Raw genomic sequence first — 55146 nt, 5'->3', positions numbered from 1 at the left:
AAGCTGGACAGCCAGATGCGCGGTGCCCCCGTCCCCGGCCGCTTTGGACAAGGTGCGGCCCAATTGCCGGACCGCAAGGAGCAGCGCCGCCTCGACGCAGCCGCAGGCCTGGTGCCGTTTGCCTGCAAGCTGCCTTCGGAGTTGACGCAAACCCTGCGCGAGCGCGCGGCCGGCCATGCCGATGGCATCAACGGGCTGGTGGCCGAATTGCTGCGCAAAGCACTGGCCTGATCCCCCGTCTTTCAAAGTGCAACTGAGTATTTCGCCTCAGGCCCAGCCCGGGCCGGGCGTGGCATAGTTCTGCTTTCGCTTCAAATTTCAGGCTTAGCTGCCGAGTCATTGTCATGAAAACTATCGTTCTCGCTCTTGCCCTGGCGGCCTTGCTGCCGGTTTCTTTCCAGGCGGCAGCCCAGTCCAACATCACGACCAACCCGAACGCCAAGGTCGACCCCAAGAACAACAAGGTCGGTAAGCCCGTGGTCGAGAAACCCAAGCCCAAGGTCATGACGCGCGATGAATTGCGCAGCTGCATGAACCTGTACGACGCCAACACCAAGGAAGCCTTGTCCATCAAGGAGGGCCAGCAAGCCTACAAGGACCAGAGCGTTGCCCTGAAGAAAGAAAAGGACGATCTTCAGAAAGAAGAAGACGCCTACAGCGCCGAGGTGGCCGAATTCAAGAAGGAGCGTGAAGGCATCCTGAAGATGAACGAAGACATCCGCGCCGCTGCGCCGAAGATGGAAAAAGAAGAGCTCGAAGCCAAGCGCAAAGAATACGAAGCGCGCGCAGCCAAGTTCGACGCCAGCGCAGCCCCGGTGATCGAGCGCGGCAAGACGCTGGCCGCCAAGCGCAAGGTCTTCTCCGACAAGGTCGACCCTTTCAACGCCAGCTTCAAGGCCCTGGAAGAGCGCACCGAAGCCCATCTGGACAAGGTTGACTCCTGGAAGGCTGAATGCGGCAACAAGGCTTATGACGAAGCCGACGAGCAAGCCATCAAGAAAGAGCGTGCTGCTGCGGCCCCAGCTGCCAAATAACGCGGCCCAATAGTCCGCTCAACGAGCGGTGGCATCTGAAGGCCAGCGGGCTTGATGGCCTGCCATCGGACCGTCAGCCGCTCAGAAAATTTGCACAAGGCGCCAAGCTCACCAGCCTGGCGCTTTTCTTTTTGATTGAACATACCGACCGCGCCATGAGCCCCCAACTTCAGAACAACCCTTTGTTGCAAGACTGGACGGGCCCTTGCGGGCTGCCGCCCTTTGGGCAGATCGCGGCCGCTCATTTCGCGCCAGCCTTTGAATGGGCACTGGATGCGCATCGTGCCGAACTGAACGCCATTGCAGCCCAAGCCGAGCCCGCGACTTTCGACAACACGCTCGTTCGTTTTGACGCTAGCGGAGGCTTGTTGGGGCGCGTGGCGCATGTGTTCGGCACCTTGGCGGCCTCCGCCACAAACCCTGAGTTGCAAGCGGCCCAGCGCATGCTGGCAGCCCCATTGGCGGCGCACAACAGCTGGGTGTACATGCACGCCGGCCTGTTTCAGCGGGTGAATGCGGTCTATCAGGCGCGGCACGGGCTGGGCTTGCCGCCGCAGTCCCTGCGTTTGCTGGAGCGTGTGCATCTGGACTTCGTGCGGGCCGGCGCTCAGTTGGTGCCCGCTGAGCAAGCGCGTTATGCGGTCTTGATGTCGCGCTTGGCGGAGCTGCACACACGGTTCGGGCAAAACGTGTTGGCGGATGAGAGCGCCTATCAGCTGCAGCTGCAAGGCGAAGCGGATCTGGCGGGCCTGCCGGAGTTTGTGCGGCAAGCGGCCAGCCAGGCTGCGGCGGACCGGGGCCTAGCCGGGCATGTCATCACCTTGTCGCGCTCGTTGATTGTTCCTTTCCTGACCTTCAGCGAGCGTCGCGATCTGCGCGAGCAGGCCTACGCCGCGTGGGTGAGCCGCGGCGCGCACGAGGGTGCCACCGACAACCGCGCCATCGCGCGAGAAATTCTCACGCTGCGCCAGGAGCAGGCGCGCTTGCATGGCCACGCCTGCTACGCTGACTATGCCTTGACCGACACCATGGCGGGGTCGCGCCAGGCCGTGCTGGCCTTGTTGGAACAAGTTTGGGCTCCCGCCAAAGCCGCCGCCGCGCTGGAGCAACAGGCCTTAGAGGCGATGATGCAAAGCCAGGGTCAGGTCTTGCCTTTGCGGGCCTGGGACTGGCGCTTTTATACCGAGAAAGTACGCAAGGCCCGCTATGACCTGGACGAGGCGGAGGTCAAACCCTACTTCCCCTTGGACGCGATGGTGCAGGCCCTGTTCGATTGTGCGCAGCGCTTGTTTGGCCTGCGCTTCATTGCCCAGCCCGCAGCGCAGGGCTATCACCCAGACGTCAAGGTGTACGAGGTTCATGGTGCCGAGGGCGGTTTGCGCGGTGTGTTTTTGCAAGACAACTTCGCCCGCATGAGCAAGCGCAGCGGCGCCTGGATGAATGCCCTGCAGTGGCAGGCACGCCAGGGTTCGCAGGGCGTGAACGTTTTGCCCATCATCCTGAACAACAACAACTTTGCCAAGGGCGTGCCAGGCCAGCCCACCTTGCTGAGTTTTGATGACACACGCACGTTGTTTCATGAGTTTGGTCATGGCTTGCACGGGCTGTTGTCTGACGTTGAATTCGAGCGGCTCTCGGGCACCCAGGTGCTGCGCGATTTCGTCGAATTTCCCTCGCAGATGTTCGAGCATTGGATGGCCGAACCAGCGGTGCTGAAAAAACATGCCCGCCACTATCAAACCGGCGAAGCCATTCCCGACGCCTTGCTGGCCAAGCTCAAGGCCGCCGCCTTGTTCAATCAGGGTTATGAGACGCTGCGTTATACGGCCAGTGCCCTGGTGGATCTGGCCGTTCATTCTTTGACGGACATGCAAGGCCCGGAGGTACAGGCTTTTGAGGCGCAAACCTTGGCAGCCTATGGCCTGCCCGACGCGGTCGGCGTGAACCATCGGCTCACGCATTTCCAGCACCTGTTTGCCGGCAGCTCCTACGCCTCGGGCTACTACGTGTATATGTGGGCGGAAGTGCTGGAGACCGATGGCTTTGAGGCCTTTGTGGAGGCCGGTGATGTATTCGACCCCGCGGTGGCCCGGCGCTTGCTGGACTGCATCTACGCTACCGGCAACAGCCGCGAGCCGGGCGAAGCCTTTCGTGCCTTCCGCGGGCGCGACCCGCGTGTTGAGCCCATGCTCAAAGCGCGTGGTTTGCAGGCTGGCTGAGAGAGTTTGAGGCTGCAGCGAGCGTTCTTTTTCCCAACCCGAGAGAAATTTGCATGACGACTTTCGATAAATTCGCCCTTGTCACCGGCGCTGGTTCCGGCATCGGCCGGGCCGTGGCGCTGGGCTTGATGCAAGCGGGGTACCGTGTGGCGCTGGTGGGTCGGCACGAGGCGACTTTGCGGGAAACCGCCGCGCTTGCTGACTCGGCCCGCTCCTTCGTGCTGGTGGGCGATATCGGGCATGCCGAGCAGGTGGCCGCCTTGTTTGCGCGGGTGCAAGATACATTCGGTCGATTGGATGTGTTGTTCAACAACGCTGGCATTTCCGCGCCGCCGGTGCCTATTGATGAATTGACACCTCAGCAATGGCAGACGGTGCTGGACGTCAATCTGAGCGGTAGTTTCTACTGTGCACAAGCGGCCTTTAAGTTGATGAAGGCGCAAAGCCCGCGTGGCGGACGCATCATCAACAACGGCTCGGTGTCGGCGCAATCGCCCCGCCCCAATTCGGCGCCGTATACCGCCACCAAACATGCCATCACCGGCCTGACCAAGGCGCTGTCTTTGGATGGCCGGGCGTTTGACATTGCCTGCGGGCAGATCGATATCGGCAATGCCTTGACTGAAATGGCCATGCCCATGACGCGAGGTGTGAAGCAGGCCAACGGCCAGACGGCTGTAGAGGCCACCATGGACGTTGCCGATGTGGTGCGGGCCGTGCTGTACATGGCCAGCCTGCCTTTGTCCGCCAATGTGCAGCAGATGACGGTCATGGCAACCACCATGCCCCTGGTGGGGCGGGGTTGAAAAGCGGTGGGATTGCCCCCATCTGTGGCAATCCCTGGCCTGAACTGAAAGAGGGTGTTGATGATTTCTGCTTTTGTGACCCTGCTGGCCCGCCTCGTGCTGGGCGTGGCCACCGCTGTATTTGTGCTTGTCTTGCTGAGCCTGGCGCTGTTTGCCATGCTGGCGCTGGCGCTGTGGAGTCTCGTCCGGGGCCGCAAGCCCGTGGTGGATGTGTCCGGCTTGCGTCGCGCCAGCCAGTTTCGGGCGGGCCGTGACATGGCAAGGCGCCCCATGGGCGAGGTGGTTGATGTCGAGGTGCGTGAGGTTCCGCAAGCGAAATCCTGAGCGCACACGCCCGCCCCGTGCCTTTCTGATCCGCATCACAGGGTCGTGGGGCCGGCGGTCGGCTTTTGGCGTGGAAAGACTCCTGGCCGCTACCAGCGCTTGCTGGTCAATTCGGTCAGGATTTCGCCATAGATGCGGTAGCGGCTGGCGCTGATCAGGCCGGCCTCAACGGCGTCTCGCACGCCACAGCCGGGCTCGTGCTGATGGGTGCAGTTGTAGAAGCGGCAGTGGTCGGCATGGGCACGCAAATCAGGCATCAGCAAGGGCAGTTGCGCCGGCTCGACCTGGCGCACGCCAAATTCTTGAAACCCGGGTGAGTCGATGAGCGCCGACTTGCGCTCGGCATCCACCCAGTACCACTGCGTGGTGGTGGTGGTGTGGCGGCCTGAGTTGAGGGCTTGCGAGATGTCGCCCACCTGCGCCTTGGCGTCCGGAATCAACAGATTGATCAACGTGCTTTTGCCGGTGCCGCTGGGCCCCATCACAAAGCTACGCTGCCCGGTGAGCCACGGCGTTAGCGTTTCAATCGATTGCTGAGGCTGCGCCTTCAGCGCAATTTCCATCATGTTCAACCCCATGGCGCGGTAGGGTGCGAGCCGCTCCCGTGCCGCCGCCGTGCCGGGCAGGTCGGTCTTGTTGAGGGCGATGGTGGTGTGGATGCCGGCGGCTTCCGCGGCGATCAAGGCGCGGCACAACTGGCTCTCGCTGAAAACCGGCTCCACCGCCACCAGGATCAGCAATTGGTCAACGTTGGCGGCGAAGCTCTTGGTCTTCCATTCGTCCTGGCGAAACAGCAGGTTACGGCGCGGCTCAACGGCTTCGATCACGCCTTCGTCCGACCCGCTGGGGGCCCAGCGCACTTCATCGCCCACTACGCAGTCGCTCTTTTTGCCCCGCGGATGGCACACCCGGCGCTGGCCTTCGCTGTCTTCAACGATGTAGTGACGGCCATGGCCGCGCACGACCAAGCCGAGGTCGAGGTCGCCGAAACGGCTCATGCGCCAGACTCGGGGAGGGCCGAGATCTGCGCCGCGCAGATGAAGTCATTCACGCTCAACGCGTTGACCGCATGCGTCCACAAGCGCAGCGTACAGGCGCCATAACTGACGATCATGTCGGGGTGATGGTCTTGGCCGTGCGCAATATCGGCCACCGCGTTCACGAAGGCCATGGTCTGGTAGAAGTTGTCAAAGCCGAAATGCGCTTCAAGGGCGGGCGGCATGTCGTCGGATTTGACAAGCTGCCAGCCGGGCACTTTGGCGAGCCAGGGCTGCAGGTCGGCCTCGGGGAGGGCGGCGGGGCGAGGGTCGCACTGGGCGACAAGAAGGTTGATGCTCATGGTCAGTGGGTCTGCAGCGCAGCCAGGCGTTCGCTGGCGGGCGGGTGTGAGTAGTAGAAGCGGGCGTACAAAGGGTCTGGCGTCAATGTGCCGGCATTGTCTTCGTGCAATTTGAGCAAGGCGGCGGCCAGATCAGCGCCATTGGCCTGGGCGCAGGCATAGGCATCGGCCTGAAATTCATCGCGCCGCGAAAAGTAGCTGCCCACGGGCGTGAAGAAGTAACCAAACACCGGCACCACCAGCATGAACAGCAGCAGGGCCAGCGCGTCGTTGGGGGCTGTGGCATTGGGCAGCACGCTGAAGGCCACGTAGAACGCGGGTTGGCTTGACAACCAGCCCAGCAAGGCAAAACCGGCCAGGCTCAAGGCAAACATCAGCACCATGCGCTTGGTCACGTGCTTGTGCTTGAAGTGGCCCAACTCGTGCGCCAGTACGGCTTCCACCTCTGGGCCGTTGAGACGCTCCAGCAAGGTGTCGAAGAAGACCACCCGCTTGGCAGGCCCGAAGCCCGTGAAGTAGGCATTGCCATGCGCCGAGCGGCGGCTGCCGTCCATCACAAACAGGCCCTTGGCCTTGAAGCCGCAGCGCGTCATCAAGCCCTCGACACTGGCCTTCAGGCCTTCGTCCGGCAGCGGCTCGAATTTATTGAACAGCGGGGCGATGACCGTGGGGTAGAGCACCAGAATCAGCAGGTTAAAGCCCATCCACGCGCCCCAGGCCCATAGCCACCACAGGCTGCCCGCCGCGGCCATCAGCCACAGGATCAGGGCGGCGATGGGCAGGCCGATCAAGGCACCAACGAATAGGCCTTTCAGCGCATCCATCACGAACATCTTTGGCGTGATGCGATTGAAGCCAAAGCGTTGCTCCAGCGAGAAGGTGTTGTAGATATCCCAGGGCAGATCCAGCACGCCGCCAATCAACGCAAAAACAAGAATCAGCGTCAGCTGATACGCCATGCCGCCCCACCGGGGCGCAACGGTTTGCGCGACCCAGCCATTGAGCACGTCCAACCCGCCGAGCAGCGTCCACCCCAGTAACAAGGCCGTGCTGAAGGCCAGATTGAGCAGGCCGAATCGGCTGCGGGCGATGGTGTAGTCGGCCGCCTTCTGGTGTGCGGCGAGCGAGACGGTACTCGCAAATGCGGGCGGTACCTGGTTGCGGTGCTGTGCCACGTGGCGAATCTGGCGGCTGCTGAGCCAAAACTTGGCCAACAGGGTCAACACCAGCGCCGCAGCAAAGGCCTGGGCCAGGATTTGGGGGTTCAAGATGGAAGGAATGCTTGCAAACATGGGCCGAAGTGTAGGGCTGCAGTGCGGGGCTGCGACAATACGCCCCAATCAAAGTCCCTTCGAAGTTCATTCAAAGATCCACATCAAGCCCCTATGAGTAACTCGCCCGTCTCCGATTCCAGCCCTGACAGCGCCACGCCGGTGCTGGCCCTCAGTGACCAGAACCTGATCTGGATCGATCTGGAAATGACCGGCCTGTACCCCGACAGCGACCGCATCATCGAGATCGCCGTGGTAGTGACCGATCCGCAACTGACGGTGCGGGTTGAAGGCCCGGTGTTCGCGATTCATCAAACAGATGCAACGCTGGACAAGATGGACGCCTGGAACAAGGGTACGCACGGCAGGAGCGGCTTGATCGACAGGGTCAAGGCCTCCACCATTGATGAAGATGAAGCGGTAGCGCAGACTATCGCCTTTTTGCAGCAGTACGTGCCCGCAGGCAAGTCGCCCATGTGTGGCAACAGCATCTGCCAGGATCGGCGTTTCCTGGCCAATTACATGCCCAAGCTGGAGTCTTTCTTCCATTACCGCAATCTGGACGTCTCGACCTTGAAAGAATTGGCCAAACGCTGGAAGCCCGACATCCTGGCAGGCTTCAAGAAGGCGCAGGCGCACACCGCCTTGGCCGATATCCAAGAGTCCATTGATGAATTGGATTACTACCGAACGCATTTCCTCAGCCTTTGATGGCAAAGCGCTGAAGTTGAGCGTTAGAACCTATTCACCGCGCTGACCTTTTAAGGACGATTCGTGGCTGATGCCATGCGATCCGCAGGCCGTTTGACAGCGGCTTTTGATTTTCCGCGCCATCCTTTGGCGCGGGAGGACGGCGAGCGCGTGAGCGGTGCCTTCTACACGCCGCCCGCGCGTTGGCTGCGTGCACATCACACTTCTGATGTGGCAGCGGTGCTGACGCAGGCGCACCAGGCCAGCCGCGATGGCGCCTGGGTGCTGGGGGGCTTGCGTTACGAGGCGGCAGGCGCTTTCGACAAAGCTTTGCTGACCCATTCCGTTACCCTGCCCTTGGCGGAATTTGCGGTGTTTGACTCAGCGCCCGAGCCTTGGCCGGACGGCTTCGAGCCCGGCATTGCTGACGCCCAGGTTCAGCGGCTCTGTGCCGATTGGTGTGACGACGGGCAGGCGCCGCAATCGTGCGCCCGCATCGAGCGCATCCGTGAGTGGATTCGGGCGGGTGATTGCTATCAAGTCAACCTGACCACGCGGCTGCGCTCTGACTTGTCGCCGTCCGTCGATCTGGCGGATTATTTTTTGGCCTTGCACCGTGCGCAGTCGGGCGGCTTTTCGCTCTTCTTGCGCGAGGCGGGTGTGGCCAGCGTTTCGCCAGAGTTGTTTTTTGACTGGCGGCCCGTGCCTGGTGCCGCCAACGCGTGGTTGCTGGCCGCGCAACCCATGAAGGGCACGGCGACACGGGGTCGGGACGTGGTGGAGGACGAGGCGGCGCAAGCCCATTTGCACACCAGCCTGAAAGAGCGCGCCGAGAATCTGATGATCGTCGACCTGCTGCGCAATGACATGAGTCGCGTCGCACAGTTGGGCACCGTTCGGGTGCCGCGTTTGTTCGAATTGCATGCTCTGCCCACAGTCTGGCAGATGACGTCGACGGTGACGGCGGTCAGCCGCCCGCGTTTGACCCTGGCTGAGTTGTTTGCGGCCTTGTTTCCTTGTGGATCGGTGACGGGGGCGCCCAAAATTCGGGCCATGCAAATCATCCACGAGTTGGAGCCCGCTGAGCGGGGTTGGTACTGCGGCGCGCTTGGGCTCTTGCAGCCCGGCGGCGTGGCCACCTTCAATGTGCCGATTCGCACCGTTGAACAAGCCCCTGCAGCGGGTGTCTCGGCGCCCGCCGGTTTGGTGGCGGGCGTTGGCAGTGCCATCACCCTGGATTCAAACCCGGAGGCGGAAGTGGCTGAATGGGCCGCCAAGGCGCGTTTTTTGTCGCGCGCCCAGGCGCCCATTGCCGCCCTGGAAACCCTGCGGTTGGATCACGGCGTCTATCAACGGCTGAACGGCCACCTCATGCGCTTGCAGCGCACGTGCCAGCACTTCGGCCTGCGTTTGCCCTTGGCTGACTTGCGCGCCCGTTTGCAGGCGCTGGCCAGCGAAACGCCGGCGGGCGATTGGCGCGTGCGAATCACCCTGGGCGAGCGGGAGGGCCTGGCCGTGACGGCCACCGCGCTGCCGGCCACGCCGCAATGCGTGATACTCGCGCTCGCGCCGTCGGCCATCCAGACACGGGGGCCGGGCGCTGAATTTCTGCAACACAAGACGACCCGGCGCGAAGCCTATGATTTTTTTACCAGTGCGAAGCCGGCTGAGGCCTTCGACGTGCTGCTTTGGAACGAAGATGGCGAATTGACCGAATGCACCTTCGGCAATGTCGCCGTTCAGTTGAATGGCCGTTGGCTCACGCCACGGCTGCAAGCCGGCTTGCTGCCTGGCGTCTACCGGGAAGAACTCCTGCATCAGGGACGTCTCATTGAAGCCAATCTGCGAATCGCAGATTTGGCGAATGCCCAGGAACTTGCCTTTTTCAATAGCCTGCGTGGTTGGTGTCAAGCCCGCTTGGCGACCCGCCCGGATGATGCGTTCGGGCGCGTTTGAGCCGACGCATCGTTCACACCGAATTGCATAATTTCATGGCCACAGCCTCTAAAAAAACTGGGAGCGGCAAGACCGCTGCCGCGAAATCTCCACGCACCCGCGACGCCGCCGGTGTCAGCGCAATTGCAGCTGAACCGCAGGTGACAGCTGCCAGAAAAAAAGCGCCCAGCACGCGCGTGGCCGCAATGCCAGTCAAAGCGGTGAAACCTGCAGCGAAGAAAGCGGCAAAGACCGCCACGCCGGTGAAATCCGCCGCGAAGTCCATGGTGAAAGCGACCGTGAAGTCGGCAGCGAAGGCGACGGTGGACGTGCCCGCCATGGCCTCCGCTGCTGCGAAGCCGGCGAAAAAGACAAAGACGGCGGCTTTGCCGCCCGCCAAAGCCGTCAAGTCCACAGCCAAGAAGGCTGCGAGCAAGAAGCTTGGCGCAGCGGAACCGGCTGTTGCCAAGCCCGTGCCGGTAGCCGAGCCGGAATCAACGGCAGCCCCCAAGACCAGGAAAACCCCATCCAAGACTGCTGCAAAGACGGCGCCAAAGGTGGTGGCTAAGGTGGCGTCTAAGGTAGCGGCAAAAGTTGCTCCTGAAGCCGCACCCAAACCCGCAAAAAAAGCAGCGACTGTTGCTGAAACACCTGCCGCCAAGTCCACCCGCAAGATCGCGCCCAAAGCTGCGATCAAGGCGGAGACACCTCCAGCAGCAGTGACAAAACCTGCGCCGACCAAAACGGCGAAGGTGGCTCAAGCGCCCAAGGCCGCTGCAGTCAAAAAGCCGGACGCGCCCAAGGCCGCGAAGCCCGTGGCGCCGAAATCGCTCAAGCCAGCCCAGCCTTCTGTCAAGGTGGCGCCGGAGCCTGTCGCGGTGCCCGTGCCGGCGAGCTTTCATTTGCAGGCGGAAGATGCTGCCTCGCACTTTGGCGCCTATCGCGTAACGGCCTTGGCGGCCCTCACCGGGCAAGCCGCCTGGCGTGTGATGGTGCATGGCGCACAGGCGTTGGACTGCCGCTGCAATTGCGCGGCATTCGCCTTCAGCGACCGGGGCAGTTGCGAGCATATTGAGTTCGTGTTGGAAACCTTGCTGGCGCAACCTGAGTCGGCCCAAGTGCTGCTGCAAGGCCGGGAGACCGATTACAGCGAGGTGTTGGTGCGCTATGGGGCACGCCGACAACTGCGCTGGCGGGCCGGCCGGCATTGCCCCGATGCGCTGCTTGAAAGCGTGCAAGCCTTGGTGGACGAGAACGGCCGCCTGCGTGCTGAAGTGCCGGGCGTATTGAACACCTTGCTGCAGACCGCGGCAGAGTTCGGCCACGAGTTGCGTGTGGAGGAAGGCGTGTGGCCCTTGCTGGCCCATCGCCGCGATGCCGCGCAGCGGGTGCAGCGGCTCGAGCAGGCCTATCCGCAAGGTTTGGAGAGCCCGGCTCTTCATGACTTGCTGAAATTGCCTTTGCCGATCTATCAGATCGAAGCGGCCTTGTTTGCCGTTTGCGCCGGCCGTAGTCTGCTGGCGGATGACCTGGGTTTGGGACAGCACGCTTGCGCTTTGGCGGCTGCAGAGTTGCTGATGCGCCATTTTGGCGCCGAGCGGGTGCTGGTGCTGTGCGCCGCCCCGGCGCAAGCCCGCTGGCTGGCTGAGGCGCAGACCTTGAGCCCGCGTCAAGCCCGGGTGGTGGCCGGCGATGCGCTCGCCCGGTCGGCGCAGCTGACTTCGCTGAAGAGCGGCGCTGAGCTCACCATCTGCGATGTGGCGAATCTGGCGCCTGATTTCACCGCACTGCAAAGCCTGGCACCGGACTTGATCATTGTTGACGCGGCGGCCAGTCTCGACGCCGCGCAGCTGACCTTGCTCAAGCAGCTCAAACATGAATTTTTGGTGCTGCTGAACGGCACGCTCATGACGGAAGCACCCCTGCAACTGCTGCCGCTGGTGGACTTGCTTGACCTTCAGCGCACGGGCCCCTATGCGCGCTTTCTGAGCCATCATGTTCAGCGCGATGCCCAGGGGCATGTTCAGCGTTTGATCGGCCTCGACAGCTTGGACCAAACCCTGGAGCGCGTCATGTTTGCCCGCAGCCGCAGCGAGCTGGCGCCGACCCTGCCGCCCGCCTTGCTGCAGCTGCGCCCGGTTGCCCTGAACTCCGTGCAGATGGCCATGCAAGCGCCCTTGTGGCAGGCCTTGCGTCAGACCGTACAACGTTGGCAGCGTAGCGCCTATGTGTCGGATGCGGAGCTGTTGCAGATCACCCGGCACCTGCAGGCTTTGCGCCGAGTCGCCATCAGCGCCGAACTGCTATCGCCAGCTGAAGCCATCACCGTGCCCGCTGGCGTTGAAGGCCTTGCCGCAGCGCCCAAATTGACGGCCGTGGTCGCGCTGGCGCAGGAGTTGTTGGGACTTGCCGCTTCACGGTTGGTGGTGTTCTGCCAGTGGGACGACGCCCTGGCCCTGCTGGCCCGCTGCCTGGAGGCTGAAGGCTTGCGCGTGCTGCATCTGCAGTCCCATCAAAGCCTGGTGCAGCGCCAGAACCTGGCGCGCCGTTGGCGTGATGATGAGTCTGTGCAGGTGTTGCTGTGCAGCGATGGCGCGGCTGCGGGCCTGGATCTGCTGGCGCGAACCGACGCGAGCCTGGACGACGGCACCGTGGCGCAGGGCGTGGGCCTAGTCAATCTGGAGTTGCCGTGGAGCGAAGCCCTGCTGGCCCAGCGCCTGGCGCGGGTCAGTCAGGCTGAAACACGGGGCATGCCTTTGATTCAGCTTTTCGCGCAAGCCAGCCTTGAGCAGCAGATGTTGTTGGCCATGGACCAACTGCCCGAGTTGCCGGCCAGCAGTCTGGACGGCGACATCAGCTTGCGCCTCTTGCAGGGTGAGGCCTTGCAGGCCTTCATGCAGGCCCTGGCATTGCTGGTGCCGCAAGACGCCTGAAGCTTCCGCCACGCCTTCACCAGGGCCAAGGTGTCCGAGGTATGTAAGGTGCTGAGCGTGACGTAAATCACGCTCAGCACTTCTTGCGTCTTGCTGGACCAAAAAGACTTCTCTCGTAAACCCTAGTGTGCTATAGTCTAAGTCTTGCTTGCGGTGAAGAAGTTTTTTTGGCCGCAGCAGTTCGTACGTCTCCTCTGACCTTTGTTCAGGCCGCTGCCCAGGCGCTTCTCCCTTGAAGTCTTGTGCGCAGTGACAGCAACACACCCTTGTCGGGTGTCCTGCTGAGCACCCTTTACCGGGTGATGCGTTGAACGCCCTTCGGGTTCGGTCGGCGGCGATGCCGTCGCTTTGACTGTTCCCCCGGCGCCGCCCCAGGCAGCGCATCGGCCCGCTTTTGCGCTGCCGATGCATGAAGACCTGGCGCACGACGCGAGCTTTCTCCCAGCGACTTTATTGGCTTGATGCGCTTTCACAAATAGCGCGTTCAAGCATGTGCATGCGTTTGCCTTTTTGCGATCAAAAGCAAGGCAGGCGGGGCACAGCCTTGTTGAAAGAAAATATGAGCTTTGAAAATCTAGGCCTGCACGAATCCATTTTGCGTGCCGTCAAGGATAGCGGTTACGAGACCGCCACTGAAGTACAAACCCAAGCCATCCCGCCGGGCATCGAAGGCAAAGACTTGATGGTGTCGGCCCGTACCGGCAGCGGCAAGACCGCCGCCTTCATCCTGCCTTCGCTGAACCGTATCTTGGCCAGCCGTGGCGACGGCACCGGTGCCAACACCCGCCGCGAAAAGGGCAAGATCCATGGCCCTCGCGTGCTGGTGCTGTGCCCCACCCGTGAACTGGCCATGCAAGTGTCCAAGGCCGCGCAAACCTACGGCCGCCATGTGCAAGGCCTGAAGATCGCCACCGTGTTGGGCGGCATGCCTTACGCCTTGCAGATTCGCCAATTGAGCGGCCCCCTGGACATCCTGATCGCCACCCCCGGTCGTTTGATGGACCACCTGCAATCTGGCAAGTGTGTGCTCGACAACGTTGAGACCCTGGTGCTCGACGAAGCCGACCGCATGCTGGACATGGGCTTCATCGACGACATCAAGTTGATCGCCAGCCGCATCCCCGCAGAACGCCAAACACTGATGTACAGCGCCACGTTTGCCGGCCACGTGGGCCGTCTGGCGCATGAGTTGATGCGTGATCCCTTGCGTGTTGACGTGGCTTCGCACACCGACACCCACGAAAACATCACCCAGCGTCTGCACTGGGCTGACAACAACAATCACAAAGACCAATTGTTGGAGCACCTGTTGGCCGACAAGGATCTGGATCAAGCCGTGGTGTTCACCAGCACCCAGCGCGATGCGGATTGGCTGGCTGAGCGCCTGCAAGAAATCGGCCACTCGGTCGCTCCCTTGCACGGCGGTATGCCACAAGGCCGCCGCAACCGCGTGCTGATGGCCCTGCGCCGTCGCGAGGTGCGTGTGTTGGTGGCGACCGATGTGGCCGCTCGCGGCATTGACGTGCCCACGATCAGCCACGTGATCAACTACGGCCTGCCCATGAAGGCTGAAGACTATGTTCACCGCATTGGCCGTACCGGCCGTGCTGGTCGCTCGGGCTTGGCCGTGACGCTTGCCACGCGTGAAGACGTGTCCATGATCCGCCGCATCCAGCAATTCACCACGCAGACCATTCCGTCGGCGCACGTTGAAGGCCTCGAGCCCAAGACGCAAGAACCGCGCATTTTCCCGCCTCGGCCCGCTGGCGCCGGTGGTTTTGAAGACCGCGGCCCGCGTCCGGGCTGGGGCAACAAGTTTGGCGGCGGCGGCAACAAGTTCGGTGGCGGCAAGCCGTCGTTCCACCGCGATGCCGGCAAGCCCTTCGTGCGTGAAGGCGGCGGCCGTCCTGACTTCGCTCCGCGTGGCGATTTCCGTCAAGACGCACGTCCTGCCTTCGACCGTCAAGAGCGCCCTGCGTTTGACCGTGGCAACGACCGTCCCGCCTTCGACCGCGGCGACAACCGTGGTTTCGCACCGCGTGGCGACAAGCCTGCGTTTGCTCCCCGTGGCGACCGCCCCGCATTTGGTGACAAGCCTGCGTTTGGCGACAAGCCTTCGTTCGGTGGCAAACCCAGCTTTGGCGGCGATCGCCGTCCGGGTGGTTTTGACTCCCGCGGCCCCAAGCGCGCCGGCCCTCCTGGCGGCGCACCTCGCCGCAGCGGTTTCGGCCGCTGATTGAGAGAGGCAGTAGCGCTTGAAGCCATTTCAAGCGCACCGTCCCTGGTGAGTTAATTCCCCTTTGAAAAGCCGCTGAAATTCGCTTCAGTGGCTTTTTTTCGTCCAGTCGGTTCTTGCAAATTCCGGAGCCTGGATGTGGCCGGATGTTGGGACTAGGTCGGGCGACCGGCAAGATGCGCTGACCCCGGACGAACGCTATGCGCAGTCGAAAGAATGGGGCATCATGCTCCATCGCTGTATTCGCTCAAATAACTTGGTAAATGCGCGGTGTAAGCCTCGACGCGGCCTTGTTCGCCGGTCAGCGGGGCTCCTGCAGGCGGGTTGCCGGGGTTTACGCCGTGCCGATATTGCGGGCGCGCGAGGGCTGCTCAGGCCTGATTCATGTCATTCACCTTCAATTTCGGAGAAGAACATGCACCTCACGCAAGGAACCATCAGCAGGCTCGTACTGAGCACCTTTTGCAGTTTGCTTGTGGCCGGCGCCATGGCCTCGGACAAAGCTTCCATCAGACGCGGTGAATACCTCGTGGCGCTGGGCGGCTGCACCGATTGCCACACGCCGGGTCATTTCTTGGGGCATCCTGATTTAACGCGTTATTTGGGCGGCTCAGATGTCGGCTTTTCAATTCCGGGTGCTGGCGTGTTTTTGGCTCGAAACCTCACGCCCGACGACGAAACGGGCTTGGGCAAATGGACGCGCGAGCAGATCGTTACGGCCATCACCACGGGCAAGCGTCCCGACGGACGCCAACTTGCTCCCGTCATGCCGTATATGGCCTTCTCACGGCTCACACCGGCCGACGCTCAAGCCATCGCCCAGTATTTGAAGAGCTTGCCACCGGTGCGCAACAAGGTCCCGGGGCCCTTTGGCCCTAACGAAGCGCCGACCTCGTTTGTCTTCGCCGTGCTGCCTGCTGACGTTTACAACGCGATGCCCAAACCGCCGGCCAAGTGAGGGCTGGGCCCGGTTTTTTTCAGGCTTCAGCGAGAATACGCGACCTGTGTTTTCTCGAACCGACCGTTGACGATGCGACAAGAAGGCCAATTGAGCCAGTGGGACGATGCCAAAGGCTACGGCTTTATCGTCCCCAAAGCGGGCGGCGCGCGCGTGTTTGCGCATATCAAAGATTTTGCCCTACGGGCGGAGCGACCCGTGCTGGGTTCACGCCTGAGTTTTGAGGTGGCGCTTGATTCGCAAGGCAAACGCCGGGCCGTTAAAGTTCGTCTGATACCGGTCAAGGCAGCCACCGCGGCGGTAGCGGCGTCGGCTGCTGATGTGGCGGGGGCGCGGCGCGCACGCGCTTTGTTGCTGGTGCCGGTCTTTGCGGCCTTCTACCTGGCCTGCCATCTGGCCTGGGGTTTACCGCCAGCTGTTTGGGGCCTCTACATGGCGTTGAGCCTGGCGACCTTTGTGGTTTATGCCGGTGATAAGCGTGCGGCCCGGCGCGGCGAGTGGCGGGTGTCGGAGGGCACTTTGCATGGCCTGGCGCTGGCGGGCGGCTGGCCGGGTGCCTTGCTGGCGCAACAGATGCTGCGGCACAAATCCAGCAAGGCGTCGTTTCGGCGCATGTTCTGGTGCACTGTGTTCGGTAATTGGCTGATGTTTGTGTTGGCGGCTGCGCCGGCGGTGCGCGCAGCCCTTGTGGCGGCCATTAGAAGGTGACGGGTTTAAACCAACGCATCGCCCCGAATGGCGCGGGCGATCAGTGGCCACATCGCTTGGTGTGATTGGCGAAACCAGTCCAGGTGGCCCAGTGCTTTGAGCCCGTGTTCGGTGGGGGTGACGCGCAGGGTTTGCTTGGGCGCAGCGGGCCAGGTTCGCAAGAGATCGGCCACGGTGGCGGTGTTGGCGATGTCGTCGTCGGCGGCGTACAACACCGTGACGGGCGTGCGGACCGCCGCATGAAAATCCTGCTCCGGCAGGTGTCTGACCGCGTTGGTGGCATAGCCACCGGCCGCGCACCACTGGCCCCATTGGCGGCCCACTGCGGCGGGCAGGTTTTCACCCAAGCCCACCATGGCTGTGGGCGCGTAGCCCTTGACCAGCGTGCCCAGGGGCACGATGCAGCGCAGGCCCAGCACGGCTTTGAAGCGGAAGGCAGGGCGCATCTTGCGCATCCAACCGGTTGAGGCGGCAACGCCCACCAGGCGGGATACCCGGTGATGGTTGGGCAGCAGGCCCATCATTTGCCCACCCGCACTGTGCCCCACCAACACCACTTGCGGCCGGCCTGAGCGCTGCAGCAGCCAATCCAGCGCCGCCACCTGGTCTTGCTGGCCCCATTCGGTCAGTGTGGCGCGGCAGTCTTTCAGGCGCCCTTGGCGGGAGAGCCCGATGCCACGATAGTCGAACACCAGCACATCATGCCCCTGTGCTGCCAGCCAGGTGGCAAAGCGCAGGTAGAAGTGTTGCTTGACGCCCGTGGCCGGTGAGATCAGCACCGGCAGCCCGGCTGTGTGGCCCACCGCCTGCAGAAAATGGCCTTGCAGGCGCACGCCATCGGCACAGGTGATTTCCACCCGCTCGGGCTGGGTGTTCGCTGCAGTGGCTTGGCTTGGCACCTGAGCCGTGGATGGGGTGTTCATGGGGTCGAATCTCCGTGCGGTGCGTTTTGGATGTGCTGCACATGCCGCAGCCAGCGGGCCACGGTTTGCAGTTCTTCATCGGTAAAGCCTGATTTCAAACTTTGATTGATGCGCTTCAGCGCTTCATACAAAGCGGGCAGTTGTTGCCGCCCGTCGCCCTGGAGCCAGACGCGTTGCGTGCGGGCGTCGAGCGGGCAGGGCTGGCGCCGCACCCAGCCCAGCGCCTCCATGCGCTGAATGAGGCCGGACATGGCGGAGGGCCCCAAGTCCAGGCCCAGTGCCAGTTCGCCCATCGTCGCGCCGTCGTTCTTGTCGAGCATGAACAGCACGCCGCTGTGCGCAGGCGTGGGCGCGCTGCCCTGGCCGCTCAAGTCGCCTTGCAACGAGGCCATCCATTGCTGCAGGCGGCGTTGCGCGCTGTTGAGCAAAAAAATGAGGCGGGGAGGAGATGCCATGGTGAGGTGCATTTGAAATTTATTTCGCATGCGAAGTATAGGGTGAATTCGAAACGCGCAACAGCCGCCCAGCGCCGCGATCCGGAAGACGGCATTTGCCGGCCGTCAAGTCCCGGTTCGCTCTCTCAGGTCGGGGATAATCGCCGCCATGCGGGAGACCACCAACCCAGCGAGCGAAGACGAAGCTCGCTTTGAAGATTTTTTTCGCGATGCGGCGGCCCCCAGCGAGGCGCAGCTGCTCTGGCAACTGGAACGGCAAGAGGCCCTGACGGCGGCGCTGCGCGCGCTCTTCCATGGCCCAGCCACGCTGGTGAAACTGCGCGTCTGGGTGTTCATGGAAGTGATGGCGATGCCGGCCTCGCGCATCAGCCGCGAGGCCCTGAACCAGCATTTCCACATGCTGCGTGACGAGCCGCTGGAGCTGGTGCTCAAGCGCCTGCGCGAGGCCGAGTTGCTGCTATGGGACGCCTCCAACCAGCAATACGGTGTGACGCCGCTGGCCCAACAGCTGCTGGGCCTGCTGACGCCCCTGGTGAGCAACCAGGCGCAAGACGCCGACCTGAGCGCCTTGCTGGCCAATGTGGCCGGCGCGCACCAGCTTGGCACCCTGGATCCGGCCCAGCTGCAGCATTTGCAGGCCCAGCTCTCGCGCTTGTACGACGAGTTTGCCGACGCCATCGCCAGCGGGTCGGAATTCCATTTGCGGCGCGCGCGCCAGCGCTTCGGGCGGGCGCTTTCACTGGTGGAGAAGGCCAGCGAGGCGCTTTCCGCCATCATGGTGCAGGCGCAGGAGCAGGGCAACGCCAAGCTGGAGCGGTTGGCGCGTGAGTTGGGCCTGGCGCAGGCGCGGCTTTTGGCCATGGCCAGCCAGTTCAACCGGGCGTTGCAGCAGGCCGACCGGCAGCGCGTCACGCTCGGCTCCACCGGCATCACCACCACCGATGTGCGGCGTTGGTTGCAGGGCGTGCATTTTCTTGAAAACCTCAGCTTGGGGGCTTTATCGCGCCCGGTGCAACCGATTTTTGTGGCCCAGCATGAACTGCTGGACAGCTGCGAGGCCGAGTTTGAGCGTGACCGCCCCGCCCCCAAAGAGGCCGAGGCCCTGCCCGGTGCGCAGGCCGCGCCCGCAGGTGAGTTGGCCGTGATGAGCTTGCCGCCCGAAATGAGCGTTATGCAGGCGTTGTTGGCGCGCTGGAGCGAGTCGGGTGAGCTTGAGCAAAACCTGGCCCCCGCCGTGCTGGGAGGCAGTTATGCCCGCGCTTCTTACCGGGCGCAGCTGCTGCCCTTGCTGGGCGACCCGCAGGCGCAGCACCTCAGCGGCGCAACAGGCGATATGGCACGCCAACCCTGGCGGGTGCATTGGTCCGCCAGCCAGGGGGAGGTGGATGACGAGTACGTGGCCTGGATGAGCCAGGGGGTGTTGCGCAGCGTCGCCGCCCCTGAACAGCAAGAAGAGGACAAAAAAGAATGAGCGCAGCTTTGGACGACGCCGCCGCACTGGCGGCGCAATTGCTGGCGCGCCGCTGGCTGCCGCGCAGCCACCCTTTGGTGCGCCGCGCCTTGATCGATACCGATGTGTGGACGGCGCTGGGCGAGCGCCTCTCGGCCGTGGGCCTGCGCGTGATCGACAACCTTTACGCCGACCACATCAGCCTGGCGATGCTGCGGCCCGCTGAAGTGGCCGTGTTTGGTGAAACCGGCCTGGCCGCGAACAATAACCTTGATCTTCCACGGGACGGCGTGGCCTTGCTGGTGGTGCTGTGGTCGCTGATCGTGCTGCCCAAACGCCAGCGCCAGGTGGCCCGGGCGGAAGCGAAGGAAGAAGGGCAGGGCGAGATGTTCGCCACTGACAAACCACTGCCCACAGCGAGTAGTGTCAGCCCCACCGTTTCCTACCGTAGCTTGCTGGCCGACTTTGGTAACCAGCTGGGCAAGAAGATGCGCCTGGACTCCAACCTGAAGCTGCTTGAGCGTAACGGCTTCATCACACGGCGTGGTGAAGACATCGCCGAAGGCCCGCTGCTGGACTTGCTGCTGGACTACGACACCCTGGCGCCGCGCATTCTCGACGGGGCCTTGGGCGATGTGCTGGCGCGCAGCACCGATCCCGTGGCGGCGCCGGCCATTGCCAAGCTGCGGGCGCCGGAAGAAGTGCCTGAAGACGTGCCTGCCGTGGCACCGCAAGAACCCGAGAGCGAGTCCTGATCCATGTTCCACCTGCAATCCCTTGAACTGCTGCATTGGGACTACATCCAGCGCGTCACCATGCCGCTGGACGGTGCCATCATCACCATCGCCGGCCCCAACGGATCGGGCAAAACTACCTTGCTCGACGCCATGCGCACCTTGCTGGGCCTGGAGTGCTCGGGCGGGCGCACCTACAAGACCTACGCCCGCCACGCTAACGCCGAAACCGCCTGGTTGCGCGCCCTGGTCGACAACCGCCCGCGTGGCCGGCAAAACAGCAGCCGGCCCTTTGCCAGCTCGCTGCTCTACTCGGATCAGGTGACCCTGGTCTGCCGTATTGAGCGGCATGGCGGCGACTGGCAGCGCCGCTATTTGGTGATCGACGGTGTGGCTGAAATCGAGCAACTCGCCGAGCGCGGAGAGAAAGACTGGATGGGCATCGAGGCCTGGCGCCGCCGCCTCGAAGCCGCCGGGCTGACCCGCGCCATTGGCCGCGTGCTGGCGCTTGAGCAGGGGCAGACCGATCGCCTGTGCGAGCTGTCGCCCAAGGAGCTGCTGCGCTTGGTGTTCGAGGTGTTTGGCGATCAGGAGGTGCTGGACCGCTACGACCAGGCCCGCAGCCATCAGCAGCATTTGCTCAAAGAGGTGGAGCAAGCCGCGCACGAGTTGTCGCACACCCAGGCTCAGTTGTCTGACCTGGCCAACCGTGTCACCAGCTACCAGCAGTACCAGTTGCGTCTGCGTGACCGTGAACGTCTGGCGACCGAAGTGCTGCCCGTGCTGCAGTGGAGTGAGGCCCGCCAACGCATCGCCCAGGGCCTGCGCGACCTGCACCGCCAGCGCCTGTTCGCCCGGTCTGACGAGCGCAGCTTGGCGCAACGCCGTGCCGAGCTGCTGAAGTTGTTTGAGGCCTCCGAGCAGGCCAAGCGCCGCTTGGGCGAGCTGGAAACCGAGCGCAAGCAAAACCGTGCGGCCTTTGACGCTGCACGCGAGGCCGAGCGCCCGATGGAATTGCTCGCCAAGCGTGAGGAAGAACTGCGCACCCTGGCCGCGGTGGAAGCCGATGCGCAAGAGTTGGCGCAGCGCGTGGAGGATTTGAGCCGCCGCCAACATGGCCTGCGCGAGAGCTTCACCCGCGCCAATGACCAGAGCCGCAAGGCGCAGACAGCGCTGGAGAGTCTGGCCGGCCAGCGCCTGCCGCCCCCGCCGGTGGAGGTTACGCGCTTTCGCCGCGCGCTGGACGACGCCGGCATCCATCACCATGTGCTGGCCGATTGCATCGATATCGCCGACGAGGCCTGGCGTGCGGCGGCCGAAGGCATGCTGCGCCCCTCGCGTTGGGTGGTGGTACTGGAACATTCTCGCGATGAAGCCCATGCCTTTGCCCTGGCCTCACGCGAGCGCTATCGGCATTACGTGGTGGCGGAGGGCGAGCACGCACCGGCCACCGTGCCGCCTGACTCGCTGCTGGCTGCCTTGAAGATCAATGCCAAGCTGCCCGCTTGGCTATTGCGTCAGCTGGGCGGCGTCCGCCGGGTCAAAGACACCGAGGCGGGGGCTGCCTTTTGCGGTGAATGGATCACGCCAGACGCCTATTACCGCGACGGCCGGGGCGGCCGCAGCTTGTGGGTGGAGCCGCGTGACTTCCAGTTCGGTGTGTCGGCGTTGGAGTCTCGCCGCAAGGCGCTGGAGGCCGAGTTGGCCCGCTACGACGGTGAACTGACCCGTCTGGCCAAAGAGCAAGCCGAGGTGGAGCGTCAGTTCAAGGACGCGCAACGGGCCGCACAAGGTCACAAGGCCGCGCAAGAATTGGGTGAGCGGGCTGATGAATTCGCGGCTTGCCGCGAGCGCCTGCCTGCGCTCAAGCAAGCGCGCATCGAGGCCGCCAACCGCATGACGGCATTGGACGGCGAGCATGACCGTGCCCTGACCCAACACACCCGCAGCGAGCGCGACTACGAGGCCGCGCAGGCCAGCCTGAAGGCCAGCGACGACAACGTCAGCCGCGTGCAACGTGAGCATGGCGTGCGCCGGGCTGAATTGCGCCTGGCGGCCAAGGCCTCCAACGCGGCGCGTGCGGCGTTTCCGGTGGCCTGGGTGCAGGCGGCCACGCTACAAGCGCTGCGCGACGAGTTCGAGAACGCCAAGCAGGCCGAGATTGCCGGGCGCCATGTGCAGGCGGAGCTGGACAACGGCGTGTGGGAAACCGACCCGCAGGTGCAAGACCGCCACGCCCGCATGAGCGTGGCGGTGCTGGAGCAGAGTACGCAACTGGACGACCGCCGCGCCAGCAACGAGATGGCCCGCATTGCCGCTTTCAACGCCCGTGAGCGCTACATCGACGTTTTGCGCGCGACGGTGCGCCGCTACAAGAAGAACGTGCAGGAGTTGGGTGAACTGGCGGGCGTGATCGCCGTGGCCGAACTGCCGCACCTGGACAACGACGACATGATCCTGGCCCAGGCGGGCTTGCAGGTGCGCTTCAACTTCGACGGCAAGGGTGAGGTGGGGTTGAACGACGGCGAGGCTTCAGGCGGGCAACAGGTGCTCAAGAGCCTGATCCTGCTGGTGGGGCTGATGAAGGACGACGATAGTGCTGGCGGCTTTGTCTTTATCGACGAACCCTTTGCCCACCTCGATGTGCGCAATATCCAATTGGTGGGTCACTTCCTGCGCTCGACCCGCGCGCAGTACCTGCTCACCACGCCGATCACGCACAACGTGGAGGTGTTCGAGCCGTCTGAAATCACCCTGGTGACCAGCAAGAAGGCCCGTGGGTCGCGCTGGGCCCCACCCATCGCGGTGTTGGCGCGGCGGGCCGAGAAATCCGTCTACGATTGACGCTGCTTACCCCTTTTGTGACCCGCTTTTGGAGCCCCGCCATGCCCTTCGTCAACATCCAGATCACCCGTGAGGGCGCCACCGCCGAGCAAAAGGCCGAGTTGATCGCCGGTGTCACCGAACTGCTGGCGCGGGTGCTGAACAAGAACCCGGCCACTACCTTCGTCATCATCGACGAGGTGGATACCGACAACTGGGGCATTGGCGGCCAGCCGGTGACAGCGCTGCGCCTTGCCGCCAAGGCGGGGCGCTAGTTCACCGGCCAGCCTGGCCTGGCTTTTGCGCTGCCCGATGTGGCTGCGGTGAATGCCACCCATGCAGCCTGGTTGGCGGTGGGCCTGCCCATGCTGCAGCAGCCCACGGCCATGGACTTCGGCTTTACCTTCACGGCAATCGACCCCGACGGCCCCCTTGCGCGTGTTCACACCGCAAGGGGGGAGCCGCCTAGCCCGGCTCAGTTGCGGGCGTGGGTGACCCGGTATTCGGTCACGCCCGATATTTCTCTGAGCCGGCTCGCGTAGCGGGTCAGCGTTTGGCTGCCGTAGTTTTGAAACGAGGTGCAGACGAACTGCCATTCTTCACGGTCGCCAATGCCCGCCACGCTCATGGAGCCGGGGGCAAACATATAGCCCAGCTGATGGGAAAATTGGGTCAGCTCGGTCTGGGTGAAATGCCGCCCCGGCTCCCCGCGCAAAAAGACCGAAATTGCCGGATGCGAGGGCAGCCGAGCCTCTAGCTTGGCGCCCCACATCATCAAGCCGGCACACAGCAGGGTGAGGGCAATGGCGGCGAGGTAAAAGCCCATGCCCACCATCACGCCGATGGAGGAGGCTGCCCAAATGGAGGCCGCCGTGGTCAGGCCGCTGATGTTCATGCCCTCGCGCATGATGACGCCTGCGCACAGAAAACCGATGCCGGTGAGGATGCCTTGCACCACGCGGGTGGGGTCTACCGCCAGGGGCGCCAAACCGCCGGCTTGGTGGCCGCCGAACCAATGCTCCGGAAAGGCCAGCACCACAATCACCCCGGTCGACGCCATGCACACCAGCGCATAGGTCCGCATGCCCGCAGCGCGCCCATGGAAGGCCCGCTCGTAGCCCAGAATCAAACCCAGGCAGCCGGCGCCCAGCAGGTGCAGCAGCATCAGCACATTGATCTGAAACTGTACTTGCGACCAATAACGCAGCAGGTGGTCAACGTCGAGCAGATTCATGGCGAGAACCCGGTAGTTCGCCTTCATGCTAACTTTGAATTCAGCGGGATGCAGACGAAAAAAAGGCCCTGTTCAGGGCCTCGTTTCTTGCTGTCGGTCAACTCCGGAGTGGCGTTGCGTTAGGGCTTGGTCTCAGACGGCCAGCAGGTCCACTTCAAACAGCAGTGTGGCGTTCGGCGGAATCACGCCGCCCGCGCCGCGTGCGCCATACCCCAGCTCGGCGGGGATCACCAACATGCGGGTGCCGCCAACCTTCATGCCCTGCACGCCCAGGTCCCAGCCCTGAATGACTTCACCGCCATCCAAGTGGAAGCGGAACGGATCGCCCCGGTCCTTGCTGGAGTCGAACTTCTTGCCGCGCGTGCCGTTCTTGTACAGCCAGCCGGTGTAGTGCACGGTGACGCGCTGGCCGGCTTTGGCCTCGGCGCCGTCGCCCAGCTTGGTGTCCTCGAATTGCAAGCCGCTGTCCAGCGTAGTCAGGTTCAGTTCAATGGCTTCGTTACCGCCGCTCAGTCCCAGCAACTCGACTTCAAAAATCAGTGTGGCGTTGGGCGGGATCACGCCACCGGCGCCGCGTGCGCCATAGCCCAGTTCAGGCGGGATGACCAGCGTACGGCTGCCGCCGATCTTCATGCCTTGCACGCCTTCGTCCCACCCGCGGATGACCATGCCAGCGTCCAGCTCGAACTGGAAGGGTTGCTTGCGGTCTTTGCTGGAGTCGAACTTGGCGCCCTTCACCCAATTTTCGCCGTCTTTGGTATAGAGCCAGCCGGTGTAGTGCACGCTGACGTCGTGGCCCGATTTGGCCTCGGCGCCGGTGCCTTGCACCGTGTCTTCGAATTGCAGGCCGCTGGGGCTGGTGTTCATGTCAAATCCTTTTGTGTTGCGGAGCCGGGCAGAGGTTCTGGCGACTGCGAGGCGGGCATCATAGTTCCTCGCCAGGTTTGGACGCCGTGGGCCAGCACATCGGCCACGGTGTTGCCCTGGAGATTCAGGCCGAGGTGCTGGCCGGCCTCGATCAAGGTGGCGGCTGGATGGGTCAGATTCAAGGCCGCCGCGCCGTTTTGTTTGGATAGTTTTTCGCCGTTTTCACCCAAGACCAAGGGGGTGTGCAGATAACGCGGTATCTGCACACCCAGCAAGGCCTGCAGGCGCAATTGGCGTGGGGTGTTGTCGGCCAAGTCTTCACCCCGCACGATGTCGGTAATGCCTTGCAGGGCGTCGTCCACCACCACGGCCAGTTGGTAGGCCCACAGGCCATCGGCACGTTTGAGTACAAAGTCGCCCACCGCCCGGCCCAGGTCCTGATGTTGCAGGCCCAAGCGGCGGTCCTGCCATTCCAGGGGTGGCAGGGCTTGTTGCGCAGCCAAGTCAGCGGTGCTGAGCAGGCGCCAGGCGCGTGCGGGGCGGCCTTGTAAGCCGTGGCGGCAGGTACCGGGGTAGACCAATTCGGTGTGACGGGCACGGTGAGCGTGCCGATCATGGCCCCGAGGCTGCGCCTGCGCAATCTCCGCACGTGAGCAGGCGCAGGGGTAGGCCCAGCCCGCTTGTTGCAGGCGCGTCAAGGCTTCGGCGTAATGGGCGTCGCGTTGCGACTGCCACAGCGGTGGCTCGTCGCTCAGCAGGCCGCAGCGGGCCAGTTGTTCAAGCACCAGGGCGTCGGTGCTCGGCGGGCAGCGGGGGCGGTCAACGTCTTCGATACGCACCAGCCAGCGCCCGCCATGCGCTCGGGCGTCCAGCCAACTGGCCAGCGCGGCCACCAGCGAGCCCGCATGCAGCGGACCCGTGGGCGAAGGGGCGAAGCGGCCGATATAGCGCGAGTTCATGCGGGAATCAGGCGAAATTCAAACGAAGGTTCAAGGCTCAGCACATCAGAAAACCAAACATCAGAGAATCAAACCCTCGTGCTGCTCCAGCAGCGCGCGCCGGGTGGTTGGGCTGGCCAGTTGTTGCAGCCACCAGCTGAGTGCCCTGCCGGGCGGCTGGGCGCCGTTGCTGCCGCTGTTTCTCCAGGCGTAATGACTAGGGAAAGAATGCACCCCACGCAGGGTGGTCAACTGCACCAAGCGGCCCGCCTCTAAATGCCGCCGCACCATGCTGGCGGGCAGGTTGCCGCAGCCCAAGCCGCGCAGCAGTGCTTCGAGCTTTGCAGCCATGGAGGGCATGGTGAGTACGTCTTGTCCCGGCACCACGCCCACGGTGATGGGTGTGAGGCTGCGGGCGGTATCGGCCACGGTGATGATGCGGTGTTGCGCGATGGCCGCCGTGTCCAGCGGTTGTGACGCCTGGGCCAGCGGGTGGTGGGGCGCCACACAGAACACCATCTCCAAATTGCCCATCAACTCGCTATGCACGCTGCCCGTGGGCGCTTGGGCCGAGGTGCCGATGGCGAGGTCGGCCTGTCCGGAAATCAAGGCCTCCCACGTGCCGGACAGCACCTCGGTGCGCAGCTTGAGCCGCGTTGGCGGGCCATTTCGGGTTTCTCCCTCGCAGGGGATTTGATAGAAGGCCTCGACGAGGTCAAACAAGGCGCGGCGTGCCATGGCGTCGTCTACCGCAATGGTCAATTCGCTCTCCCAGCCGGTGGCGATGCGCCGCACCCGGTTGGCGACCGAGTCCATCTCCATCAGCAGGCGCCGACCTTCGATCAGCAATTCTTGCCCCGCCGCGGTCAGGTGTGCTTGGCGCGAACTGCGGTCGAACAGCAGCACGTCCAGCGCGTCTTCCAACTGCCTGACGCTGTAAGTGAGCGCTGAGGGCACTTTGCCCATCTCACGCGCGGCCGCTGCGAAGCTGCCGCTGCGGGCGATGGTGTCCATCATGGCCAGGGCTTCAGGCGTTAGCGAACGGTTTTTTGGGGGCGTGATCATGCCCTTCATCTTATTTGAATGCTGACTTCAATGCCGCGCAGCCTGCCCACGCTCGGCGTTCCTTACAGTGGCTCCATTGCGACAAGAAGGGGACTGAATATCATGTTGGAGCTGATCAAATCGTGTTCGCGGGGCCATGCCGACCACGGCTGGCTGAAGTCGTTTCACAGTTTTTCCTTCGCCGATTACTACAACCCGGCCCGCATGGGTTTCGGTTCGCTGCGTGTCATCAACGAAGACCGCATCGCGCCGGGCACCGGCTTCGGCACGCACGGCCACCGCGACATGGAGATCATCAGCTATGTGCTGAAGGGTGAACTCGCGCACAAAGACAGCATGGGGAATGGCCAAACGGGTGCCAGCTCAGGCAAGGCTGATGGCGTGATCCGCCCTGGTGATGTGCAGCGCATGAGTGCCGGCAAGGGCGTGATGCATAGCGAGTTCAACCATGCCCAGGGCCAGGAAACGCATTTCTTGCAAATCTGGATTCAGCCCGACGAGCTGGGTGTGTCGCCCAGCTATGAGCAGCGGCATTTCAGTGATGCGGAAAAGCGCGGTGCCTTGCGCCTGGTGGCCTCACCTGACGGGGCGGCGGAGTCGGTGCGGATTCACAGCGATACGCGTTTGTACGCTGGCCTGCTGGACGGTGCCGAGCAAACCTCGCTGACGCTGGCCCCCGGCCGGCAGGCGTATGTGCATGTGATTCGCGGCCAGCTGAGCGTCAACGGCAAGGTGCTGTCCGGTGGCGATGCGGCGCAGATCACGCAGGATGCGGCGGTGGATCTGTCGCAAGGCGTGGATGCAGAAGTGTTGGTGTTTGACCTGGCGGGTTGAAACAGTTCGAGCCCGTCGCTTGGTGCAAGTCGTATTTAAATTTTTTGACCTGAAAAGGAATTGACCCATGAGCCAGATCGTTATCGTTTATCACAGCGGCTACGGCCATACCAAAAAAGTGGCCGAGGCGGTTGCTGCGGGCAGCGGCGGCACCTTGCTGCCCATCGACGCCGAGGGCAATTTGAGTGAAGCCGACTGGGCCACCTTGGCCGGCGCCGATGCCATCGTGTTTGGCACGCCTACATACATGGGTGGCCCGTCCTGGCAATTCAAGAAGTTTGCCGATGCTTCCAGCAAGCCATGGTTTGGCCGTGTCTGGAAGGACAAAATCGCCGCCGGCTTCACCAACTCGGCCTCTTTGAATGGCGACAAGGCCTCGACGCTGAACTACCTGTTCACCCTGTCGCAACAGCATGGCATGGTGTGGGTGGGTCTGGGCATGTTGCCATCCAACAGCAAGGCGGCTACACGTGGCGACCTGAACAACATGGGTGCCTCCGCCGGTTTGCTGACGACGACACCGTCCGACGCGTCGGTGGATGAAATGGTGGCGGGCGATCTGGCCACGGCACATGGTTTTGGCGAGCGCGTGGCCGCCACTGTGGCGCGCTGGGTCCGCTGATCTATTTCAGCCCGCCACTGAGAAATTGCTGCAGGCGTGGGCTTTGTGGCTTGATAAGCACCTCACGGGGCGGGCCTTCTTCTTCCACTTTGCCTTGGTGCAGGAACAAGGTGTAGTTGGAAACTTCCCGTGCGAACCCCATCTCGTGGGTCACCACGATCATGGTGCGTCCTTCCGCGGCCAGGTCGCGCATGACCTTGAGCACTTCGCCCACCAGCTCGGGGTCGAGGGCGGAGGTGGGTTCGTCAAACAGCATCACTTCAGGTTCCACAGCCAACGCCCGGGCAATGGCCACGCGTTGCTGCTCGCCGCCGGAGAGCTGCGCCGGGTACACGTCTTTGCGATGCGCCACACCCACGCGGGCCAGCAGGGCTTCTGCCTTGGCGATGGCTTCGGCACGGGGCACGCCCAGCACGTGGATGGGGGCCTCGATGACGTTTTCAATCACCGTGCGGTGGCCCCAGAGGTTGAAGTTCTGGAACACCATGGCTAGGCGTGAGCGCCAATGCTGCAGCTGCTTGGCATCAACAGCCTTCAGGCTGCCATCGCGGTCGCGGCTGAGCTTCAGGGTCTCGCCGTTGAGCGAGAGCGTGCCCTCATGGGGTTGTTCCAGCAGGTTGAGGCAGCGCAGAAAAGTGCTTTTACCCGATCCGCTGGAGCCGATCAGGGTGATCACATCGCCTTTGCGGGCCGACAGGGAGACGCCTTTGAGCACCTCGCGCTCGCCGTAGCGCTTGTGCAGACCTTGGACTTGCAAGCTGGCCGTCATTGTTGGAATCTTTCTCAGGCGCCCAGCAATTTGCCGGTGCGCAGGGCTTCGCGGCCGGCCACCTTGGCCACGCTCATGCCGGTGTTGGCAAAGCGCACGAAATCGCGTGCGAAAAACAGCCCGTCCACGGGGCTCTTCAATTCGGTGACTTGTGCGCTGATGGGGTCGATGATGTGGGCCAACACGTCGCCGGCCTTGACCGTGTCGCCGACCTGGCGAACAAAGGTCAGCACGCCCGGGCAGGGCGCCTTGATCGGCATGCTGCCGGCCAGGGGGCGGGCGTCACCCTGGGCTGCTGGCAGGGTGGGTTTGGCACCGGTGATCAGGCCTCGGTAGTGCAGGAAGTCGATGATGTTCTGCGCGTCTTGCTCGGCAAGGGTGTGCTCCACGTCGGCCGCGCCCCGCAACTCGACCGTGACAGACATGCAGGCCTGGGGGATGGGGAACTTGTTGCCAAAGCGCGCCTGCAACTTCCACCAGAGCTGCGAGCAGGCTTCGTCGAAGGGGTTATCGCCCGACTCTTGCGCCAGCAGCGTCACACGGGCGCCGATGAATCGTGCCAGGTCCTCGCAAACCGGCCAGCAGGGCTTTTCGGTATAGAGGTGCATGAGGGCCTGCGCATCGCAGTGCAGGTCCAGCACGTAGTCGGCATCGCAGCTGAGCGACATCAACGTGCGGCGCAGCGATTGAAGTTCGGTGGTGGCGGGCGAGGCGGCGACGGCCTGCCTCAACTCACGCCGCAGGACTTCGACGTTACGGGTGGCATCGGCGCCCAGTTGTGATTCGGCCGCCCGCGCAACGGCGTCCACCTGCTCTGGGTAGTGGCGGTTGAAGTTTTCGCCAGTGGTGGTTTCAAACCGACCCTGCTGCATGTGCAGCACAAATTGCGACAGGCCGATCGGGTTGGCCATGGGCACCAGCACAATTTCGCCGCAGATGCGACCCGCTGCCTGCAAGGCGTCGAGCTTGGTGCGCAGGTGATGGGCCACCAGCATGCCGGGCAACTCGTCCGCATGCAGCGAGGCCTGGATGTAGGCCTTCTCACCGCCGCCCTGGCCGTAGTGCAGCGAGATGAGTTCGCGTTGCGTGCCCGGAGCGGGGGAGATCAGGAGGTGTTTTTGAATCGACATGGCGAGGGGGCGACAGACAAAAGGCAATGAGCGGATGAGGTCAATCGTCAGGTTCAGCGCGGCAACAGCGGTTTGAGCCATTTGGCCTCGGCCTTGTGGAACAAACCAACAAGGGTCAGGGTCAGCAAAAAGTAGAAGCAGGCCGCGGTGATGAAGGCTTCAAACGGAATGTAATGCGTGGCATTGACACGGCGGGCGGCGCCTGTGATGTCGAGAATGGTGACGATACTGGCCAGGGCCGTGCCGTGCAGCATGAAGATGGCCTCATTGCTGTACGCCGGCAAGGCGCGCCGCAACGCCGAGGGCAGCACGATGCGGCGAAACATGACCCCGCGGCTCATGCCCAGGGACTTGGCTGCTTCGATCTCGCCATGGGGTAGCGCGCGAATGCTGCCGGCAATGATCTCGGTCGTGTAGGCCGCGGTATTGAGCACAAAGCTCAGGCAGGCGCAAAACCAAGCCGAGCTGAAGTAGGGCCACAGCGCGCTCTCACGCACCGCCTCAAACTGCGCCAGGCCGTAATAGATGAGAAACAACTGCACCAGCATAGGCGTGCCGCGAAACACATAGGTGTACACCCAGACCAGGCGCGACAGCCAACTGCCGGAAAGGCTGCGCAACACCGCCAGCGGTACGGCCAGCAGCAGCCCCAGGCCGAGGCTGACCAACAGCAGTTGCACGGTGGTCCAGGCACCGCTCAGGTAGAGCGGCAGGTTTTCAAGAATGGTGTCCCAGGCGATCACAGCGGGCCTCTCACAATGTGCCCCGGCGCACGCCGGTGGAAAACCGTTTTTGCAGCGTGTTGAACAGCAACTCCGACAAGCTGGTGAAGCTCAGGTAGATCAGCGCCACGGCCAGATAGAAGACAAAAGGCTCGCGGGTGGTGCCGGCCGCCTGCTGGCCGCGCGTCATGAGGTCAGACAGGCCGATCACCGATACGATGGCGGTGCTCTTGATCAGCACCAGCCAGTTGTTGGACAGGCCCGGCAGCGCGTGCCGAAACATCTGCGGGAAGGTGATGCGCCAGGCAATTTGCCAGCCCGACATGCCAAAGGCCAGGCCCGCCTCGCGCTGCCCCGGCGGCACTGCCAGAAACGCGCCGCGAAAGGCCTCGGTCAAGTAAGCGCCGAAGATGAAGCCGATGGTCAACACGCCCGCCACATAGGGGTTGATATCGATGTAGTCCTCATAGCCCAAAGACTGCGCGGCAGCATTCACCGCCACCTGCCCGCCGAAGAAGATCAGCAGCATCAACACCAGATCGGGCACGCCCCGAATCACCGTGGTGTAAACATGGGCGATGCCTCGCGCCAGTCGCCACTTCGACAGCTTGGCCAGGGCGCCCATCAAGCCCAGCGCCATCGCCATGGCCAAGGAGGCCAGGGCCACGCTGAGCGTGACACCGGCGCCTTCAATCAGACTGGGTAAAAAACCGTGCAGCATCGGGAGTGATTTTTTGAAAGGGGCTTACTTCTTCTTGACTGAAATGTCGTAGTCGAAGTATTTGTCGGCCAGCTTCTTGAAGCTGCCATTGGCCTGCAAGGTGGCAATCGCCTCGTTGAACTTCTTGCCCAGGATTTTTTCGTCCGCCTTGCGCAGGGCAACGCCGGAGCCCACGCCAAAGAACTTGGGATCGTCAAAGGCAGGGCCGATGAAGGCGAAGCCCTTGCCCTCGGGCTTTTTCAAAAAACCTTGGTCGGCGGCAGGCGTGTCGGCCAGCGTCACGTCGATGCGGCCGGCCTTCAGGTCCAGAAAGGCCTGGTCTTGCGTCTGGTAGCGCACGATTTCGCTTTGGGTGAAGGTGGCGGCGGTGAAGGCTTCGAAGATGGTGGCGCTCTGCACGCCGATCTTCTTGCCCTTCAGGCCGGCCGGTGTGAGCTCGAACTTGGCGCCGGCCTTGGCCACGAAGCGGCCCGGCGTCTTGTAATAGGGGTCTGAAAACGCAACGGTCTTCTTGCGCTCGTCGGTGATGGACACGGAGGCGATGATGGCATCGACCTTGCGGGCCTGCAGGGCGGGGATCAAGCCGTCGAAGTCTTGCTGCACCAGCACGCACTGGGCCTTCATTTCGGCGCAATAAGCCTGGGCCAATTCAATCTCGAAACCCTTGAGCTTGCCGTCAGCGCCCAATTCAGAAAAAGGCGGGTAGGCCCCTTCCACACCGATGCGAATTTTCTTCCATTCGGGCGACTGCGCCATGGCACTGGGGGGGGTGAAGGCGCTGAGGGCCAGGGCGGCCACGGCGGTGAGGGCGATCACTGAACGGCGTTGCATAGCGTGTCCTTGCGTGCGGATTTGAAGGGGGTGGAAGAGATTAGGCCTGATTCTGGATCTTGCCCGATCCAAACGACTCTTCATCTTAGGGGAATAGCGTAGGCAGAAAAGCCAGAACTGGCGCCAGGCTGGCCTGAGCATCCTCTTCTTGCGGTACATGCCCCAGGCCGGGCAGCATGTGCAAGCGGCTGCCCGCGATGTCGTGCGCAAAGGACTGGGCGACTGAGGGCGGAATCAGCCGGTCTTGGTCGCCCCAGAGAATCAAGGTAGGGACGTGCAGGCTTTTGATGGCTTCGCTGTGCGCGCCCGGTTGCATCTGCGTCAGGCGATGGCGCAGCGCCTGGCGGTTGCCCGCCCGCAGACTGAGTTCGAAATAACGCTCCATCACCTCGGGCCCGATGCGTGTGGGGTCGCCGTAGACAGCGCGCACGCTGCGCTCGATCACGCTTCTGGGCAGCACGTAGTCGCCCAGGGCACCCAGCACGGGGATGCGCGCCAGTCGAAAACCCAGCGGTATAGCATCGGGCGCCATGGCGTATCCGGCGGCATCCACCAGAATCAAGCCCTTGACCTGCGCCGGATGCGCCGCCGCGTACTCCCAAGCCAACTCACCGCCCAGCGAGTTGCCTGCGATCACCACCTGGCGAACCGCCAGATGGCTCAGCAGGCGCTGCAGAAAATCGACGTAAGCGGCGGTGCGGTAGTCGTCTTGGGCATTCGGCCCGGTGAGGCCAAAGCCCGGCAGGTCCACCGAAATCACCCGGTGCGCGGGGGCCTGTTTTTGCAGGCCATCCACCCAACCCTGCCAGGTGTGCAGGCTTGCCGAGGTACCGTGCAGCAGCAGCAAGGGCGCCGGGTCGCCGCGCGGCCCCACATCGCGCAGGTGCACCAACTGGCCTTGCAGGTCGATGAATTCAGAGGGCGGCGGAGCCCAGCGCTGCACCAAAGTTTCCAGCGGCCGGTCAGGTGCTTTGCTGGCCGCAAACCCCAGCGCTGCAACAATCAGGAGCAAGCCCAGCATGCGCCAGACCCAACCCTCGCGCGGGTTGTCGTCCAGCGGCGGGGGGTGGCCGCGACCTCGCTCAGTCGGCATGGCTTGGGTGGCTTGCTTGGGCTGCCTGGGTGGCGTCAGGTTTGGCTCGGTGCGATTCAGATGCCGGGCGAACGATCTCCGTCGACGGGGCCAGGCCCGCATCCAGGGCCTCGCGCTGGTCAAAAACAAAGCACGCGCCGTCGTAGTGCGGACCGCCCGTTTCTTCGAAGTATTTCAGGATGCCGCCTTCCAGCTGATAGACCGGCCCGTCCAGCCCTTGTTGCTGCAGGTAGATGGCCGCCTTCTCGCAGCGGATACCGCCGGTACAAAAACTCACCACCGTCTTGCCCATCAAGTCCTGACGGTGTGCCTGTACAGCGTCCGGGAATTCGCTGAACTTGTCGATGCGCCAGTCGATCGCCCCTTCGAAGGTGCCGTAGTCCACTTCAAAAGCATTGCGCGTGTCCAGGGTTACTACCGGCCGGCCGTCGTCGTCATGCCCTTGGTCGAGCCAGCGTGCCAGGGTCACGGCTGGCAGCGAAGGCGCACGGGGCAGGGCGTCGGGGCGAATGGCTGGGTGGTTCATGCGGATGATCTCCGGTTTGACCTTCACCAGCAGTTTTCTAAAGGGCACCGAGGCGCTCCAGCTCTCTTTAGGCGCCAAGTCGGCGAAGCGCGGGTCTTGGCGCAGCGCAGCGACCCAGGCCCGAACGTTTTCAGCGGAGCCGGCCAGAAATAGGTTGATGCCTTCCTCCGCCAGCAGCACGGTGCCTTTCAAGTCCAAGGCCAGCGCACGCTCGAACAACTGCTCGCGCAGCGCAGCGCAATCGTTCAGCCCGACGAACTTGTAGGAAGAAATATTGAGAATGGGGAGATCGGTTTTTGGCATGGTCAGTGCCGGATTGTAGGCAAGGGCCTCGCCAAAATCGCATCCAAATGGCGTCCAATAGCAGGATGGAACTCTCTCACCCCATCGATCCCCAGCTTGAGGCCCGCCTCACAGCCCTTGAAATCAAAGCCAGCTTCAACGAAGACCTGCTGGACGAGTTGAACGAAATCGTCGTCAGGCAACAGCAGCAAATCGACCTGCTGCGCAATGAACTACTGGCGCTGCGTGAGCAACGCAGCGACGACGGCACGCCAGCATTTCGCAGTTTGAGAGACGAGTTGCCGCCGCATTATTGACAGGGACACAGAGCGCACCTTCTTAACGCACCGCAACCCCCCAAGGCAGTTTGCCCACCGCGATGTCGGTCAACCGGGTCTGGGTGTCGGTGTCGATCACTGACACCACGCCGGAGCGGCCGCAGGCGACGTAGAGCTTTTTGCCATCTGGGGTCAGGGCCATGTTCCAGGGGCGTTGCCCGACGGGTATGGTGGCGCTGATTTTCAGCGTTTGGGTGTCGAGCACCGAGACGGTGGCGGCGCCGCCGTTGGAGATGTAGACCCGGCGGCCGTCGGGGTGGACGGCGATGCCGTTGGCGCGCAGCCCGGCCTTGATGCGGCTGAGCACCTTGCGGTGCGGGACGTCGATGAGGTAGACCTCGTCGGCGTTTTCTGCGGCGACGTAGGCCACGGCGCCATCGGGTGAAAAGCCGATGCCGCGCGGTCGGGCGCCGACGGAGATCTGCCCGACCTGCTCGCGTTGCTCGACGTCGATCACGTCCACCGCTTCGCCTTCTTCGGCGCTGACGAAGACCCAGCGTCCATCGGGGCTGAACATGGCGTGCTCGGGGTTTTTCCCTTTCAGCCTGACCTTGAAGCTGAGCTGCTCAGTTCGGGTGTCGATGAAAACAACTTCATTGCTTTCCTCGATGGCGGCGGCAATCCAGCGCCCATCGCTTGAAATGCCCACGCCCTCTGGCGATTCGCCCAGCTTGATTTCGCCCACCGGCTGGCGGGTTTGCAAGTCCAGCACCACCAGGCGGTTGTTGGGTTGGTCGCTGACGTAGGCGCGGCGCCCGTCCAGGCTGAGCACCGTGCCGCGTGGTTTTTTTCCGGTTGGAATTTCAGCGACCACCTGGTCAGAGGCGGTATCGATGACGCTAACGGTGCCCGAGCCTTCATTGGGAACATAGGCCAGCGGCGCAGCCAGCAGGCTCGCAGGGCCCAGCAGCACAGAAAGAATTGCGAGACGGTGGAGGCTGTGGCGCATGGTGTTTTTCAAAAGATTTTGAAAAGTTTTTCAGAATTTGATGCGGCGCATCAGGTCATCGCAGTCCATGAACTGGTGCTTGAGTGCCATCGCCACGTGGCCGAGAATCAGCACGGTCAGCGCCAGCGCGCTCATTTTGTGCAGCGTACTCAAGGCGCCGTACAACAGGGGCAGGTTGGTACCCCAGGGGGGCAGCGGCAGGCCGAAGAACTTCAGCCCGTGCTTGCTGAAATTCGATGCCACGTAGCCTGAGGCTGGCAACACCAGCATGGCCGCATACAGGGCGGCGTGGCCCCAGCCGGCAGCCCGTTGCTGAACGGCTGACATGTTGGGTGGCCACGCGGGCGGGCGGTGCCGCAGGCGCCACAACAGGCGCAGCAGCACCAACAGCAGCAACAGCAGGCCCACGGACTTGTGCAGGTTGATCCACCCGGCGCGGCCCGGTGTGCCGCGCGGTGCCAGGTCGTCCAGCAGGACGCCGAAACCCAGCTGCACAATCAGTGCCAAGCCGGTCAGGGCATGAAGCACCCGGGCGACTCGGTTGTAGGTGTTTACAGAGCTTTGCATCGAGGGCCTTGCGCGGCTCAGAACTTGAGGCTGGCGGTGGCGCTGGCCAGCCAGGTTCGGCCCGGTGCGGGCTCAAAGTAACGGGCGTTGCCTTCGTTGACGATGACCGAACCCACATAACGCTGATCTAACAGGTTATCGACACGCACCATGGCGTTGAGATCCCATGCCCCCAGGGCCAGCACGTAGCCGGCGTTGGCGGCCAGCGTGGTGTAGCCGGCTGCGGCGTCGGTGTTGAGGTCGTTGACGTAGATGCGGCTCAACGCCCGGGCTTCAACACCGGCGCGCCAGCCTTGGGGCGGCGCCCAGTTAAGCGCCGCGAACAGAGCGTGCTTGGCGATACCGGGCATCTTGTTGCCAGCGGCTACGCTTTGATTGGCGGTGGCGCAAGGCGTGGCGGTGCAGGTCATGTAGCCATCGCGGTATTCAGCGTCCAGGGCGGTATAGGCCAGTTGGGTGCGCAAATTGGGCAGCAGGGCTTTGGCCCAGGCCAACTCAAAACCGAGGCGGCGGGTGCGGCCCGCATTTTGGTAGGTGGCTCTCCCGCCGAGGTTGGTTTGGGTGACGATCTCCTGGTCTGTGCCGGTCTGGAACACCGACGCGGCCAGTTCTCCCCACTGAGGGCTGTTGGACAACTTCACACCCAATTCGATGCTGTCGCTGTGGGCGGCCTGCAAGGCGAAGTTGAGCCCGGAGGCACCGCTGGGCCGGTAAGACAGCTCGTTGAGCGTCGGTGTTTCAAAGCCCCGGCCTGCGGTGGCGTAGGCATGCAGGGTGGGGCTCACGGCCCACAGCAGGCCCAGCACGGGCAGGGTGGCGCTGAAATGAGCGCTGCCGCTGTCGTCCGGATTGCTGGCGGTGACGTAGTGGTCTTGGGATTTGAAGTTCAGCTGGGAATGGCGCACGCCCGCGTTCAGGCTGATCTGGGGTGCTAACTGCCAGTTGGCCTGCACATAAGGATCGGTACTGCTGACGGTGTTGTTTTCATCGCGGCGCAGCGCGCCTTGCACGCCCAAGCTGCTGCCGATGAAGTTTTGGTAGCCCTGGCGATGCTCTTTCAACAAGTCATAGGCGAGGCCGCCGGTCCAGTTGATGGGCCCCAAGCCGCTGTTGGCCTTGCCGCTCCAACGCAGGTCGGCGCCCTCATAGTCGCGGTGCAGGTCGATCGCGCCGCCAGGATGCAAGGGGCTTTTTTGCGCAGCGACGGGGATGGACTGAAACTGCTCGGTGCTGCGGCTGCCGCCATACACCGTCAGCTGCACGGTGTTGTTGGCGTCGAGTTGCCGGTCAATGCTGGCACCCATCTGAGTTTGTTTCAGGGTCTTGCGGGTGTTGAAACTGAGCGCGCTAGAGTCCACGCCACGCGGGTCGCCGGCCAGCTGTGCGCGAGACAACCCCATGGGGTCTTGGGCCTGCGGCAAGTCGAGCGCATTCAACACCAGGGTGAGGCGGCTTTGCGGGTCGAGTTGCCAGCTGAGTTTGGCGTTAGCCAAGCGGCGATCGGTGTCGCTGTGCTGGCGATATCCCTCCGTCTGGAAGCGGCTGGCACCCAGTGTGTAGTTCAGGCCGGCGTCTGTGGCGCCTCGGGCTTGCGCGCTCAGGCGGTGCAGCCCATCGCTGCCCGCCGCGACGTTGAAGCTCAGGCGCGGTGGCGCGCTGCCGTCTTCAGTGAACACCTGAATCACGCCGCCTGAGGCGTTGCCGTACAGCGCTGAAAACGGGCCGCGCAATACCTCAATGCGTTCGACCGAACCCAGCTCGACATGGCTGATCTGGCCTTGGCCGTCAGGCAGGGTGGCGGGGATGCCGTCCACATACAGGCGCACGCCGCGAATGCCAAAACTCGCGCGGGCACCAAAGCCCCGCACGGACAACTGAACGTCCTGGGCGTAATTTTGCCGATCCCGCGCGAGCAGGCCCGGCACGCCGCTCAAGCCCTCCGAGATATTGATCTGGGCGTGGCTGTCGCGCAGTTCGTCGCCGTCGACCCGGCTGATGGCCGCGGGGGTGTTGAAGGGCTGCACCGCGCTGCGTGTGGCGCTGATCACGGTGCGTTCAAGCATAACGGGAGCAAAAGGGGCCTCAGCTTGCTGGGCCAGGCTCAAGGTCGGCACGGCCAACAGGCAGCACGGGCTGGCGAGGCGCGCCCATTGGCGAAATTGGAAGGGAGTGGACATGGATGTGGGCTTTGTTTGATGCTTCAATACTTCTTCAAATAGGCGGCGGGGCTTCGACAAGCTGAGTCCGAACGCGCGGGTTCAGACCGGCGTCCAGCCCACCTTGTGCGCCTCGAAGAGGGTTCGCAGGCTGCCGGTTTGGCTCAAAGTGCTGACGGCTTCTTGCAGCGTCCGCGCGAGTTCTGTTTCACCGGCCTTGACGGCCAGGCCGATGGCCCAGCCTTCGCGGGGCAGGCGCGGCAGCGGTAGCGCTTCAATGGCGTACTGGGGCTGATCGCGCAAGATGCTCTGCAGCTCTGAAGCCAGCCCGGCGGCTGCCGCCACCTCACCCCGCTGCAAGGCTTGCGCGCAGGCGCAGCCGTCCGGCCATTGGGTGCTGAGTTGCTGGCGGTAGGCGCCTTGATCCGCACCCAACAACAGCCAGCCGGCCAGGGTTTGGCCGGGTACGGCGATGGTTTGCGTGCCGATTTGCGACAGTTGTTCCAGCCGCGGCAGCTTGTGCACGTCGCGGGCGATCATGACCCGCTCCCGGTAGTAGGGCGCCAGGATCTGCACCTGGGGGCAGGCGTCCATGAGCGGGCGGTCGACTGGCACATGCATCAACACGTCGGCGGGGCCGTAGCCGAGGTAGTGGCCTTTCCAGACCATATTGCGCAGGTCGTCCAGCATGTTCTCGTCGGCGTTGAAGGGCAACAGGCTGAGCTTGACGCCCAAGGCCTGTGCCAAGGCCTGAGCGAGGTCCACATCCACCCCCAGGCCGGCCACGTGAAAGGGCGGCATGTCTTGGTAGATGCCTACCCGCAAGGTGCCGCGTTCGCGGATCTTGCTCAGGCTGGTTGCCTCGGCGGGGCCGGCAAAGTGGGCCAGCAGGGCCGCTGATGCGGCGCGTGCCAGCCAGGCGCGGCGCTGGGCGTTCATTGCGCCGCCTGCAGTGGTTTTTCGCGCCGGGTTTCGAGGTAGCTCTTGATCGCCCAGATGGCTTCTTGATCAAAAGTTCCCTCAAAAGGCGGCATATAGACTGCGCCGTTGCGGCTGCGGCCATGGCGCACGGTGGTGAGGAAGTAGTCGTCGTTGTCCTTCACGCAGGCATCCCTGCGTTTGGCGTCTTTGAGGCTGGCGCAGTCGTTATCGAGCCGGCGCAGATCGGGTGCGATGCCACCTGACACCGCCTCCAGGCCGTGGCAACGGGCGCAATTCTGTCCAAAGGCCGAGGTGCCGACCTTGATGGCTGCCTCGTTGGCGCGGTAGGGGTTTTCGGCGCGCCAGCCCTCTCCCAGTCGGGGCAGGGTGCTGGTGTCTACAGCCTGGGGGGTGACGTCGCCATGCGACCACGCCAGGCCGCTCAGCAGCAAGGTGCAGGTCAGGCCGCCCAGCCAAAATGCTTTGCGGCGTCGCGTTGGGGCGGGGGGCAGGGGTGTGTTCGTCGGGTAGGTCATGCTTGTCTCCTGGATGGTTGGCATGGATTGGCTGCGCGGCCTGGGGCCGTCTTCAGGGCTTTGGAGCCCGACGATTGCAAGCTCTGTGCCAAGCTGCGGGTGTTCCAAACTGACACAGCCCCGCCTCGGGAATGTTCCATGGACAAGAAGCACAGCGAATCGCAAGATCAGCCTGACCCATCCGTCGCTCAGCATCAGGTAGGGCGAACAATAAAGAGACAAGCCGCATGGCGGCAAAAAGGATCTGCATCATGACGACGTCCAACCGAGAAGTTGACGTTGCGGCCGCTGCCCTGCCACGGGCCGCTTTCATCGAACGCTCGCATCAACGCAGTGCGGGGCTGGGCTTGTCCCGTGATGCCCGACTGGCGGTGGAGCCCATGGTGCGCAGCGACCTGACGCTGGCCAGGGAGCGCAATCGGCGGCTCTACTTGCACGCGGCGCCGGTGATGCACATGCTGTTCGAGCAGATCCGCAACACCGACAGCATGATCGTGCTGACCGACGCGGCGGGCACGGTCTTGCATTCAGTCGGCGACGATGATTTTCTGGCCCGCGCCGACAAGGTGGCGCTGGCGCCGGGGGCCAACTGGGCCGAGCATTCGATGGGCACCAATGCCGTGGGCACGGCCTTGTTTGAAGGCACGGCCACCCTGGTGCATGGGCCGGAGCATTTCATCCACGCCAACAGTTTTTTGACCTGTTCGGCAGCGCCCATCTTCGACCCGCGTGGCAATATGCTCGGCGTGCTGGACGTCTCGGGCGACCAACGCAGCTATCACCAGCACACCATGGGGCTGGTGCGCATGTCGGCCCGCATGATCGAGAACCATTGGCTGTCCGACGATTGCAACAACCGCTTGCGCCTGCACTTCCACAGCCGGGCCGAGTTCATCGGCACCTTGCTGGAGGGCATTTTGGTGGTGGGCGCTGATGGTCGGCTGCTGGGCGCCAATCGGGGCGCACTGGACCAACTGGGCCTGAGCGGCGCGGCGCTGCGTGCGCAAACCTTGTCTGGCCTTTTGGGCACCACCACGGCGGCCATTTACGACCATTTCCGCATGCCTATGTCGGCGCCCATGCAGCTCAAGCTGCTCAGCGGGCAGGGGGTCTATGTCAGCGCCCGTTTTGACTGGCCCTCGCGCCCTGTCGTGGCCGGCCTGGGCTTGGCGGGTGATGAGGTCGAGCGGCAGGTGGTCGAAGAGATTGCCCCTGCCGCCGAGCCGTGCGACGACGACGCCCGCAGCGCCAACAGTGGCTCCAGCGGTGGCTGCAAACTGTCAGGCCTGCAATACCTGCGCACAGGTGATGCGCAGGTGGAGGTGCTCGTCGGCAAGGTGCAGCGCGTGCTGGACCGTGACATCCCTTTGCTGATCCTGGGTGAAACGGGCACCGGCAAAGAACTGCTGGCGCGGGCCGTGCATGTGGACTCCAAGCGCGCACGCCAGCCCTTTGTTGCGGTCAATTGCGCGTCGATTCCGGAAACTTTGATCGAGGCGGAGCTGTTCGGCTACGAAGACGGCGCCTTCACCGGTGCACGCCGCAAGGGGGCGGTGGGTCGCATTTTGCAGGCCAATGGCGGCACCTTGTTTCTGGATGAAATTGGCGACATGCCGCAGCCCTTGCAGGCCCGGCTCCTGCGCGTGCTGCAAGAGCGCAGCGTCACGCCCTTGGGCTCGAATAAATCCATCGCCGTGGACATCGCCGTGTTCTGTGCCACCCACCGCAATCTGCGCGAGATGATTGCTGCGCAAACCTTTCGTGAAGACCTGTATTACCGCCTCAACGGCCTGGCCGTGCGGCTGCCGGCCCTGCGTGAGCGCAGTGACCTCGAGGCCATCGTCCGCCGTATTTTGTTGACCGAGCGGCCTCACGATCCGCCCACCTTGAGTGCCAAGGTGCGGCAGCTGTTTCAGTGCTATAGCTGGCCCGGCAACATCCGCCAACTGGCCAATGTGCTGCGCACGGCAGCAGTCATGTCTGCCGGTGAAGCGCAGATCAACTGTAGCCATCTGTCGGACGATTTTCTGGAGGAGGCGCAGGCCCAACTGGGGCAGTGTATTTCTCTCCAGCTGGCGGCCGTTGACGTGCCTTTGTCTCCGGTGGCCGAAGGTGCCGACAGGCAGGGCGTTACTGCCGATGAAAGCAGCCCGGTGCCGCAGTGCCACAGCACACCGTTCAAGCCCTCGGGCGAGCGGCAAGCCATTGATGCGAGTTTTTTGAACCCACTCGTGTTCGAATCCTGCCCACCCCACGAGTTGGCCATGCGCAGCACCCAAACCGCCGTGCTTGGCGGCTATACGCCGGTGCCCCAGCACACCCTGGAGCAAGCGGAAATTGACATGATCCGCAAGGTGCTGGCCGCCGTGGGCGGCAATGTGTCCGCAGCGTCCAAACAGCTGGGCATCAGCCGCAACACCATCTATCGAAAGCTGCTCAAGAACGTCGGTGAATCGGTTGAGAAAATCTGAGCGACGGCGGGCGGGTATTGCAGCAGGCACGCTGCTCCTCTTGAACGGTGGGTCGGCGGCTTGGGCTGCAAACCCCAATTCGGCCCATCCAGCCGATACGCAGCAAGCCCAAGCACTTGTGCTGCCGGCCGTGCAGATCGTTGCACCGGGGCCGGGTGGGGTGCCAGGCTCAGGCGTGCCCAAAGACTGGTTGGCCATGCCCGTGCAGACTTTTGACGAAGCTGACATGGCGCGCGGTCACGCTTTGGATTTGTCGGACTATTTGGTGCGCAAGCTTCAGGGGGTCAGCGCCAATGACATGCAGGGCAATCCATTTCAGATGGATTTGCAATACCGGGGCTACACCGCCTCGCCCTTGCTGGGCACGCCGCAGGGCTTGTCGGTGTACATGGACGGCGTGCGGCTGAATCAGCCTTTTGGTGATGTAGTCAGCTGGGATTTGATCCCGCGTTCAGCCATCTCAAGCGTGAGCTTGATGCCTGGCAGCAATCCCTTGTTTGGCTTGAATGCGCTGGGCGGCGCCATCGCTGTGCAAACCAAAGACGGGCTGACGTCGCCGGGCCAGGTGCTGCAACTGGAAGGGGGCAGCGGCGGGCGCCGCGCCGCACAGTTCGAGAGCGGTGGTTCCGGCGGATTTGCAGGGGCTTGGCATTGGTTCCTCACCGGCCAGCGTTTTCATGAGCAAGGCTGGCGTGACGCGTCGCCCAGCGATGTACGCCAGCTGTTCGGCAAGCTGGGCATGCAATGGTCGAATGGGGAGGCGCGCCTGACGGCTGCCTTGGCCGACAACGAGTTGACCGGCAACGGCCTGCAGACCCAAGCGGCCTTGCGGACGAATTGGCGCAGCGTCTACAGCCAGCCCGACCGGACGCGCAATCAAGCGCAATTGTTCAACCTCACCTTGCGGCAAAAAACGCAGCAGGGCGTGCAGTGGGCCGGCAACGTGTATGACCGCCACATCCGCACACAAGCGCTCAATGGTGATGTGAATGAGAGCGCGCTGGGCCAAGCCGACACGGCTGGCGTGTCATTCGCGGGCCTGCGCGCCAATTGCCAGGCGCAAGTCGCCGCGAATCTGGCGCCACAGCTAGTTTGCAATGGCCTGCTCAACACCACGCAGAGCACGCAACACAACGCCGGCGTCAACGTGCAGGCCGAGGGGCAGGGGACGCTGGCGGGCGTGGCGCAGCAATGGTTGCTGGGTGCGGCGCTGGACGTTGCTCAGCTGAATTTTCGCCAGGCGACGCAGTTCGGCGCGCTCAACGCGGATCACACCGTGAGCGCCGTGGAGGGACTGGGCGCGTTTGCCGATGGCAGCCAGCAAGGCGAGGGCGCCTTTGACGCCCGGGTGAACCTGAACAGCCATACCCAGACGGCCAGCGTCTTTGCCAGTACGGTGCTGGCGCTGAATGACGCGGCCCACTTGACGTTGTCTGGGCGTTACAACCGCCATCACCTGCGCAACCAGGACGTACTCACGCCCGGTGGAGGCGCGGGCTCGCTGGATGCCAATGCCGCGTACGCGCACTTCAACCCCGGGCTTGGGTTGGCCTTGGATGTTCGCCCCGGGCTGGCTTTTTATGCAGGCGCCAATCAGGGCACGCGAGCGCCCACCGCGGTTGAACTCGGGTGTGCCGACCCCGCCAACCCTTGCAAGCTGCCCAATGCTTTTGCCGGCGACCCGCCGCTGCGGCAAGTCGTCACGATCAACGTGGAGATGGGCTTGCGCGGCCGCGTTCAAACGGGCTGGCCCGGTGGCGAACCGGGTGATCTGAGCTGGCATCTGGGTCTCTACCGGGCGGAGAATCGTGACGATTTACTGTTCGTGAGCGACCGGGTGAGCGGCTTCGGCTACTTTCGAAATTTTGGCAAAACACGCCGCCAGGGCCTCGAGTTCAGCCTTGACGCACACCCGACGCGCACCCTGAGCCTGGCCGCGAGCTTCAGCCTGCTGGACGCGACCTACCAGTCCAGCGAAACCCTGCCGGGCGCCGGTAACAGCAGCAATTCGGGCGCCTTGGCGGGGCAGCCGGGGGGCGAGGGCTCCATTCAAATTCAGCCTGGCGATCGCATCCCCTTGTTGCCGCGCCAGCAGCTCAAGCTGTCAGCCGACTGGGCGTTCGCGCCGCAATGGCGGGTGGGCATGGACCTGAATGCCGTCAGTGAAGCGAGGGCCCGGGGCAACGAGAACGCGCAGCATCAGCCCGACGGGGTGTTCTACACCGGCCCGGGCCGCAGCCCCGGCTACGCGGTGTTGAACCTCCACGGCGACTACCGTTTCAGCCCCGCGTTGCAAGCATTTGTGCAGGTCAACAACGCGCTGGACCGCCGTTATGTGAGCGCCGCGCAACTCGGGGCGAACGCCTTTGATGCGCGTGGGAATTTCCAGGCCCGGCCCTTGCCCCAGAACGCGGGTGGCGACTATCCCCTGGTGCACAGCACCTTCTTTGCGCCCGGCGCTCCCCGGGCGGCCTGGGTGGGCGTGCGCTACACCTTCGGGGAGTAAAGCGCCCGAAGAAGACGCTGGGCGCGCAATTTCTCAGCCGGGCAGCGGGGTCCAGGCTTGGCACCATCCGGTGTGGGCGATGTGCTTGCGGCCAAACATGGCGCAGCCGGCCCAGGCGTCATCCGGCTTGCCTTGCCAGAAGCTGCAATTGCTGCAGCGTTGCATCGCAGCGTGGTGAGGGAACTTCTTGCTATCGACCTTGCTGCTGTCCTGGCGATAGGCCAGGGCTTGCGCGGTTTCATCGGCCTCGCTGACGTGGGCAGGCTCGGCGTGGGCGCGCGTGGCGACGGTGCATGAAAGGCTGGCCAGCGCAAGGCTGAGGTTGAATTGGCGGCGTGAAAAAAGAATGGGCTGCACGGGTGTTGGCTCCCTTGGGTGGGTGCGATTAGGGTTTAGAGACAGAACGTGGGCCCGTGTTTCGGGCCCACGTGTCTATGGCGAGTTGGCAGGGTGATCAGCGGGCGTTGGCGATCTTGGTGTGGTCACCGGCCTTGGGGATTTTGAAGACCCAGACCATGCCGCCTTGCTCCAGGAAGCTCACGCGCTTGGCCACGTCGCCGCCCCATAGCGGCACCGCGCCGCCCCAACCCGACACCACGCTGACGTACTGCTCGCCGTCTTGCATCCAGGTCACGGGTGGGGCCACCACGCCAGAGCCGGTCTGGAACTCCCACAGCACTTTGCCGGTTCGCGCGTCAGCGGCCTTCAAGAAGCCTTCGGGCGTTCCCCAGAACACCAGATTGCCGCCGGTCGTCAGCACGCCACCCCACAGCGGGGCGTAGTTTTTGACCTCCCAGACGATCTTGCCGGTCTTGGGGTCAACGGCCCGCAGCGCGCCGATGTAGTCGTCATTCAACGGTTTGATGGTGAAGCCGGCGCCAAGGTAGGCAGCACCCTTTTTGTAGGTGACGGGTTCGTTCCAGATCTCCATGCCCCACTCGTTGGCGGGCACGTAGAACAACTGGGTGTCAGGGCTGTACGCCATGGGCATTTGGTTTTTTCCGCCCAAAAAGCCGGGCGCCGCGAAAACCGATTTGCCCTTATGCCCATCGGCGCCGGGCGTGCCCGCCGTGGGGTCGCCGCTGCGGTTGGCGTCGATGAATTGGGGGCGGCCCGTTTGCAGGTCGACGCCGCTGGCCCAGGTGAGTTGACGCACAAAGGGGAAGGCGTTGACGAGTTTGCCGGTGCTGGCGTCGTTGACGTAGAAAAAGCCGTTGCGGTCGGCCTTGCCGCCCATGCGCCGGCCATTCATGTCGAAAGTGATGAACTCGTTGGCGCCGTCAAAGTCCCAGGCGTCGTTGGGCGTGCCTTGGTAGTGCCAGCGGATCTGGCCGGTCTTGATGTCCACCGCCACCGTCGAGCAGGAGAACAGGTTGTCGCCTTTGCGCAGATGGCTGTTCCAGGGCGCGGGATTGCCGGTGCCGAAATAAGCCAGGCCGGTCTTGGCGTCGTAGGTGCCACCCATCCAGGTGGAGGCGCCGCCGGTTTTCCAAAGGTCGCCGGGCCAGGTCTGGTTGGTCGTGCCGCTAACGCCGTTCTCGGTTTTCTTGCCGTCTTTGTCGTAGCGGTAGCCCATATGGCCTTCCACCGTGGGGCGCGACCAGACCATCTGGCCGGTACGCGGGTCGCGCGCTTCCACGCGCCCCACCACGCCAAACTCGCCGCCCGAAACACCCGTCAGCAGCAAGCCCCCGGCGATCAACGGCGCGGCGGTGGCGGAATAGCCGGCGGCGTAGTCGTCAATCTTTTCTTTCCAGACCACCTCGCCGGTGTTTTGATCCAGGGCGACGAGTTGCGCGTCCAGGGTGGCGAAGATCACCAAGTTGTCGAACAGCGCCGCGCCCCGGTTGACCACATCGCAGCAGGGCATGATGCCTTCGGGCAGGCGGTGCTCGTACTTCCAGAGTTTCTTGCCGGTGCTGGCGTCCAGCGCGTAGATGCGCGAGTAGGAGGCGGTGACGAACATCTTGCCGTCGTGAATCAAGGGCTGAGATTCTTGTCCGCGCTGCTTTTCTCCGCCAAACGAAAAAGCCCAGGCCGGCACCAGTCGACCGACATTGGCCGTGTTCACCTGCTTTAGCGCAGAGAAGCGCTGGCCTTGGGTGCCCAGGCCGGCCGAGAGCACCTCGGCGCCGGTCTTGGGCGCGTCTTGAATCATTTGTTCGGTAACGAGGCCGGTGGCGGCCCAGCCCGTCAGGGCCGTGCTCGACAGGGCGATCGCGCATGCGGCGGCCAGTGCACGCCGAGCGGTGCGTGCGTGGCTTGACGGTCGATGCGTGGAAAAAATGGGGTGCTTCAAAGGCATGTCGGTCTCCTTGTGGTCTTGGTTTGGAAATGAGCGGGGTGCAAGCGCGCGCCGGGCGATGTGCCATGTGCACGACGCCGACTTCATCCGCAACATGCGTGCCATGCCGAAATGGCCACTCAAACGCACGGGTTCAGCCTCGCTGTACCAGCTTTGAACAAGGCTGGGTGCCGCGGTCTTCAGGCGGGCTGTCCAAGGCCATCATCCCTGGCTTGTTGATTGCGTCACAACGGAACAGCGCGTCCGTGCTTTCCCCTAGGCAAGCGGGCTTCGAAGGTGGGGGTGCGTGATTTCATCGCCTGCAAATGGTTGGCACGCAAGCTGCTTTGAAGGGGTGAGGCCGGTATCGCGGCCCCACAAAACCCTTATCAGCGGAGACTCAAGATGGACATGCTCGAACCCGGAAAATTTGGCACCCCCGTTGCGTTCAAGAAGCGCTATGGCAATTACATCAACGGCGAGTGGGTGGCGCCGATCAAAGGCTTGTACTTTGAAAACGTCACGCCGGTGACGGGCCGTGTGTTCTGTGAGATTCCGCGCTCCAGCGCCGAAGACATCGAGCGCGCCCTCGATGCAGCCCACGCCGCCAAGAGCGCCTGGGGCAAGACCTCGCCAGCCGCTCGCGCCAACATCCTCAACAAGATCGCCGACCGCATGGAGGCGAACCTGCCCATGTTGGCGGCTGCGGAAACCTGGGACAACGGCAAGCCCATCCGCGAAACAACGCTGGCCGATTTGCCGCTGGCCGTTGATCATTTCCGTTACTTCGCGGCCTGCGTGCGCTCGCAAGAAGGTGGCATCAGCGAGATTGACGACAAGACCTACGCCTACCACTTCCACGAGCCCATCGGCGTGGTCGGGCAGATCATCCCCTGGAACTTCCCGCTGCTGATGGCGGTGTGGAAGTTGGCCCCAGCGCTGGCTGCCGGCAATTGCGTGGTGCTCAAACCCGCTGAGCAAACACCCGTGTCCATCCTGGTGTTGATGGAAGTGATTGGCGATCTGTTGCCGCCCGGCGTGCTTAATGTGGTCAACGGCTTTGGCCTGGAAGCCGGCAAGCCGCTGGCGTCGAGCCCGCGCATCGGCAAGATCGCCTTCACCGGCGAAACCACCACAGGCCGCATGATCATGCAGTACGCGAGCCAGAACTTGATCCCAGTGACTTTGGAGTTAGGCGGCAAATCGCCCAACATCTTCTTCGCCGATGTGTTGGCCAAGGACGATGCCTTCTTCGACAAGGCGCTGGAAGGCTTTGCCCTGTTCGCGCTGAACCAGGGGGAGGTATGCACCTGCCCCTCGCGTGCGTTGATTCAAGAGTCGATCTACGAGCAATTCATGGAACGCGCCATCAAACGGGTGAATGCTATCAAGCAGGGCAACCCGCTGGACATGAATACCATGATCGGTGCCCAGGCCTCGAAGGAGCAGATGGAGAAGATCCTGAGCTACCTCGATCTGGGCAAGCAAGAAGGCGCCAATTGTCTGACCGGGGGCTCGCGCAATATGCTGGGCGGCGATCTCGAGGGCGGTTATTACGTCAAGCCCACGGTGTTCAAGGGCCACAACAAGATGCGCATCTTCCAGGAAGAAATCTTCGGACCCGTAGTTTCGGTGACTACCTTCAAAGATGAGGATGAAGCCCTGGCCATCGCCAACGACACGCTCTACGGCCTGGGTGCCGGCGTGTGGAGCCGCGACATGAACACCGCGTTCCGCATGGGCCGGGGTATCCAGGCCGGCCGCGTCTGGACCAACTGCTATCACGCTTACCCGGCGCACGCGGCGTTCGGTGGCTACAAGCAATCAGGCATCGGCCGTGAAAACCACAAGATGATGCTCGACCACTACCAGCAGACCAAGAATCTGCTGGTCAGCTACGACGCCAACGCGATGGGCTTCTTCTAAAGCCAAGTGTCCCAAGCATCCGTGGTGTAGGGACGTTAGCTCAGGGCGTTCGCGGAGTTTTTTCCCGTTCGCCCTGGGTTCGTCAAAGGGCTTCGCAAGTTGGGAATTCGTTCAATGTCACCTCCTGCCTCACCTTCGGCTGGCTCTGCGGCTGGCGGCGTCTCCCAAGTCGTTGCCACTCCGGCCGCCTTGGCTCTGATCGCCCAGATCAAGGCTCAGCACGGCGCGCTGATGTTCCACCAGTCGGGAGGTTGCTGCGATGGCAGCGCGCCCATGTGCTACCCCGCCGGTGATTTGCTGACGGGTGAGGGTGACCGCTTGCTGGGCGACATTGGCGGCATGCCGTTCTACATCAGCACATCCCAGTTCGAGTACTGGAAGCACACGCAGTTGATCATCGACGTGGTGCCCGGGCGCGGCGGCATGTTCTCGCTGGAGGGGGCTTCGGGCCAACGCTTTCTGACCCGGTCGAGGCTTTATGACGACGCGGAGTGGGCTGCTTTGGAGGCTGCCGGGCGGGTTTGATCTGCCGCGGCCATGCCAAGCGTCGATCAGACGATCAGCAGTTTGTGAATCAATTCCGGGGTCGATGCGGCGCTGTATTTTTTCATCAAGCGAGCGCGGTACACATCCACCGTGCGGGGGCTGATGGTCAGCTTTTTACCGATCAATTTGCTGGTCATGCCGTCGATCAGCAGGGCCGCAATCTCGCGCTCGCGCGGGGTCAGATCAGCCTTGAGTTGGCGCCGCGCCGACAAGTCCTCAAAGCTCCAGATGCCTTCCGCATGCGGGTCCGATGGGTTGATGGCTCGCCCCGCCACATGGCACCAGAACAACTCACCGCTGCCAACCCGGCGCATGACCCGGTCGTCCGCATAAAAACCTTGCGTGTCCAGACTGGCCACGATGCGCTCGCCAGTGCGTTTGAACTCATCCACACTCGGGTAGAGCACCTCGAAGCTTTGCCCAATCAACTGCTCCCGCTCGGCGCCAAACATCGCCAGCAATTGCCGATTGCAGTCCTTGATCAAACGCTGGGCTGACAGCACCAGGCCGATGGGCGCGTGGTCGAAGGCGGTTCGGTAGTCCAGGGGCATGGGTGGGCACAAAGTAAAGGGCGTATTTTCTTAGGCGATTCTACGTAACGCCTTACGCAGTCAACGGTAGTACGCTACTCGCCCAGCAAGGTGCTAGGCAGCGGAGTCTTCTTCCATGAACAAAATCTATCCCAGTGCAGCGGCAGCGCTGCAGGGCATTGTCAGTGACGGGCAGTTGCTGGCGGTTGGCGGCTTTGGCCTGTGCGGCATTCCGGAGGCGCTGATTGCGGCCCTGCGTGACAGCGGCGCCAGGGATTTGACCGTGATCTCCAACAACGCGGGTGTGGACGGGTTTGGCCTGGGCCAGTTGCTGGAGACACGGCAGATCAAGAAGATGATCTCCAGCTATGTGGGCGAGAACAAGGAATTCGAGCGCCAATACCTGGCAGGCGAGTTGCAGCTTGAATTCACGCCGCAAGGTACTTTGGCGGAAAAGCTGCGCGCTGGTGGTGCTGGCATCCCGGCCTTCTACACGCGCACGGGTGTGGGCACCATCGTTGCTGACGGCAAAGAATTGCGCGAGTTTGATGGCCACACCTATGTGCTCGAGCACGCGTTGATGCCCGATGTGGCCCTGGTCAAGGCATGGAAGGCGGACAAGAGCGGCAATCTGGTGTTCCGCCGTACAGCGCGCAATTTCAACCCGGCGGCGGCCATGGCAGGCAAGCTGACAGTGGTGGAGGTCGAGCAGCTGGTGGAAACCGGCGAAATCGACCCGGACGCCGTGCACCTGCCGGGCATCTATGTGCACCGCATCGTGGTCAATGCGCATCCCGAGAAGCGCATCGAGAAAAAGACCACCACACCGTCCAAGTGATTGGCGCCCCTCGCGCAAATCCCCCAACCGACTGGAGCAAACAATCATGGCTTGGACTCAAGACCAAATGGCCGCGCGTGCGGCGCAAGAACTGGAAGACGGCTTTTACGTGAACCTGGGCATCGGCATCCCGACCCTGGTGGCCAATTTCGTACCGGCTGACAAAGAGGTGTGGCTGCAGAGCGAGAACGGCATGCTGGGCATTGGCCCTTTTCCTACTGAAGACGAGGTGGACGCCGACCTTATCAATGCAGGCAAGCAGACGGTGACCACCATTGCGGGCTCCAGCATCTTCGGCAGCCACGACAGCTTCGCCATGATCCGCGGTGGCAAGATCAATTTGTCCATTCTCGGGGCCATGCAGGTCAGCGAGAAGGGCGATCTGGCCAATTGGATGATCCCCGGCAAGATGGTCAAAGGCATGGGCGGGGCGATGGACCTTGTGGCCGGCGTCAAACGCGTGATCGTGCTGATGGAGCATGTGGCGCGCAAGAAAGACGGCAGCGAGGACATGAAAATCCTGCCCCACTGCACCTTGCCTTTGACGGGCGTTGGTGTGGTCAATCGCATCATTACCGATCTGGCCGTGATGGACGTAACGCCCGCCGGCCTCAAGTTGGTGGAGTTGGCCGACGGTGTGAGCCGTGAGCAAGTCCAGGCCAAGACGGGGGTGACCTTGCTCTGAGGCAAGGCGCCAGCCCGGATGAATTTGGGCGTGGGGGGGTGAAGGTCAGCAACAACCGGCCTTTTTTCATGGGCAGGTTGGGTTGACGGCTTCATGTCTAAGAATAGGCCAGCCCGGGCCGTTGGACGAGGCCTTCGCCCTTCGGCTTCTCGTCGTCTCAAGTCTTGATCTGGCGCTGCGGACATTTCCCGTAAGGGCCTCAACCTCGGCGTGCACGGGGAAGTGTTGGCCGTAGGTGGGGCCGGCGTAATCGCGGGCCAAGCGGATGGGGGCGCTGCCCAGGCCGTTCTGGCTCCGCTGATGTTCGAAGTAATGCCAGGCCAGGTAGCGGACATGGCCGTCCACGCGGGCAGAGGGGTGTCCCATTCGGGGCGGGCCCAGTTCCACAGTCCAATCAAACGGCCCCCGGCCTTGGGCGGAGTGTTTTGATGATGGCCTCCCACAAGGCCAAGGCTTCGGCTTGGCTGAAGTCGCTGCCAGTTTTTTTGCCGTTTTTGTATTCCGCAAACTTCATAACAACATGGATATGCGGCATCCGAACGCTGCCGTTGGCCCGCCGCGTCTCCATCTGATAGGCGTAGTTTGTTTTGCCGTTGTCAATTTCACTGGGGCTCTTGAAGCCGTTTTCATTGGCCTTCATGCCAAAGAAGTCGTAGCGGCGATCATGCAGCTTGGGATCGATGACATTCAAATAGGAACTCGCCTTGCGGGCGCGGGCAAAGATGTCATCCTCTTCGTCCTCCTGAATGGCCGCGAAGTTGATCTTGACTTCAAGGTCGGGATACTTGGGGTGCCAAAAGTAGATGTCCAGCTTTTCTTCGTCGTATTGCCCCGCGATCAAAAGCTCGTCAATGCAAGTGCCCTTGCCCGCTTTGAGCGGATCGCTGACTCGGCTGATGCGGCGGGAAAGGTCGAGGAGGCGGGTGGTGCCTTCAGCAATTCTTTCCGGCGTCGAGTTCGCGGTGCGCGTAAGCGTGTAGGCAATCCCATCCCGAAAACCCAGATAGCTCAAGTCGACTGTTTCACCAGAGTACGTTGACCAAGTCTGGGCTAAGGTCTCAGCACCATAAGGTACTACCCGGGCTAAATTGGTTTTGTGTTGATCGGGCTGTGCATATTTGTTAAGTTCATCCCATTTGGCAATTTTCTTTGTTACATAACCCTGAAACTGCTGATCACCAAGCCCTTGCTGGATGTTAACGATTCTCAGCAAATCGTGATCGGCATCCAGTCCGATAAAAAAACCGGCCTCGGTGTCCGAGGACAGCACAAAACCTTGCGGCAAATCAATCAAGTAGCGCCCCACACAATGGGTCTGCATCTGGGTTGTGAGTTGTTCGATCTTTTGCATTTCTTTCTCCGTGAGCACCGTCGAAGTGGGCAGTAAGGCATAGCTCAGGGTCGCCACCAGAGCGCCTACGAGCAGTCCTTTCCAACGCTTCATGGCTTGACTTGAGGCACTTTGGCCTTCTTCAAAATCTTGGCCAGCGCGTACAAGACCCAGTCCTGCGCGGCCTCGTTTTGGTAAGCCTTCTCATGACCAAAGCCAGCCAGACGGATTTGTTGTTGTATGCACTGGGGGTTTTGGGTTAGCGGGGCGCGGCCCGACACGGCGGGCACGGTGCCGTCGCCGCCCGCGTCGAACAAGTCCATAACCATGCTCCAAGGTTGAACAAAGCGGTAACTGCCGCCGAATTGCGAGTTGTAGTTGGGGTTGGGCTCTTGCTTCAGGACGTAACTGCCACCGGGCTCCAGAAACGCTGAATGGGGGAGTCCGGCCAGTTTGTCGTCGGCAATCTTTTTGCTTTGATACGGAGAAAGCTTCATCCTCCAACTGACAGCGGCCACGCTGTTCTTTTCATGCAAATCGTCGGGCTCGCCACAGAAGACGTAGGTATTGGGGTGGTAGCTGGTGCCCAATGCTGTGTGAAAGTCTTTAGCCAATTTGAGCGCTTTGTCGGTGTAGTCCTTCCACGTCCATTGAATCCCACCTGTTGGACGCAGCCATTCCTCCTTCACCAAGCCCCACCAATCCTTGCGGTTGAGGTAGATCTCTTCGTAGGGGTCGGCCTTGGGGAAGCTGTCGATCAACTGCCCTTTTTCATTGAGCAGGCGCAGCCAGCCTTTGGGGTATTGCGCATTGGGTAGCAATTGCAAAGCACCGGGTGCCTGTGCAAACACAGGGGTGACATCGCTGCCCAGGCTGCCGATCACCCAGCCCGCGATCATGCTTTCATCCCCCATGCCCGCCTTGGTGCGGCGGTAAGCCACCGGAGCACCGATGGCTGGCATGACACCATGGATCACGCCAGCAATCTGCTCGGCCATGCCCAGTTGCTGGCAGCGCCTGGCCACCAGGCCGCCCATGCTGTGGGTGATCAAGATCACTTGGGCACAACGGTGAAGTTGGCCTTGATTGTTTTCTTGAATCACGGCTTTGATTCGCTCTGAAAGCAGCTTCGCCGCTTCTTCATTGGAGGCCAGCCAGTTGTAGCCGCAGGCATACACCGGAAAGCGCCAATGATTGGTCTCGGTCACCTCGGCCTCGCTCAAAACCTGGGCTGTTTTTTCCGCGCGCCATGCCTTGAGTGTCTCTGCGTCACCTTGGCCAGGGCTGTGTATCCATTTTTTCAACGCGTGCCAGCGCTCAGTGTTGAGGGTCGCTTCCAGGTGCAATAAAAAGCTGTGATAGCTGGTCTCGGCGACCTCGCCCCAGCCACGCTGACGATATTGCGCCAGTTCGTGCACAAAGCCTACCAAGTGCTGGGGTGTGGCGCCGCCATCATCGACCTCGCAGCGGCTTGGGTGCAGCAGGGCTTGCCGTTGGCCAGCGCTCGCTGTGCCCCAGTCAAAGAGCAACCCCCCGGGCTGGCCAAGAGTTGCATCCAAACGCCAGACTGGATCGGACGTCCGCCCCACGCTCTTCAAATTACTCCCCATGATGCCCGGCACAAAGATGATGGGCAGCACATCCGTATTGATCTGAAACACCACAGGCTCGGTGATGGTGTCCGGCGTGAGCGTCCAGTTCGCCGTGAACTGGCCATTGCCCATGGGACGGGTTTTGACCAGACGGGAAGGATCACCCAGCAAGGGCTCTTTGGGTTCGCTCATTTTGTTGTTCCCCACTGAATTTCGAGCTGCTCAGGCGTACCGTCCACGGCATGCTTGATCAGCCCGTCGGCGGTTGTGCGCCCGTGCTCTTTCTGCCCCGTGACCCGATTGCGCACCGTGAATGGCATGTCACCGATAGGCTGGCCGCGCCGATCTTTGAGTAGCAGCTTGTCATCAAAGCCGGCATCCTTGACCTTCATCACCCCAAAATACCCCAAGCCCTCCGCCCCACCCGCCGAGGTGCTGGGCTGGCCTGACCAAGCGCCGCCTGTGTAGTCCACCTTGACGCCTGCCTTGTTGATGACCT

At 62.8% G+C, this 55146-nt stretch carries 52 protein-coding genes and 1 pseudogene (1 of these 53 only partly in view); 24 read left to right on the top strand and 29 right to left on the bottom strand.

Annotation, left to right across the window (positions count from 1 at the left end):
* The 5 genes from PRZ01_RS18590 to PRZ01_RS18570 form a co-directional block, all read left to right on the top strand.
* On the top strand, window positions 1–231 hold the 3' portion of the coding sequence (locus PRZ01_RS18590; protein WP_273598340.1) for a hypothetical protein. The gene continues 42 nt to the left of window position 1, outside the view; only the last 231 of its 273 coding nucleotides appear in the window; its start codon lies beyond the left edge, outside the window; it ends in the stop codon at window positions 229–231.
* Window positions 232–344: 113 nt separating this feature from the next.
* A complete protein-coding gene (locus PRZ01_RS18585; RefSeq protein WP_273598339.1) occupies window positions 345–1034 on the top strand; it encodes a hypothetical protein in 690 nt (229 codons plus the stop codon).
* Window positions 1035–1189: 155 nt separating this feature from the next.
* On the top strand, window positions 1190–3253 hold the full coding sequence (locus tag PRZ01_RS18580; RefSeq protein WP_273598338.1) for a M3 family metallopeptidase: 2064 nt from the start codon (window positions 1190–1192) through the stop codon (window positions 3251–3253).
* A 53-nt stretch (window positions 3254–3306) separates the two neighbouring features.
* Window positions 3307–4059, top strand: a complete 753-nt coding sequence (locus tag PRZ01_RS18575) for an SDR family oxidoreductase (protein WP_273598337.1) — start codon at window positions 3307–3309, stop codon at window positions 4057–4059.
* Between the two features lie 60 nt (window positions 4060–4119).
* Window positions 4120–4383 (top strand): hypothetical protein, encoded by a 264-nt coding sequence (locus PRZ01_RS18570; RefSeq protein ID WP_273598336.1) that lies wholly within the window; start codon window positions 4120–4122, stop codon window positions 4381–4383.
* A gap of 89 nt (window positions 4384–4472) precedes the next feature.
* Here the strand turns inward: PRZ01_RS18570 and rsgA are convergent, their stop codons facing one another.
* Genes rsgA through PRZ01_RS18555 form a run of 3 tightly spaced genes read right to left on the bottom strand, consistent with a single transcriptional unit; the run spans window position 4473 to window position 7014 of the window.
* Window positions 4473–5381, bottom strand: coding sequence for a ribosome small subunit-dependent GTPase A (rsgA, locus tag PRZ01_RS18565; protein ID WP_273598335.1), 909 nt, complete (start codon window positions 5379–5381; stop codon window positions 4473–4475).
* On the bottom strand, window positions 5378–5722 hold the full coding sequence (locus PRZ01_RS18560) for a 4a-hydroxytetrahydrobiopterin dehydratase (protein WP_273598334.1): 345 nt from the start codon (window positions 5720–5722) through the stop codon (window positions 5378–5380). The genes rsgA and PRZ01_RS18560 overlap by 4 nt, the downstream gene beginning before the upstream one ends.
* Before the next feature lie 2 nt (window positions 5723–5724).
* Window positions 5725–7014, bottom strand: a complete 1290-nt coding sequence (locus PRZ01_RS18555) for a M48 family metallopeptidase (RefSeq protein WP_273598333.1) — start codon at window positions 7012–7014, stop codon at window positions 5725–5727.
* A gap of 93 nt (window positions 7015–7107) precedes the next feature.
* Between PRZ01_RS18555 and orn the strand changes: the two genes are divergently transcribed.
* Entirely contained in the window at window positions 7108–7704 is a 597-nt protein-coding gene (gene orn / locus PRZ01_RS18550) for an oligoribonuclease (RefSeq protein WP_273598332.1), read from the top strand.
* Window positions 7705–7767: 63 nt separating this feature from the next.
* On the top strand, window positions 7768–9639 hold the full coding sequence (locus PRZ01_RS18545; protein ID WP_273598331.1) for a chorismate-binding protein: 1872 nt from the start codon (window positions 7768–7770) through the stop codon (window positions 9637–9639).
* Window positions 9640–9652: 13 nt separating this feature from the next.
* Here PRZ01_RS18545 and PRZ01_RS18540 read toward each other — a convergent pair whose 3' ends face one another.
* Complete coding sequence (locus tag PRZ01_RS18540) at window positions 9653–10018, bottom strand: hypothetical protein (RefSeq protein WP_273598330.1); 366 nt, start codon at window positions 10016–10018, stop codon at window positions 9653–9655.
* A 319-nt stretch (window positions 10019–10337) separates the two neighbouring features.
* On the opposite strand from PRZ01_RS18540, the gene PRZ01_RS18535 reads away from it, so the two are divergent.
* The 4 genes from PRZ01_RS18535 (at window position 10338) to PRZ01_RS18520 (ending at window position 16453) form a co-directional block, all read left to right on the top strand.
* Entirely contained in the window at window positions 10338–12551 is a 2214-nt protein-coding gene (locus PRZ01_RS18535) for a helicase-related protein (protein WP_273598329.1), read from the top strand.
* A 559-nt stretch (window positions 12552–13110) separates the two neighbouring features.
* Window positions 13111–14787, top strand: a complete 1677-nt coding sequence (locus PRZ01_RS18530) for a DEAD/DEAH box helicase (protein WP_273598328.1) — start codon at window positions 13111–13113, stop codon at window positions 14785–14787.
* 415 nt (window positions 14788–15202) lie between these two features.
* Complete coding sequence (locus PRZ01_RS18525; protein WP_273598327.1) at window positions 15203–15745, top strand: c-type cytochrome; 543 nt, start codon at window positions 15203–15205, stop codon at window positions 15743–15745.
* A gap of 72 nt (window positions 15746–15817) precedes the next feature.
* Complete coding sequence (locus PRZ01_RS18520) at window positions 15818–16453, top strand: DUF1294 domain-containing protein (RefSeq protein ID WP_273598326.1); 636 nt, start codon at window positions 15818–15820, stop codon at window positions 16451–16453.
* A 5-nt stretch (window positions 16454–16458) separates the two neighbouring features.
* Here PRZ01_RS18520 and PRZ01_RS18515 read toward each other — a convergent pair whose 3' ends face one another.
* Both PRZ01_RS18515 and PRZ01_RS18510 read right to left on the bottom strand, forming a co-directional pair.
* Complete coding sequence (locus tag PRZ01_RS18515; RefSeq protein WP_273598325.1) at window positions 16459–17376, bottom strand: alpha/beta hydrolase family protein; 918 nt, start codon at window positions 17374–17376, stop codon at window positions 16459–16461.
* Window positions 17373–17831 (bottom strand): MarR family winged helix-turn-helix transcriptional regulator, encoded by a 459-nt coding sequence (locus PRZ01_RS18510; protein ID WP_273598324.1) that lies wholly within the window; start codon window positions 17829–17831, stop codon window positions 17373–17375. The genes PRZ01_RS18515 and PRZ01_RS18510 overlap by 4 nt, the downstream gene beginning before the upstream one ends.
* 148 nt (window positions 17832–17979) lie before the next feature.
* Here PRZ01_RS18510 and PRZ01_RS18505 point away from each other — a divergent pair, with 148 nt between their 5' ends.
* Genes PRZ01_RS18505 through PRZ01_RS18490 form a run of 4 tightly spaced genes read left to right on the top strand, consistent with a single transcriptional unit; the run spans window position 17980 to window position 23113 of the window.
* Window positions 17980–19302: a hypothetical protein gene (locus PRZ01_RS18505; RefSeq protein ID WP_273598323.1), complete on the top strand. Its 1323-nt coding sequence runs from the start codon at window positions 17980–17982 to the stop codon at window positions 19300–19302.
* Window positions 19299–20036 carry a hypothetical protein gene (locus PRZ01_RS18500; protein ID WP_273598322.1) on the top strand — a complete coding sequence of 246 codons (738 nt, stop codon included), beginning with the start codon at window positions 19299–19301 and terminating at the stop codon, window positions 20034–20036. The genes PRZ01_RS18505 and PRZ01_RS18500 overlap by 4 nt, the downstream gene beginning before the upstream one ends.
* A gap of 3 nt (window positions 20037–20039) precedes the next feature.
* Window positions 20040–22859: an ATP-binding protein gene (locus PRZ01_RS18495; RefSeq protein WP_273598321.1), complete on the top strand. Its 2820-nt coding sequence runs from the start codon at window positions 20040–20042 to the stop codon at window positions 22857–22859.
* A gap of 41 nt (window positions 22860–22900) precedes the next feature.
* Window positions 22901–23113, top strand: a complete 213-nt coding sequence (locus PRZ01_RS18490) for a 4-oxalocrotonate tautomerase family protein (protein WP_273598320.1) — start codon at window positions 22901–22903, stop codon at window positions 23111–23113.
* 200 nt (window positions 23114–23313) lie between these two features.
* On the opposite strand, the gene PRZ01_RS18485 is transcribed toward PRZ01_RS18490, so the two are convergent.
* From PRZ01_RS18485 to PRZ01_RS18465, 5 genes and pseudogenes are all read right to left on the bottom strand, one after another.
* Window positions 23314–24072: an MgtC/SapB family protein gene (locus PRZ01_RS18485; RefSeq protein WP_273598319.1), complete on the bottom strand. Its 759-nt coding sequence runs from the start codon at window positions 24070–24072 to the stop codon at window positions 23314–23316.
* A gap of 132 nt (window positions 24073–24204) precedes the next feature.
* The gene (locus PRZ01_RS18480; RefSeq protein WP_409993876.1) at window positions 24205–24552 is read right to left on the bottom strand and encodes an FKBP-type peptidyl-prolyl cis-trans isomerase; all 348 of its coding nucleotides are present in this window, start codon (window positions 24550–24552) and stop codon (window positions 24205–24207) included.
* A 30-nt stretch (window positions 24553–24582) separates the two neighbouring features.
* A pseudogene (locus PRZ01_RS18475) lies at window positions 24583–24939 on the bottom strand (FKBP-type peptidyl-prolyl cis-trans isomerase); the annotation flags it as partial.
* Window positions 24936–25898, bottom strand: a complete 963-nt coding sequence (gene gluQRS, locus PRZ01_RS18470; RefSeq protein ID WP_273598318.1) for a tRNA glutamyl-Q(34) synthetase GluQRS — start codon at window positions 25896–25898, stop codon at window positions 24936–24938. The gene gluQRS and the pseudogene PRZ01_RS18475, both read right to left, overlap by 4 nt.
* 60 nt (window positions 25899–25958) lie before the next feature.
* Window positions 25959–26942, bottom strand: coding sequence for a LysR family transcriptional regulator (locus PRZ01_RS18465; RefSeq protein ID WP_273598317.1), 984 nt, complete (start codon window positions 26940–26942; stop codon window positions 25959–25961).
* Window positions 26943–27044: 102 nt separating this feature from the next.
* On the opposite strand from PRZ01_RS18465, the gene PRZ01_RS18460 reads away from it, so the two are divergent.
* Together PRZ01_RS18460 and PRZ01_RS18455 are read left to right on the top strand one after the other, a co-directional pair.
* On the top strand, window positions 27045–27776 hold the full coding sequence (locus PRZ01_RS18460; protein WP_273598316.1) for a pirin family protein: 732 nt from the start codon (window positions 27045–27047) through the stop codon (window positions 27774–27776).
* Window positions 27777–27843: 67 nt separating this feature from the next.
* Window positions 27844–28398 carry a flavodoxin family protein gene (locus tag PRZ01_RS18455; protein WP_273598315.1) on the top strand — a complete coding sequence of 185 codons (555 nt, stop codon included), beginning with the start codon at window positions 27844–27846 and terminating at the stop codon, window positions 28396–28398.
* Between the two features lies 1 nt (window position 28399).
* Here the strand turns inward: PRZ01_RS18455 and PRZ01_RS18450 are convergent, their stop codons facing one another.
* The 7 genes from PRZ01_RS18450 to PRZ01_RS18420 form a co-directional block, all read right to left on the bottom strand.
* Entirely contained in the window at window positions 28400–29167 is a 768-nt protein-coding gene (locus PRZ01_RS18450) for an ABC transporter ATP-binding protein (RefSeq protein ID WP_273598314.1), read from the bottom strand.
* 14 nt (window positions 29168–29181) lie between these two features.
* A complete protein-coding gene (locus PRZ01_RS18445) occupies window positions 29182–30297 on the bottom strand; it encodes a succinylglutamate desuccinylase/aspartoacylase family protein (RefSeq protein WP_273598313.1) in 1116 nt (371 codons plus the stop codon).
* A 53-nt stretch (window positions 30298–30350) separates the two neighbouring features.
* The gene (locus PRZ01_RS18440) at window positions 30351–31037 is read right to left on the bottom strand and encodes an ABC transporter permease (protein WP_409993875.1); all 687 of its coding nucleotides are present in this window, start codon (window positions 31035–31037) and stop codon (window positions 30351–30353) included.
* 13 nt (window positions 31038–31050) lie between these two features.
* Complete coding sequence (locus PRZ01_RS18435; RefSeq protein ID WP_273598311.1) at window positions 31051–31740, bottom strand: ABC transporter permease; 690 nt, start codon at window positions 31738–31740, stop codon at window positions 31051–31053.
* A gap of 24 nt (window positions 31741–31764) precedes the next feature.
* Window positions 31765–32571: an ABC transporter substrate-binding protein gene (locus tag PRZ01_RS18430; protein WP_273598310.1), complete on the bottom strand. Its 807-nt coding sequence runs from the start codon at window positions 32569–32571 to the stop codon at window positions 31765–31767.
* A gap of 85 nt (window positions 32572–32656) precedes the next feature.
* Window positions 32657–33664: an alpha/beta fold hydrolase gene (locus PRZ01_RS18425; RefSeq protein ID WP_273598309.1), complete on the bottom strand. Its 1008-nt coding sequence runs from the start codon at window positions 33662–33664 to the stop codon at window positions 32657–32659.
* Window positions 33654–34493, bottom strand: a complete 840-nt coding sequence (locus tag PRZ01_RS18420; RefSeq protein ID WP_273598308.1) for a sulfurtransferase — start codon at window positions 34491–34493, stop codon at window positions 33654–33656. Before PRZ01_RS18420 ends, PRZ01_RS18425 begins: the two co-directional genes overlap by 11 nt.
* Before the next feature lie 65 nt (window positions 34494–34558).
* Here PRZ01_RS18420 and PRZ01_RS18415 point away from each other — a divergent pair, with 65 nt between their 5' ends.
* Window positions 34559–34789 carry a SlyX family protein gene (locus tag PRZ01_RS18415; protein ID WP_273598307.1) on the top strand — a complete coding sequence of 77 codons (231 nt, stop codon included), beginning with the start codon at window positions 34559–34561 and terminating at the stop codon, window positions 34787–34789.
* Window positions 34790–34811: 22 nt separating this feature from the next.
* On the opposite strand, the gene PRZ01_RS18410 is transcribed toward PRZ01_RS18415, so the two are convergent.
* From PRZ01_RS18410 to pedF, 5 genes are all read right to left on the bottom strand, one after another.
* Window positions 34812–35759 carry a beta-propeller fold lactonase family protein gene (locus PRZ01_RS18410; RefSeq protein ID WP_273598306.1) on the bottom strand — a complete coding sequence of 316 codons (948 nt, stop codon included), beginning with the start codon at window positions 35757–35759 and terminating at the stop codon, window positions 34812–34814.
* A 30-nt stretch (window positions 35760–35789) separates the two neighbouring features.
* Window positions 35790–36326 (bottom strand): cytochrome b, encoded by a 537-nt coding sequence (locus PRZ01_RS18405; protein WP_273598305.1) that lies wholly within the window; start codon window positions 36324–36326, stop codon window positions 35790–35792.
* A 17-nt stretch (window positions 36327–36343) separates the two neighbouring features.
* Window positions 36344–38503, bottom strand: a complete 2160-nt coding sequence (locus PRZ01_RS18400) for a TonB-dependent receptor (protein WP_273598304.1) — start codon at window positions 38501–38503, stop codon at window positions 36344–36346.
* Between the two features lie 81 nt (window positions 38504–38584).
* Window positions 38585–39421, bottom strand: a complete 837-nt coding sequence (locus PRZ01_RS18395) for a substrate-binding periplasmic protein (RefSeq protein WP_273598303.1) — start codon at window positions 39419–39421, stop codon at window positions 38585–38587.
* Entirely contained in the window at window positions 39418–39939 is a 522-nt protein-coding gene (pedF, locus tag PRZ01_RS18390; RefSeq protein ID WP_273598302.1) for a cytochrome c-550 PedF, read from the bottom strand. The genes PRZ01_RS18395 and pedF overlap by 4 nt, the downstream gene beginning before the upstream one ends.
* Before the next feature lie 251 nt (window positions 39940–40190).
* Between pedF and PRZ01_RS18385 the strand changes: the two genes are divergently transcribed.
* The gene (locus PRZ01_RS18385) at window positions 40191–42410 is read left to right on the top strand and encodes a sigma-54-dependent Fis family transcriptional regulator (RefSeq protein WP_273598301.1); all 2220 of its coding nucleotides are present in this window, start codon (window positions 40191–40193) and stop codon (window positions 42408–42410) included.
* A 40-nt stretch (window positions 42411–42450) separates the two neighbouring features.
* On the top strand, window positions 42451–44916 hold the full coding sequence (locus tag PRZ01_RS18380) for a TonB-dependent receptor (protein ID WP_273598300.1): 2466 nt from the start codon (window positions 42451–42453) through the stop codon (window positions 44914–44916).
* 33 nt (window positions 44917–44949) lie between these two features.
* Here the strand turns inward: PRZ01_RS18380 and PRZ01_RS18375 are convergent, their stop codons facing one another.
* Window positions 44950–45273, bottom strand: coding sequence for a high-potential iron-sulfur protein (locus PRZ01_RS18375; RefSeq protein ID WP_338111488.1), 324 nt, complete (start codon window positions 45271–45273; stop codon window positions 44950–44952).
* A 97-nt stretch (window positions 45274–45370) separates the two neighbouring features.
* A complete protein-coding gene (locus PRZ01_RS18370) occupies window positions 45371–47221 on the bottom strand; it encodes a PQQ-dependent methanol/ethanol family dehydrogenase (protein WP_273598299.1) in 1851 nt (616 codons plus the stop codon).
* 384 nt (window positions 47222–47605) lie between these two features.
* On the opposite strand from PRZ01_RS18370, the gene adh reads away from it, so the two are divergent.
* Together adh and PRZ01_RS18360 are read left to right on the top strand one after the other, a co-directional pair.
* The gene (gene adh, locus PRZ01_RS18365; protein ID WP_273598298.1) at window positions 47606–49126 is read left to right on the top strand and encodes an aldehyde dehydrogenase; all 1521 of its coding nucleotides are present in this window, start codon (window positions 47606–47608) and stop codon (window positions 49124–49126) included.
* 114 nt (window positions 49127–49240) lie between these two features.
* Entirely contained in the window at window positions 49241–49651 is a 411-nt protein-coding gene (locus PRZ01_RS18360) for a DUF779 domain-containing protein (RefSeq protein ID WP_273598297.1), read from the top strand.
* A gap of 26 nt (window positions 49652–49677) precedes the next feature.
* Here PRZ01_RS18360 and PRZ01_RS18355 read toward each other — a convergent pair whose 3' ends face one another.
* Window positions 49678–50223 carry a PAS and helix-turn-helix domain-containing protein gene (locus PRZ01_RS18355; protein ID WP_273598296.1) on the bottom strand — a complete coding sequence of 182 codons (546 nt, stop codon included), beginning with the start codon at window positions 50221–50223 and terminating at the stop codon, window positions 49678–49680.
* Window positions 50224–50338: 115 nt separating this feature from the next.
* Between PRZ01_RS18355 and PRZ01_RS18350 the strand changes: the two genes are divergently transcribed.
* Both PRZ01_RS18350 and PRZ01_RS18345 read left to right on the top strand, forming a co-directional pair.
* On the top strand, window positions 50339–51040 hold the full coding sequence (locus PRZ01_RS18350) for a CoA transferase subunit A (protein ID WP_273598295.1): 702 nt from the start codon (window positions 50339–50341) through the stop codon (window positions 51038–51040).
* 46 nt (window positions 51041–51086) lie between these two features.
* A complete protein-coding gene (locus tag PRZ01_RS18345) occupies window positions 51087–51725 on the top strand; it encodes a 3-oxoacid CoA-transferase subunit B (protein ID WP_273598294.1) in 639 nt (212 codons plus the stop codon).
* Window positions 51726–52119: 394 nt separating this feature from the next.
* Here PRZ01_RS18345 and PRZ01_RS18340 read toward each other — a convergent pair whose 3' ends face one another.
* The 3 genes from PRZ01_RS18340 to PRZ01_RS18330 form a co-directional block, all read right to left on the bottom strand.
* A complete protein-coding gene (locus tag PRZ01_RS18340; RefSeq protein ID WP_273598293.1) occupies window positions 52120–53169 on the bottom strand; it encodes a T6SS immunity protein Tli4 family protein in 1050 nt (349 codons plus the stop codon).
* Window positions 53166–54839 (bottom strand): esterase/lipase family protein, encoded by a 1674-nt coding sequence (locus tag PRZ01_RS18335; protein WP_273598292.1) that lies wholly within the window; start codon window positions 54837–54839, stop codon window positions 53166–53168. The genes PRZ01_RS18340 and PRZ01_RS18335 overlap by 4 nt, the downstream gene beginning before the upstream one ends.
* Window positions 54836–55146, bottom strand: a 311-nt coding sequence (locus PRZ01_RS18330) for a hypothetical protein (RefSeq protein WP_273598291.1), incomplete at its 5' end; no start/stop codon positions are given. The genes PRZ01_RS18330 and PRZ01_RS18335, both read right to left, overlap by 4 nt.

Origin of the sequence: Roseateles koreensis, assembly GCF_028595305.1 — a bacterium.
Lineage (GTDB): Bacteria > Pseudomonadota > Gammaproteobacteria > Burkholderiales > Burkholderiaceae_C > Paucibacter_A > Paucibacter_A koreensis.
The sequence above is the reverse complement of the archived record's forward strand: the minus strand, read 5'-3'. Positions and strand labels throughout refer to the sequence as shown.

What these genes read in the sequence shown, in the direction of transcription:
- PRZ01_RS18355 (WP_273598296.1), bottom strand. Translation starts at nt 50,223, where the DNA reads ATGCCCCTGGACTACCGAACCGCCTTCGACCACGCGCCCATCGGCCTG.
- PRZ01_RS18515 (WP_273598325.1), bottom strand. Translation starts at nt 17,376, where the DNA reads ATGAACACCCCATCCACGGCTCAGGTGCCAAGCCAAGCCACTGCAGCG.
- PRZ01_RS18450 (WP_273598314.1), bottom strand. Translation starts at nt 29,167, where the DNA reads ATGACGGCCAGCTTGCAAGTCCAAGGTCTGCACAAGCGCTACGGCGAG.
- PRZ01_RS18460 (WP_273598316.1), top strand. Translation starts at nt 27,045, where the DNA reads ATGTTGGAGCTGATCAAATCGTGTTCGCGGGGCCATGCCGACCACGGC.
- PRZ01_RS18520 (WP_273598326.1), top strand. Translation starts at nt 15,818, where the DNA reads ATGCGACAAGAAGGCCAATTGAGCCAGTGGGACGATGCCAAAGGCTAC.
- PRZ01_RS18405 (WP_273598305.1), bottom strand. Translation starts at nt 36,326, where the DNA reads ATGCAAAGCTCTGTAAACACCTACAACCGAGTCGCCCGGGTGCTTCAT.
- PRZ01_RS18525 (WP_273598327.1), top strand. Translation starts at nt 15,203, where the DNA reads ATGCACCTCACGCAAGGAACCATCAGCAGGCTCGTACTGAGCACCTTT.
- PRZ01_RS18350 (WP_273598295.1), top strand. Translation starts at nt 50,339, where the DNA reads ATGAACAAAATCTATCCCAGTGCAGCGGCAGCGCTGCAGGGCATTGTC.
- pedF (WP_273598302.1), bottom strand. Translation starts at nt 39,939, where the DNA reads ATGACCTACCCGACGAACACACCCCTGCCCCCCGCCCCAACGCGACGC.
- PRZ01_RS18560 (WP_273598334.1), bottom strand. Translation starts at nt 5,722, where the DNA reads ATGAGCATCAACCTTCTTGTCGCCCAGTGCGACCCTCGCCCCGCCGCC.
- gluQRS (WP_273598318.1), bottom strand. Translation starts at nt 25,898, where the DNA reads ATGAACTCGCGCTATATCGGCCGCTTCGCCCCTTCGCCCACGGGTCCG.
- PRZ01_RS18505 (WP_273598323.1), top strand. Translation starts at nt 17,980, where the DNA reads ATGCGGGAGACCACCAACCCAGCGAGCGAAGACGAAGCTCGCTTTGAA.
- PRZ01_RS18360 (WP_273598297.1), top strand. Translation starts at nt 49,241, where the DNA reads ATGTCACCTCCTGCCTCACCTTCGGCTGGCTCTGCGGCTGGCGGCGTC.
- PRZ01_RS18345 (WP_273598294.1), top strand. Translation starts at nt 51,087, where the DNA reads ATGGCTTGGACTCAAGACCAAATGGCCGCGCGTGCGGCGCAAGAACTG.
- PRZ01_RS18420 (WP_273598308.1), bottom strand. Translation starts at nt 34,493, where the DNA reads ATGCCAAAAACCGATCTCCCCATTCTCAATATTTCTTCCTACAAGTTC.
- rsgA (WP_273598335.1), bottom strand. Translation starts at nt 5,381, where the DNA reads ATGAGCCGTTTCGGCGACCTCGACCTCGGCTTGGTCGTGCGCGGCCAT.
- PRZ01_RS18395 (WP_273598303.1), bottom strand. Translation starts at nt 39,421, where the DNA reads ATGAACGCCCAGCGCCGCGCCTGGCTGGCACGCGCCGCATCAGCGGCC.
- PRZ01_RS18445 (WP_273598313.1), bottom strand. Translation starts at nt 30,297, where the DNA reads ATGTCGATTCAAAAACACCTCCTGATCTCCCCCGCTCCGGGCACGCAA.
- PRZ01_RS18555 (WP_273598333.1), bottom strand. Translation starts at nt 7,014, where the DNA reads ATGTTTGCAAGCATTCCTTCCATCTTGAACCCCCAAATCCTGGCCCAG.
- PRZ01_RS18410 (WP_273598306.1), bottom strand. Translation starts at nt 35,759, where the DNA reads ATGCGCCACAGCCTCCACCGTCTCGCAATTCTTTCTGTGCTGCTGGGC.
- orn (WP_273598332.1), top strand. Translation starts at nt 7,108, where the DNA reads ATGAGTAACTCGCCCGTCTCCGATTCCAGCCCTGACAGCGCCACGCCG.
- PRZ01_RS18425 (WP_273598309.1), bottom strand. Translation starts at nt 33,664, where the DNA reads ATGCCGACTGAGCGAGGTCGCGGCCACCCCCCGCCGCTGGACGACAAC.
- PRZ01_RS18415 (WP_273598307.1), top strand. Translation starts at nt 34,559, where the DNA reads ATGGAACTCTCTCACCCCATCGATCCCCAGCTTGAGGCCCGCCTCACA.
- PRZ01_RS18500 (WP_273598322.1), top strand. Translation starts at nt 19,299, where the DNA reads ATGAGCGCAGCTTTGGACGACGCCGCCGCACTGGCGGCGCAATTGCTG.
- PRZ01_RS18385 (WP_273598301.1), top strand. Translation starts at nt 40,191, where the DNA reads ATGACGACGTCCAACCGAGAAGTTGACGTTGCGGCCGCTGCCCTGCCA.
- PRZ01_RS18580 (WP_273598338.1), top strand. Translation starts at nt 1,190, where the DNA reads ATGAGCCCCCAACTTCAGAACAACCCTTTGTTGCAAGACTGGACGGGC.
- PRZ01_RS18570 (WP_273598336.1), top strand. Translation starts at nt 4,120, where the DNA reads ATGATTTCTGCTTTTGTGACCCTGCTGGCCCGCCTCGTGCTGGGCGTG.
- PRZ01_RS18575 (WP_273598337.1), top strand. Translation starts at nt 3,307, where the DNA reads ATGACGACTTTCGATAAATTCGCCCTTGTCACCGGCGCTGGTTCCGGC.
- PRZ01_RS18465 (WP_273598317.1), bottom strand. Translation starts at nt 26,942, where the DNA reads ATGATCACGCCCCCAAAAAACCGTTCGCTAACGCCTGAAGCCCTGGCC.
- PRZ01_RS18430 (WP_273598310.1), bottom strand. Translation starts at nt 32,571, where the DNA reads ATGCAACGCCGTTCAGTGATCGCCCTCACCGCCGTGGCCGCCCTGGCC.
- PRZ01_RS18335 (WP_273598292.1), bottom strand. Translation starts at nt 54,839, where the DNA reads ATGAGCGAACCCAAAGAGCCCTTGCTGGGTGATCCTTCCCGTCTGGTC.
- PRZ01_RS18490 (WP_273598320.1), top strand. Translation starts at nt 22,901, where the DNA reads ATGCCCTTCGTCAACATCCAGATCACCCGTGAGGGCGCCACCGCCGAG.
- PRZ01_RS18340 (WP_273598293.1), bottom strand. Translation starts at nt 53,169, where the DNA reads ATGAAGCGTTGGAAAGGACTGCTCGTAGGCGCTCTGGTGGCGACCCTG.
- PRZ01_RS18400 (WP_273598304.1), bottom strand. Translation starts at nt 38,503, where the DNA reads ATGTCCACTCCCTTCCAATTTCGCCAATGGGCGCGCCTCGCCAGCCCG.
- PRZ01_RS18510 (WP_273598324.1), bottom strand. Translation starts at nt 17,831, where the DNA reads ATGGCATCTCCTCCCCGCCTCATTTTTTTGCTCAACAGCGCGCAACGC.
- PRZ01_RS18435 (WP_273598311.1), bottom strand. Translation starts at nt 31,740, where the DNA reads ATGCTGCACGGTTTTTTACCCAGTCTGATTGAAGGCGCCGGTGTCACG.
- PRZ01_RS18370 (WP_273598299.1), bottom strand. Translation starts at nt 47,221, where the DNA reads ATGCCTTTGAAGCACCCCATTTTTTCCACGCATCGACCGTCAAGCCAC.
- adh (WP_273598298.1), top strand. Translation starts at nt 47,606, where the DNA reads ATGGACATGCTCGAACCCGGAAAATTTGGCACCCCCGTTGCGTTCAAG.
- PRZ01_RS18495 (WP_273598321.1), top strand. Translation starts at nt 20,040, where the DNA reads ATGTTCCACCTGCAATCCCTTGAACTGCTGCATTGGGACTACATCCAG.
- PRZ01_RS18585 (WP_273598339.1), top strand. Translation starts at nt 345, where the DNA reads ATGAAAACTATCGTTCTCGCTCTTGCCCTGGCGGCCTTGCTGCCGGTT.
- PRZ01_RS18530 (WP_273598328.1), top strand. Translation starts at nt 13,111, where the DNA reads ATGAGCTTTGAAAATCTAGGCCTGCACGAATCCATTTTGCGTGCCGTC.
- PRZ01_RS18485 (WP_273598319.1), bottom strand. Translation starts at nt 24,072, where the DNA reads ATGAATCTGCTCGACGTTGACCACCTGCTGCGTTATTGGTCGCAAGTA.
- PRZ01_RS18455 (WP_273598315.1), top strand. Translation starts at nt 27,844, where the DNA reads ATGAGCCAGATCGTTATCGTTTATCACAGCGGCTACGGCCATACCAAA.